This is a genomic window from Enterobacter sp. 3U4, from assembly GCF_057224565.1.
This window is the reverse complement of sequence record NZ_CP136665.1, coordinates 3143438-3201108: the sequence shown is the minus strand read 5'-3', so window position 1 is coordinate 3201108 and position 57671 is coordinate 3143438. Positions and strand designations below refer to the sequence as shown.

Here is a 57671-nt window from a genome sequence, read left to right as displayed (position 1 = left end):
GCCGGACGCTCGCCTGACGGGCCGTGAAGGGCCGGTGCGCGTACTGGTCGTCGGTGGCTCTCAGGGCGCGCGCATCTTAAACCAGACGATGCCGCAGGTAGCCGCAAAGCTGGGGGATGCCGTGACGATCTGGCACCAGAGCGGAAAAGGCGCTCAGCAGACCGTTGAGCAGGATTACGCAGACGAAGGTCAGGCGCAGCATAAAGTCACAGAGTTTATCGACGACATGGCGGCAGCGTATGCCTGGGCCGATGTCGTGGTCTGTCGTTCAGGCGCGCTGACGGTGAGCGAGATCGCCGCCGCCGGTCTGCCGGCCCTGTTTGTGCCGTTCCAGCACAAGGACCGACAGCAGTACTGGAATGCGCTGCCGCTTGAGAAAGCCGGTGCCGCGAAGATATTTGAGCAGCCACAATTTACCGCCGACGCGGTCGCCACCACCCTGGCGGGCTGGAACAGAGACGCACTGCTGGAGATGGCGCAACGCGCGCGCGCGGCCGCCATCCCTGATGCGACGGAACGGGTGGCAAAAGAAGTGAGCCTGGCAGCCCAGGCTTAACCCTCGCAGCGCGTGTTGCGCTGCACGAATTTTAAGTAGTCGATGGCGTTTAGAGAATGAATACACAACAACTGGCAAAACTGCGTTCAATCGTGCCCGAGATGCGTCGCGTCCGGCACATTCACTTTGTTGGCATCGGTGGTGCTGGCATGGGCGGTATTGCCGAAGTGTTAGCTAACGAAGGCTATCAGATCAGCGGGTCTGACCTGGCGCCAAACCCTGTAACGCAGCAGCTGGCGTCGCTTGGGGCGACTATCTATTTTAACCATCGCCCGGAAAACGTGCGCGATGCGAGCGTGGTGGTGGTCTCAAGCGCCATCTCCTCTGACAACCCGGAGATCGTTGCCGCGCATGAAGCGCGCATTCCGGTGATCCGCCGCGCAGAAATGCTGGCGGAACTGATGCGTTTTCGTCACGGCATCGCCATTGCCGGTACCCACGGTAAAACTACGACCACGGCGATGGTTTCCAGTATTTATGCGGAAGCGGGTCTCGACCCGACGTTCGTCAACGGTGGTCTGGTCAAAGCCGCAGGCGTACATGCGCGTCTGGGCCACAGTCGTTATCTGATTGCCGAAGCGGATGAGAGCGACGCGTCGTTCCTGCACCTGCAGCCGATGGTGGCGATCGTCACTAACATCGAAGCTGACCATATGGATACCTACCATGGTGACTTCGAGAACTTAAAGCAGACCTTCATCAACTTCCTGCACAACCTGCCGTTCTATGGACGCGCGGTGATGTGCGTAGACGACCCGGTGATCCGCGAGCTGCTGCCGCGCGTGGGTCGTCAAATCACCACTTACGGCTTCAGCGAAGACGCTGACGTTCGCGTGGAAGAGTACAAACAGATTGGTGCGCAGGGGCATTTCACGCTGGCGCGTCAGGACAAAGAACTGCTGCACGTCACGCTGAATGCGCCGGGGCGCCATAACGCCCTCAATGCCGCAGCGGCAGTGGCCGTCGCGACGGAAGAAGGCATTGATGATGATGCGATTCTGCGCGCGCTGGAAAGCTTCCAGGGCACCGGTCGTCGCTTCGACTTCCTCGGTGAGTTCCCACTGGACGCCGTGAACGGTAAAGCCGGTACAGCGATGCTGGTGGACGATTACGGCCACCATCCGACCGAAGTGGACGCCACCATTAAAGCCGCACGTGCAGGCTGGCCTGACAAAAATCTGGTGATGGTCTTCCAGCCGCACCGCTTCACGCGTACGCGCGATCTGTACGATGATTTCGCCAGCGTCCTGTCACAGGTTGATACTCTGTTAATGCTGGATGTTTATTCAGCGGGCGAAACTCCGATTCCGGGCGCAGACAGTCGTTCTCTGTGTCGTACCATCCGTGGACGCGGTAAAGTTGACCCTATTCTGGTTTCTGACCCTGCACAGGTGGCGGAAATTCTGGCTCCGGTCCTGACAGGTAACGATTTGATTCTGATTCAGGGCGCAGGAAATATCGGCAAAATCGCTCGTACCTTAGCTGAAATCAAACTGAAGCCGCAAACTCAGGAGGATGAGCATCATGGCTGATAAGATTGCTGTCCTGTCTGGCGGCACTTCCGCCGAGCGCGAGGTTTCCCTGAATTCCGGTGCGGCTGTGCTGGCGGGCCTGCGTGAAGGGGGCGTCAATGCGCACCTGGTTGACCCAAAAGAGGTCGACGTGACGCAATTAAAAGCCATGGGCTTCGATAAAGTCTTTATCGCTTTGCATGGTCGCGGCGGTGAAGATGGCACCCTGCAGGGGCTTCTGGATTTGATCGGCATGCCGTACACCGGCAGCGGCGTGATGGCCTCCGCTATCTCTATGGATAAACTGCGCAGCAAGCTTCTGTGGCAGGGCGCGGGGTTACCCGTTGCGCCATGGGTTGCGCTGACGCGTCGCGAATTTGAATTGGGCCTGCCGGATAGCGTTAATGCACGCATTGCTGAACTGGGCTTACCGGTTATTGTAAAGCCCAGCCGGGAAGGCTCCAGCGTGGGAATGTCTAAGGTCGACAAAGCTGACGATTTAGCGTCCGCTTTAGCACTGGCATTTCAACATGATGATGAAGTTCTGATTGAAAAATGGCTTAGCGGGCCGGAATTTACCGTCGCGATGCTTGGCGAAGAAATTTTACCGTCAATCCGTATCCAACCCGCTGGAGTCTTCTATGATTATGAGGCGAAGTATCTCTCTGATGAGACGCAATATTTCTGCCCAAGTGGTCTTGAAGCTGAGCGTGAAGCCGATTTACAGTCCCTGGTGCTTAAAGCCTGGCATATTCTGGGTTGCCAGGGCTGGGGACGCATCGACGTGATGCAGGACCGAGATGGACAATTTTATCTGCTGGAAGCCAATACCTCTCCGGGAATGACCAGCCACAGCCTTGTGCCGATGGCCGCGCGTCAGGCGGGGATGAGCTTCTCGCAGTTAGTCGTACGCATTCTGGACCAGGCGGGCTGATATGTCTCAGGCTGCATTGAACACGCGCAACCGCGATGACGAGGAAGAATATACCTCTTCACGCCGCAGTAATGGAACGCGTCTTGCAGGCATCATTTTCCTGCTCGGGGTGCTGTGCACCGTGTTTATCAGCGGCTGGATGGTCCTGGGCTGGATGGAAGATGCGCAGCGGTTGCCACTTTCTAAGCTGGTGGTCACCGGTGAGCGTCACTACACGCGTAACGACGATATTCGCCAGTCAATTCTGGCACTGGGCTCGCCTGGCACCTTTATGACTCAGGACGTCAATATTATCCAGAGCCAGATTGAACGTCTGCCATGGATAAAACAGGCGAGCGTAAGAAAGCAATGGCCTGATGAATTGAAGATTCATCTGGTTGAATATGTGCCCATTGCGCGTTGGAATGATCAGCACATGGTTGACGTCGACGGAAATTCCTTCAGCGTCCCGGCCGATCGTGTCAACAAGCAAAATTTACCGATGTTGTATGGCCCTGAAGGCAGCGAAAACGAAGTGTTACAGGGTTTTCGCGAAATGGGGCAGGTGCTGGCGAAGGACAGGTTTACGTTAAAAGATGCTGCCATGACGGCGCGCCGTTCCTGGCAGCTTACGTTAACGAACGGCATTAAGCTCAACCTGGGACGCGGGGACACCATGAAGCGTCTGGCGCGTTTTGTCGAACTTTACCCGGTTTTACAGCAGCAGGCACAGACTGACGGCAAACGGATAAGCTACGTTGATTTGCGCTATGACTCAGGCGCAGCAGTCGGTTGGGTACCGGCTCCGGTCGAGGAACCTAATCAGCAACAGAATCAGGCACAGGTACAGGCAGAACAACAATGATCAAGGCGACGGACAGAAAACTGGTAGTTGGACTGGAGATTGGCACCGCGAAGGTTGCCGCTTTAGTAGGGGAAGTTCTGCCCGACGGTATGGTCAATATCATTGGCGTGGGCAGTTGCCCGTCCCGTGGTATGGATAAAGGTGGGGTAAACGATCTTGAATCGGTGGTGAAATGCGTTCAGCGCGCCATCGATCAGGCTGAATTGATGGCAGATTGCCAGATTTCTTCTGTCTATCTGGCCCTTTCTGGTAAACACATTAGCTGCCAGAACGAAATCGGTATGGTGCCGATTTCCGAAGAAGAAGTGACGCAGGAAGACGTTGAAAACGTTGTGCATACGGCGAAATCCGTGCGTGTTCGCGATGAGCATCGCGTGTTGCACGTGATCCCGCAGGAATATGCGATTGACTACCAGGAAGGGATCAAGAACCCGGTCGGTCTTTCTGGCGTACGTATGCAGGCAAAAGTGCACCTGATCACATGTCACAACGATATGGCGAAGAACATTGTAAAAGCCGTTGAACGTTGTGGCCTGAAAGTTGACCAACTTATTTTCGCGGGTCTGGCGGCAAGTTATTCCGTACTGACCGAAGATGAACGTGAACTGGGCGTCTGTGTGGTCGATATTGGTGGTGGTACAATGGATATCGCCGTATATACCGGCGGTGCGTTGCGCCATACCAAAGTGATCCCGTACGCAGGGAACGTTGTGACCAGCGATATAGCTTACGCTTTTGGTACGCCGCCGAGCGATGCAGAAGCGATTAAAGTGCGCCACGGCTGTGCGCTGGGGTCTATCGTTGGCAAAGATGAGAGCGTTGAAGTGCCGAGCGTTGGTGGTCGTCCACCGCGTAGCCTGCAGCGCCAGACGTTGGCAGAGGTGATTGAGCCGCGCTATACCGAGCTGCTCAACCTGGTCAACGAAGAGATTTTACAGTTACAGGAACAGCTTCGTCAGCAGGGCGTTAAGCATCATCTTGCGGCGGGGATTGTATTAACCGGCGGTGCAGCGCAAATTGAAGGTCTTGCGGCCTGTGCACAGCGCGTGTTCCATACGCAGGTGCGTATTGGGGCGCCGCTGAATATCACCGGTTTAACGGATTATGCTCAGGAGCCGTATTATTCAACGGCTGTGGGCCTGCTCCACTACGGGAAGGAGTCTCATCTCAGTGGTGAAGCGGAAGTGGAAAAACGCGTCTCAGTGGGGTCGTGGGTCAAACGACTGAACAACTGGTTGCGAAAAGAGTTTTAATTTTTTTAAGAGACCGGAGAGAATTAGCGGTCTCGGGCGACAGGCACAACGGAGAGAGAAATTATGTTTGAACCTATGGAACTGACCAACGACGCGGTGATTAAAGTCATCGGCGTCGGTGGCGGCGGCGGTAACGCCGTAGAGCATATGGTGCGTGAACGCATTGAAGGTGTTGAATTCTTTGCAGTTAACACCGATGCACAGGCACTGCGTAAGACGGCCGTAGGCCAGACTATCCAGATCGGCGGTGGTATCACCAAAGGGCTGGGAGCAGGGGCTAACCCGGAAGTGGGTCGCAATGCGGCTGAAGAAGATCGTGAAGCCCTGCGCGCTGCACTGGAAGGTGCGGACATGGTCTTCATCGCAGCAGGTATGGGTGGCGGTACCGGTACCGGCGCAGCACCTGTTGTAGCTGAAGTGGCAAAAGATTTAGGTATCCTGACTGTTGCTGTCGTGACCAAGCCTTTCAACTTTGAAGGCAAGAAGCGTATGGCTTTCGCGGAGCAGGGTATCACCGAGCTGTCCAAGCACGTGGACTCGCTGATCACCATCCCGAATGACAAGTTGTTGAAAGTTCTGGGCCGCGGTATCTCCCTGCTGGACGCATTCGGTGCAGCAAACGACGTGCTGAAAGGCGCGGTTCAGGGTATCGCTGAACTGATTACCCGTCCTGGCCTGATGAACGTTGACTTTGCAGACGTTCGCACCGTGATGTCCGAAATGGGCTACGCGATGATGGGCTCTGGCGTGGCGAGCGGTGAAGACCGTGCGGAAGAAGCGGCTGAAATGGCCATCTCTTCTCCACTGCTGGAAGATATCGATCTGTCTGGTGCGCGCGGCGTGCTGGTCAACATTACCGCTGGCTTTGACCTGCGTCTGGATGAGTTTGAAACCGTGGGTAACACTATCCGTGCGTTCGCCTCTGACAACGCTACCGTGGTAATCGGTACTTCACTTGACCCAGAAATGAACGACGAGCTGCGTGTTACCGTTGTTGCGACCGGTATCGGTATGGACAAGCGTCCTGAGATCACCTTAGTGACCAACAAGCAGACTCAGCAACCGGTAATGGATCGTTACCAGCAGCACGGTATGTCTCCTCTGACTCAGGAGCAGAAACCGGCCGCGAAAGTGGTAAACGACCCAACGCCGCAAACGGCGAAAGAGCCAGATTATCTGGATATCCCGGCGTTCCTGCGTAAGCAAGCTGACTAAGAATCGGCTGGAATTAGGGGATTTGCGCTCTTTGTGCTAAACTGGCCCACCGTTAGTGATATACACTCTCGGTTGGATAGTTAATTTGGCGAGATTATACGATGATCAAACAAAGGACACTTAAACGTATCGTTCAGGCGACAGGTGTCGGTTTACATACCGGCAAGAAAGTCACGCTGACGTTACGCCCTGCGCCGGCCAATACCGGGGTCATCTATCGTCGCACCGACTTGAATCCACCGGTAGATTTTCCGGCCGATGCAAAATCTGTGCGTGATACAATGCTCTGTACTTGTCTGGTGAACGAGCATGACGTGCGGATTTCTACCGTAGAGCACCTGAACGCCGCCCTGGCGGGTCTGGGTATCGACAACATTATTGTTGAAGTCGATGCGCCAGAAATCCCGATTATGGATGGCAGTGCTGCACCGTTCGTCTATCTGTTGCTGGATGCTGGCATCGAAGAACTGAACTGCGCGAAGAAATTTGTTCGCATCAAAGAGACCGTTCGCGTCGAAGATGGCGACAAGTGGGCTGAATTCAAACCGTACAATGGTTTCTCGTTGGACTTTACCATCGACTTTAACCATCCGGCGATTGATTCCAGCACCCAACGCTACGCGATGAACTTCTCTGCCGATGCGTTTATGCGCCAGATCAGCCGAGCCCGTACATTTGGCTTCATGCGTGATATCGAATATCTGCAGTCCCGCGGCCTGTGCCTGGGCGGCAGCTTCGATTGTGCCATCGTTGTTGACGATTATCGCGTACTGAACGAAGACGGCCTGCGTTTCGAAGATGAATTCGTTCGTCACAAAATGCTGGATGCTATCGGCGACCTGTTCATGTGTGGTCACAACATCATTGGTGCATTTACCGCGTTCAAATCCGGTCATGCACTGAACAACAAACTGTTGCAGGCCGTCCTGGCAAAACAGGAAGCCTGGGAATATGTGACCTTCGAAGACGAAGCTGAACTGCCGCTGGCTTTCAAAGCACCAAGTATGGTTCTGGCGTAACGGTTCATCCCGTTTCGTAAAAAAATCGACTGGTTAACCTGGTACTCTCTCCGACCAGGATGGCCAGTCGTTTTTATTTTACCCTTCTTCGTTTACCCCAGCGTTTTCTCTAGTTTGTCTTACGCAGAAAATGTGCGCGTTAGCTGCATTCTTGACCATTTTTCCCCTCGGTGGCACCTCATTCCTGCTGATGTATATTGGCTTTAGTGGTACTATCTGGGCGCTATAACGAATAACTGAATTCAGCCTCTGCAAGGCTGGCTTATTGGGTGGAGCAGGTGAGCGGAATACTGACGCGCTGGCGACAATTTGGCAGACGTTACTTCTGGCCGCATCTCTTATTAGGGATGGTCGCGGCGAGTTTCGGCTTGCCTGCGCTCAGCAACAGTGCCGAAGCGGCGACGCCCGCGAAAACTTCTACTACCAAACACGATCTCAATACGCGGGTTAATTTTACTAACCTTGCGTGGCTTGAAGCCGGTCGCCGCCCAAATTTCTCCGTCGATTACTGGCACCAGCATGCTATCCGCACGGTTATCCGCCATCTCTCCTTTGCGATGGCACCGCAGGCAATGCCTGTTGCGGAAGAGACGCTGCCGGTGCAGGCTCAGCATCTTGCCCTGCTGGACACGCTCAACGCGCTGCTCACGCAGGACAGCCAGCCGCCGGTCATGGTTCGCCAGACGGCGCAACGCGCGCTCGTTCCTCCTGTCTCATTCTCTGTTTCAACCTGGATTAGCCAGGTCCACGGCATTCGCGCCGGGCCGCAACGCCTCAGTTAAATTAACTTTTTCAATACCTTAATTTATCTGCCCACGATGGGGCGTTTGAGAATTTATTATGCTAATCAAATTGTTAACTAAAGTTTTTGGTAGTCGTAACGATCGTACCCTGCGCCGTATGCGCAAAGCTGTGGCCGTCATCAACGGTATGGAACCGGCGATGGAGAAGCTCTCTGATGATGAGCTGAAAGCGAAAACGGCGGAATTCCGTGCGCGTCTGGAAAAAGGTGAAACCTTAGAAAGCCTGATCCCGGAAGCGTTTGCTGTCGTGCGCGAAGCGAGTAAGCGCGTATTCGGCATGCGTCACTTCGACGTTCAGCTGCTGGGCGGTATGGTGCTTAACGAGCGCTGCATCGCGGAAATGCGTACCGGTGAAGGTAAAACCCTGACCGCAACGCTGCCGGCTTACCTGAACGCGCTGACCGGTAAAGGCGTTCACGTCGTTACCGTCAACGACTATCTGGCGCAGCGTGACGCCGAAAACAACCGCCCACTGTTCGAATTCCTCGGTATGACGGTCGGCATCAACATGTCCGGCCTGCCTGCGCCAGCCAAACGCGAAGCGTATAACGCGGACATCACTTACGGCACCAACAACGAATACGGCTTCGACTACCTGCGTGACAACATGGCGTTCAGCCCGGAAGAGCGCGTACAGCGTAAGCTGCACTATGCGCTGGTGGATGAGGTTGACTCCATCCTGATCGATGAAGCGCGTACCCCGCTGATCATCTCCGGCCCGGCTGAAGACAGCTCCGAGATGTACCGTAAGGTCGACAAAATCATTCCACACCTGCTGCGTCAGGAGAAAGAAGACTCGGATACCTTCCAGGGTGAAGGTCACTTCTCCGTTGATGAAAAAGCGCGCCAGGTGAACCTGACCGAACGCGGTCTGGTGAAAATTGAAGAGCTGCTGGTCGCTGAAGGCATCATGGAAGAGGGCGAGTCCCTGTACTCTCCGAGCAACATCATGCTGATGCACCACGTGACCGCTGCACTGCGCGCCCACGCGCTGTTCACCCGCGACGTCGATTACATCGTTAAAGACGGCGAGGTGATCATCGTCGATGAACACACCGGCCGTACCATGCAGGGACGTCGCTGGTCTGACGGTCTGCACCAGGCTGTGGAAGCCAAAGAAGGTGTGGATATTCAGAATGAAAACCAGACGCTGGCGTCTATCACCTTCCAGAACTACTTCCGTCTGTACGAGAAGCTGGCGGGCATGACCGGTACTGCTGATACCGAAGCGTTTGAATTCAGTTCTATCTACAAGCTGGATACCGTGGTCGTTCCAACCAACCGTCCGATGATCCGTAAGGATATGCCGGACCTGGTGTACATGACCGAAGCGGAAAAAATTCAGGCGATCATCGAAGATATTCGCGACCGTACTGCCAATGGCCAGCCGGTTCTGGTGGGGACCATATCCATCGAGAAATCCGAAGTGGTTTCGCACGAGCTGACGAAAGCGGGTATTAAACACAACGTTCTTAACGCCAAATTCCACGCCAAAGAAGCGGACATTGTTGCGCAGGCGGGTTATCCGGCTGCCGTAACCATCGCCACCAACATGGCGGGTCGTGGTACCGACATTATGCTGGGCGGTAGCTGGCAGGCTGAAGTGGCAGAGCTGGAAAACCCAACGCCAGAACAGATTGCCCAGATCAAAGCCGACTGGCAGGTTCGTCATGACGCGGTTCTGGCTTCCGGCGGTCTGCACATTATCGGTACCGAGCGTCATGAATCCCGTCGTATCGATAACCAGCTGCGTGGCCGTGCGGGTCGTCAGGGTGATGCCGGTTCATCCCGTTTCTACCTGTCTATGGAAGATGCGCTGATGCGTATTTTTGCCTCCGACCGCGTGTCCGGCATGATGCGTAAGCTGGGGATGAAACCTGGCGAAGCCATTGAGCACCCGTGGGTAACTAAAGCGATTGCTAACGCACAGCGTAAAGTGGAAAGCCGCAACTTTGATATTCGTAAGCAGCTGCTGGAATATGACGATGTGGCTAACGATCAGCGTCGTGCAATCTACACCCAGCGTAACGAACTGCTGGACGTGTCCGACGTGAGTGAAACCATCAACAGCATTCGTGAAGATGTCTTTAAAGCCACCATCGACGCGCATATTCCACCGCAGTCTCTGGAAGAGATGTGGGATATCGAAGGCCTGCAGGAACGTCTGAAAAATGACTTTGACCTCGAACTGCCTATCAAAGAGTGGCTGGACAAAGAGCCTGAGCTGCACGAAGAGACGCTGCGTGAACGTATCTTTGAAACCGCGCTGGACGTCTACAAGCGTAAGGAAGAAGTTGTTGGCGCTGAAATGATGCGTCACTTCGAGAAAGGCGTGATGCTGCAGACGCTGGACTCTCTGTGGAAAGAGCACCTGGCGGCGATGGACTACCTGCGTCAGGGTATCCACCTGCGTGGCTATGCGCAGAAAGATCCGAAGCAGGAATACAAGCGTGAGTCCTTCTCCATGTTTGCGTCTATGCTGGAGTCACTGAAGTACGAAGTGATCAGCACCCTGAGCAAGGTTCAGGTGCGTATGCCGGAAGAAGTGGAAGCGATGGAGCAGCAGCGTCGTGAAGAAGCCGAGCGTCTGGCACAAATGCAACAGCTGAGCCACCAGACCGACGACAGCGAAGCCGCAGCGGCGATCGCCGCGCAGACCGGCGATCGTAAAGTGGGTCGTAACGATCCGTGCCCGTGTGGCTCCGGTAAAAAGTACAAGGCGTGCCACGGGCGTCTGAGCTAAGTTCATAAAAAACCAAAAAGGCGCAGACATCTGCGCCTTTTTTATGGAAGTGACAATATGAAAATACTGCAAATTGCCGTCGGGATTATTCGCAACCCGCAAAACCAAATCTTTATCACCCAGCGTGCTGCCGACGCCCATATGGCGAACAAATGGGAGTTCCCTGGCGGAAAAATTGAGGCTGGTGAAACGCCGGAAGCGGCGCTGGTTCGGGAACTTCAGGAAGAAGTCGGAATTACACCGCTTGACGCAACGTTGTTTGATAAGCTCGAATATCAGTTCCCGGACAGGCACATTACGCTGTGGTTCTGGCTGGTGGAAAGCTGGGAAGGTGAACCCTGGGGTAAAGAGGGGCAGCCGGGTAACTGGGTGAAGCTTCAGGATAGTGATGCCGACAAATTCCCGCCGGCCAACGAGCCTGTGATCCTGCGGCTCGTTGCACAACAGTAGGCCTGCTAAGCGACGCGCCAGCAGGCTTTACAGATTACTGCTGGTTTTCACTCCAGTCGTCGCTGTCCGAGAGATCGCCTTTGCTCGGAATGCGTTTCTCTTCCGCCGCCCATTCTCCCAGGTCAATAAGCTGACAGCGTTTGCAGCAGAATGGGCGGAACGGACTCACTTCGCCCCAGACAACAGTTTTGCCGCAGGTAGGGCAGCTTACGGTGGTGACATCAGACATCGGCACTCCTTAACAACAGGCCAGTTCAAAATCGAGGCGTTCCGGCACGGTACCATTTTCGCTGTCCAGCGGCATAAAGCGGATCGCAAAGCGGCTCTTATGCCCGGAAATTTGCGGATAAAGCTGTTCGCCAAGCGATAAATTCAGGCGCAGAAGATCGGCATCATCTCCGTTGTCCTGGTAGAAACCATTCAGGCTGGTTTGCTTGCGGAACGGCGCTGAGTTACGGATCAGATCGAGGATCAGCGACAGCGTCTGGTGCATTGGCTCCAGGCTTGCCAGCCAACTGTTTACCTGCGCGTCACGCTGCGCCTGTGGCATATGTAGCCACATATGCAGCGTCGGCAGGTCGAAGCTACAGCAGCCGCCAGGAATGCTCAGACGCTGACGCACCAGGCCAATCAGTCGATCTTCACGCAAAAATTGCCCGACGCGCGGTGCGGCCATCAGAACGGCGCTACTGCTCTTTAACTGCTGGCGGAGCGCGTCGATACGGCTCTGATCTACGCCGGGGACCTCTGTCCATGCCTGTAATTTACGCTGCTGGCGCTCCAGCTCTTTGAGTAATTCTGTGCGGACATCGCCGCGTTCAATCACATCCAGCAGATCGCCTACGTTGCGGAAGAAGTGCAACGCCGTGGCATGATCGTTTACAGGCAGATGTTGTGAAAGTTGTTGAATAAGGAATTCAATGCGCAGCCAGGTGCGCATTTTTTCGTTGAGCGGATGCTCAAAAAGGATGTGTGTCGACATTATGGTTTTTCCTGTGCAACGGCCTGCGCGGCGAACGTCAGATACTGCGCGTGCAGACGGGCAACATCCGATGCAATGGCATCTGGTGCGCCGTTATTATCAATAACATCATCCGCCACGGCAAGGCGCTGAGCGCGCGTAGCCTGAGCGGCAAGAATTTGTTCAGCATGCTCCCGCGAGACGCGATCGCGCGTCATGGTTCTCTGGATTTGCGTTTCGGGTGCGACATCAATCACCAGGACCCGATCGGCTTTCTTCTGCAGCTGGTTTTCAACCAGAAGCGGAACCACCCACAGGACATATGGCGAGCGGGCTGCGGCTATCTGACGCTGAGTTTCCTGGTGGATGATGGGGTGGAGCAGGGCATTAAGCCAGGCTTTTTCCGCAGAATCAGAAAAAATACATTCGCGAAGCTGACGGCGATTCAGTGTGCCATCGGGATTGATGCTTGCCTGACCAAAATGTTCTGCGATGGCCTTTAGCGCGGGTGTATTAGGCTCTACCACCTGGCGGGCAATAATATCGGCATCGATAATCGTGATGCCCAAACGAGAAAACGCGTCCGCAACGGTACTTTTGCCACTACCGATGCCGCCGGTTAATGCGACGATATACCCCATTAAATCAAATCCTGGGAATTATTCATTATTAAAATCAGTTGATTAAAAATCGTAGATGCGCCAGTCACTGTTTAGCCCTGTTTACCGGCTTTTTACCAGGTAAATTTATAGGATTGTAGCGTAAAAAAAGAGAATTTCGCAGTCTTGCGGAGCAGGTATTAGTGCGTATGATAGCGTCACTGGAGTTGTGCTTTTAACATATTTGCCTCTAACCCCAGGAATCCGCACATGCGTATCGAAGAAGATCTGAAGTTAGGTTTCAAAGACGTTCTTATCCGCCCTAAACGCTCTACACTGAAAAGTCGCTCAGACGTTGAACTCGAACGTCAATTCACCTTTAAGCATTCCGGTCAGACCTGGTCTGGCGTGCCGATCATCGCTGCCAACATGGATACTGTGGGAACCTTTGAGATGGCAACCGCGCTGGCACAGTTCGACATTCTTACCGCCGTTCACAAACATTACAGTCCTGAAGAGTGGGATGCGTTTGTTGCGTCCGCCTCTGCTGATGTGGTGAAGCACGTGATGGTCTCCACCGGCACCTCCGATGCGGATTTCGAGAAGACCAAACAGATCCTGAAGGCTAACCCGGCACTCAACTTCGTTTGTATTGACGTGGCGAACGGTTACTCCGAGCACTTCGTGCAGTTCGTCAGCAAGGCGCGTGAGGCCTGGCCGACGAAAACCATCATCGCGGGCAACGTAGTGACCGGTGAAATGTGTGAAGAGCTGATCCTCTCCGGTGCCGATATTGTGAAAGTGGGCATTGGTCCGGGTTCCGTATGCACCACGCGCGTTAAAACCGGCGTCGGTTATCCGCAGCTCTCCGCCGTCATTGAATGTGCCGACGCGGCGCACGGGCTGGGCGGCCAGATCATCAGCGACGGCGGTTGCACCATGCCGGGTGATGTCGCAAAGGCCTTCGGCGGCGGCGCAGACTTTGTGATGCTCGGCGGTATGCTGGCAGGCCACGAAGAGAGCGGTGGTACCGTTGTTGAAGAGAACGGCGAGAAATTTATGCTGTTCTACGGCATGAGTTCTGAATCCGCGATGACCCGTCACGTCGGTGGCGTGGCAAAATATCGTGCGGCGGAAGGTAAAACCGTGAAGCTGCCTCTGCGCGGCCCGGTTGAATACACCGCGCGCGATATCCTCGGTGGCCTGCGCTCGGCCTGCACCTACGTTGGGGCATCCCGCCTGAAAGAACTGACGAAACGTACGACGTTTATTCGCGTTCAGGAACAGGAAAACCGCGTATTCAACAGCCTGTAATGGCTTATGCTGGCGCATGCCCGTGCGCCAGCACTGTTCAGCACTAACCCGCACTCATTGCATCTCCCAGATGGAAAATCGGCAGGTACATTGCCACCACCAGCGTGCCGATGATGACCCCTGTCACAATCAGAAGCACTGGCTCGAGAAGTGCCGCCAGATTATCTGCCCGTTGAAAGGTCTGTTCCGTGTGATGTCGGGCGAGGTTTGCCAGCATGATGTCCAGCGCACCTGACATTTCACCGGTTCGTAAAAGCTGAATACACAGTGGGGTAAAGGTGGCCACTTTCTGAAAGGATGACCAGACGGGGAGGCCTTTTTCAATATCCTCCCGAACGCTGCGAAGTATTCCTCGCCAGTAACAACTTTCCACGGTCTCCTCTGCGCTCTCCAGACCCTGTAAAAAGGGAATACCGGCCTGCTGCGTCAGTGACAGTACTGTAAAGATGTGTCCCAGCTTTTGGCCTTTTGCCAGCGCGCCCATCACGGGCGTATGGTTCAGCATGCGCTGCCAGCGAGGGTTCTGCCGCAGAGCCCAGGCGGTGGCTAAGAGCGCTATTAATGCGACAAACAACACGAGGGCGTATGACCGCATAAATGCGGCCATCCCCATGACCATTTGCGTCAGCATCGGGAGCGGCGTGTTAAACGTTTTGTAGATCGCGGCAAACTCGGGCAAGACCAGAATGACCATCGCCAGCACTACGAGAAGGGCCAGGGTCAGGACGATTGCCGGATAGCGCAGCGCCTTTTTCACTTTCGCACTGAGCTGCTGCTGCGCTTTTTGCTGCTGCGCGAGCTGGCTGCAGCACTCCTCCAGTTTCCCAGTGAGCTCACCGGTTTTCACCATCGAGACATGCAGTGGGCTAAACACCGCTGGCCACTTTTTTAGCGACTCAGAAAAGGGAGAGCCCTCACTGAGCTCATCGGCAATGCTTTGCAGCAGTGCCTGCCACGGTTTTAACGGATGTTGCTCTGCCAGCATCTGCAGGCTGTGGGACAATGTTAGCCCCGCCTGCAGAAGCGTTGCGAGCTGGCGAAACATCTCGTAGCAGTGATGTGGCCGCCAGCGGTGTCGATGAGCGCATCGGGTCAGCGCCAGAGGATGGAGATCGCTACGCATCAGCCTGGTGAAGGCGGCATTCCGGTCTGTGGCCCAGAGTGTCCCGCTTCTGGATTCTCCTTCCTGGGTGAGCGCTCGCCAGCGCCAGAGCTGATTAGCAGCCATCCGGCATTCCCAGCACGCGCACCAGCTCTTCGATCGAGGTCAGCCCTTGTTCGACGGCCATGCAGCCGTGCTCAAAAAGAGAAATCATTCCCGCCTGCCGGGCGCTCGCCTCTATCACTTCGATTCCCGCCCCGCTGGCAATGGCCTGACGCAGAGCATTGTCGATCGCCAGTACTTCAAAAATGGCCACGCGACCATAAAAACCGTGATAACACCGCTCGCAGCCGGTGGGCTGCCAGCGTGGAAGCGGTCTGGGCCATACGGCGCGCGGTAATTCAGCATTGTCGCTGGCTTCCCGGCGACAATGCGGGCACAAACGCCGGACCAGTCGCTGGGCAATCACCATCGACAGCGCGGAAGATATCATCCAGCGCGCGACGCCCATCTGCTCCAGGCGAATCAGGGTTTCCGTCGTCGAGTTGGTGTGCAGCGTTGACAGCACCAGATGGCCGGTCTGGGCTGCATTAATGGCAATTTCTGCCGTTTCACCGTCACGGATTTCACCGACCATAATGATGTCTGGATCCTGACGTAGCAGCGCCCTCAGCACGCTCTGAAATGTTAAACCCGCCCGGGGATTAATCTGCGTCTGGTTTAATCCCGCAAGGGGGATCTCAATGGGATCCTCCACGCTACAGATGTTGACGTCAGGGGTGTTACGCGCCTGCAGCGCGCTGTACAGCGTCACGGTTTTGCCGCTGCCGGTAGGGCCGGTGACCAGAATCAGCCCCTGCGGCTGGTGGAGAACCTCATTGAAACAGGCCAATTGTTCTACGCTCATACCAAGCGCTTTCGGCTCAAGAGCCTGCTGAACCTGATGCAGCAGACGCAGCACAATTTTCTCGCCACCGCTGCAGGGAAGCGTCGCGATCCGAAACGAGACCGGCTCGTTTGCCAGCTCAATCGTAAACTGACCGTCCTGAGGTAAACGACGTTCTGCAATATCCAGGTTACCCAGTACCTTTAAACGCGCGCTGAACAGGCTTGCCAGCGAGGCGGAAAGCGGAGGCTGGGGGCAAAGAACCCCGTCGATGCGTAAACGGATCTGGCATACGTGCTCCATCGGTTCGATATGAATGTCGGAGGCGCGTTGGTTGATTGCCTGCTGCAGCGTGTGGTTGAGAATATCCACCGACGAGTGTGTTTGCGAAACAACGGGCAGATGCGATTGTGACGTTAGCTGCCGGTGTTTTTCCATGCGCTCAGCGCTCCAGCACTCAATATCAATCCGTTTCTGAGTCGCGAAGCGTAGCGCCTCCATGAGTTCAGCCGCGGGGCTGCCCACGACGGCGATGCTGACCATGTCACTGTCGCTGGTCAGCAGCAGAGCGTGATGGCGCTGACAAAGCGCCACGAGTTGATCGGTATTCATTATCCGCTCCTCAGTTATTGTCGAAGCGGAAAACGTCTTCGCAGGCCTGTTTCAGGGCGCTGTCAGTACTGATGTTGCAGTCGCGCGTCCAGCCCGTCATCCCGTTGCCGTCGTTCCACCGTGGCGTCATGGTTACCGTCAGCCCGTTAAGACTCTCCTGTCCTGTTAAGGTCACGGTCCCTTTCGCCACGCTCATTCCTGAAACGTAGCGTGTCGTGGTGGGGGAAGGGATACCGTTACTGCCAGCGTCGCAGCTCTCCACGCCACCGTGATCCAGTGCGCAAAGCTCAATGGCCGTACGGTAGGGAACAAAGGTTTGCAGCATATCGGTCAGCGCCGCCTTGCGCAGGTAGTTCTGATAGGCGGGAACGCCAATAGCGCTCAGAATTGCAATAATGCCAATGACCACCATCAGCTCAATGAGTGTGAATCCTTGTTGTCTGTCCATATCTGCTCCTTATGCAAAGTGGCGCTACTTTGTCAGCAGGAAAGAGCAGAAACGAGAGGCAAAAAACGGAACGGGAAGGAGGCTTCAGAGAATTTATTTAGTGTTGCAGGGAAGAACAGCGGATCTGCGAGCGGGGCTGAAATTCCCCTCTCCGGGTGGAGAGGGGAGAATGCGTTATTTGAAGCGCATCGAGAGGTCGAGGGCGCGAACGTGTTTGGTCAGCGCGCCGACGGAGATGTAATCCACGCCGGTTTCGGCGAATTCACGGATCGTTTCGAAAGTGACGTTCCCCGATACTTCAAGCTGGGCCCGGCCGTTAGTCAGTTTTACCGCCTCGCGCATCTGCTCTGTTTCGAAGTTATCAAGCATGATGATATCGGCCCCGGCCTTAATCGCCTGCTCCAGCTCTTCCAGACTTTCGACCTCTACCTCAACGGGCACATCCGGGTGCAGCCAGAAGGCCTTCTCTACCGCCTGACGCACGGAGCCAGAGGCAATAATATGGTTTTCTTTAATCAGGAAGGCGTCGGATAAGCCCAGACGATGGTTTGCGCCACCGCCGCACAGCACCGCATACTTCAGCGCCGTGCGCAGGCCCGGCAGCGTTTTGCGGGTATCCAGCAGCTGGGTGCGGGTGCCGGCCAGCAGGTCAACGTAGCGACGCACTTCACTGGCCACGCCTGAGAGCGTTTGTACAAAATTGAGCGCGGTACGTTCGCCGGTCAGCAAGACGCGGGAAGGACCGTCCAGTTCGAACAGCGGCTGGTTGGCCGTAACTGCATCGCCGTCTTCAACGTGCCAGGTCACCTGCACATCATCGCCCGCCAGTTGAGTAAAGACTTCTTCAACCCAACGCTTGCCGCAAAAGACGCCGTCTTCACGGGTGATAATGACCGCGTGCGAGCGTGTCTCTTTTGGCAACAATTGTGCGGTAATATCCTTATCAGCGTTAACGTCACCACCCAGATCTTCTTTCAAAGCATGGGAGACGCTTGCCGGAATATCCATATTAATACGTTCCAGAAGCGCTTCACGTCGGTGGTCGGGGTTGTAGCGGCGAGGCGGCATGATAAAACTCCAAATTGGTAACGAATCATAATATTGAAACATGCTACTCTGAACCGAGTCATTGCACCATACAGAAGGAGTTCCAGCATGTTGTTAGAAAACGGATGGCTGGTGGATGCGCGGCGTGTGCCCTCGCCGCACCACGATTGCCGCCCGGAGGATGAAAAGCCCACACTGCTGGTGGTTCATAATATTAGTCTCCCGCCGGGTGAATTTGGCGGCCCGTGGATCGATGCGTTATTCACGGGAACGATTGATCCCGATGCTCATCCCTTCTTTGCTGAAATTGCACATCTGCGCGTATCGGCTCACTGTCTGATTCGTCGCGATGGTGAAGTGGTTCAGTATGTTCCCTTTGATAAGCGCGCCTGGCATGCCGGCGTGTCGATGTATCACGGGCGCGAACGGTGCAACGATTTTTCTATCGGGATCGAACTGGAAGGCACGGATACGACGCCCTACACCGATGCACAGTATGAACAGCTAGCTGCAGTGACCCGCACGCTTATTGGACTCTACCCGGCTATCGCCGAAAATATTACGGGACACAGTGATATAGCCCCGGAGAGAAAAACCGACCCCGGCCCGGCCTTTGACTGGCCCCGGTTTCGCGCCATGCTCACCGCGTCGTCAGAATAAGGAGATACCATGACGTTGTTTACCATGCTGCTGGTTATCATCGCTGAACGCCTGTTCAAGCTCGGCGAGCACTGGCATCTGGATCACCGGCTGGAGGTTTTATTCCGCCGTATCAAACATTTTTCCATGCTGCGCACGCTGCTGATGATGGCAGGAGTGATGGTCATTACGTTCCTGCTTCTGCGCTCGCTGTACGGACTCTTTTTCAACGTGCCGCTGCTGGTGGTGTGGATCCTGCTTGGGGTGCTGTGCATTGGTGCGGGCAAGGTGCGTTTACACTATCACGCCTACCTTAAAGCCGCCTCCCGTGACGATGCGCATGCGCGCGGTGCCATGGCGAGCGAGCTGACGATGATCCACGGCGTGCCGCCGGACTGCGACGAGCGCGAATTCCTGCGCGAGCTGCAAAACGCGCTGCTGTGGATTAACTTCCGTTACTATCTTGCGCCGCTGTTCTGGTTCGTGGTGGGCGGCCCTTGGGGGCCGGTACTGCTGATGGGATATGCGTTCCTGCGCGCCTGGCAGACCTGGCTTGCCCGCTATCTGACGCCGCATGAACGTTTGCTGTCCGGCATCGATGCCATCCTGCACGTGCTCGACTGGCTCCCGGTGCGTCTGGTAGGCGTGGTGTACGCGTTAATTGGTCACGGTGAAAAGGCGCTGCCAGCATGGTTCGCTTCTCTTGCCGATCGTCATACGTCACAGTACCAGGTGCTAACGCGTCTGGCGCAGTTCTCGCTGGCGCGTGAGCCGCATACCGACAAGATTGAAACGCCGAAAGCCGCTGTCTCCATGGCGAAAAAAACGTCGTTTGTGGTGGTGGTTATCGTGGCGCTGCTGACTATCTACGGCACGCTGGTGTAAGCCAGCGCGCCGCAAAGGCTAAAGCGTATCCGCAGGCGGGATGCCGAAATCAGGCATCCCGTTTTCATTCCAGCGGACAAGCTTCAGGCGGGTATGACGATTCGGATCGTACAGCGGGTCGCCCTCAATTTCGGTGTAATTCCGCGCGTGATACACCAGCACATCTTCTCCTGCCGGCGTTTGCGTAAAGCTGTTGTGCCCCGGGCCGAACTGGCGGTTTTCGTAGCTGGTAACGAATACGGGGCGCGGGGATTTGTGCCAGTTTGCAGGTTTTTTCGGATCGGCATTCAGGTCTATCCACAGCAGCCCCATGCAGTAGTTCTCGTCGGTGGCGCTGGCGGAATAGCTGATAAACAGCTTATCACCGTGAACCAACACCGCCGGGCCTTCGTTAACCCAAAATCCGCGACACTCCCAGTCATACTCCGGTTTGCTGAGCATCACCGGCTCGCCTTTTAGCGTCCACGGGTTCGCCATTTCGCACAGATAAAGGTTGGAGTTCCCGGTGATATCCGGCGCCTTTTGCGCCCACAGATACCAGCGTTTCCCCTGATGCACAAAGGTGGTAGCGTCCAGGGCGAAGGTATCGAACGGGGTTTGGATTTGCCCTTTTTCCACCCACGCGCCGGTAAGCGGATCGCTGTCGGTACATTCAATGGCAAACATGCGGTGCTGGAACATCCCGAGCGCGTCGAGCGCCTGGGTGTGCGTCGCGGCAAAGTAGATGTACCACTTTCCGTCAATGTGGTGCAGTTCCGGTGCCCAAATCAGCTGGCTCATCGGGCCGGTCTCTGGTTTACGCCAGACCACCACTTCTTCGGCATGACGTAATCCTTCCAGCGACGCTGCGCGGCGGATCGCCAGCCTGTCGTACTGCGGCACGGAGGCGATAAAATAGTACTGCCCCTCGTGGCGTAAAATATACGGATCGGCGCGTTGTTCAATAAACGGGTTTGGCCAGGTTTGCATTCGGCTTTCCTTATTTAGTCTCAGCGGCGTTGAGTTCCCGATAATCGTTTAGCTCGCGGTAGTTGGTGCGACGCTTCTCCAGATCGGCCTGGATCTGCTTCATGGTTTCGCGATCCACCTTCAGCAGACGCACCACGCCAGCGGTAATCAAGTACCCAACGCCGGGAATGACGGTAAAGAGCAGCACGATCCCGTTAATGGCGTCCGCGCTCTGCGCTTTTGCTCCCGCGTCGTAGCCGTACCAGGAGAGCAGGAAGCCGACCATCGCCCCGGCAATCGCCAGCCCCAGCTTCAGGAAGAAGATGTTGCCGGAGAAGCTGATCCCGGTGATGCGCTTACCGGTCTTCCACTCGCCGTAGTCGTCCACGTCGGCCATCAGCGACCAGTGCAGCGGAGACGGGATCTGGTGCAGGATATTCAGAAGGACGTAGAGCACCACGATGGTGACGGTGGCTTTCGGATCGAAGAAATAAAAGGCGCAGGAGAAAATCGCCAGCACGATATTGGTCCAGAAGAAGACCTTCAGTTTACACCAGCGGTCGGTCAGCACTTTTGCCAGCACGCTGCCGAACATCATGCCGACAACGCCCAGGCTAATAAACAGCGTGGCGAAGTGGGTGCTCTGGCCCATTACCCAGGTAACGTAATACATGGTTGCCGCCATGCGGATAAAGCCCGGGCAGACGTTGCACAGCGTCAGGAGCAGAATGCGCACCCACTGGTCGTTCTTCCACACGTCTTTGAGATCGTTTTTCAGCTCGTCGTTGGTCTGCACCGCCGGACGCACGCGTTCGCGCACGGTGGCGAAACAGAACAGGAACATACAGGTCCCAATCAGCGCCAGCACGGTCATCGCCATCTGATAGCCTTTGGCTTTGTTATCCCCGCCAAACCAGTCGGCCATCGGCAGCAGCGTTAATGAGAGCAGCAGCGTGGCGATACCGACCAGCACGAAGCGATACGACTGGCAGGCCACTCGCTCTTTTGGATCGTTGGTGATCACCCCGCCGAGCGAGCAGTAGGGAATGTTGATGGCCGTATAGGTCAAAGAGAGCAGGAAGTAGGTGACAAACGCATAGATAACTTTGCTGTTATAGCTCCACTCTGGCGTGGTGAACATCAGGATGCTGAACAGCGCATAGGGGAAAGCGATCCACAGCAGCCATGGACGAAACCGGCCATATTTGCTGCGGGTACGGTCGGCAATCGCGCCCATGATCGGGTCCGTTACGGCGTCAATCACGCGAACGGACAGCAGCAGCACGCCGACCAGCGCAGGGGCGAGGCCAAAAATATCCGTATAAAAATAGTTAACAAACAGCATGATGGCGCCAAAGATAATGTTGCATCCGGCGTCGCCCATCCCATAGCCGATCTTTTCTTTTACTGACAGTTTGTTGTTATCCATCGACAGCTCTCCGGTTTACGGTATGGAGAGAATTATTCGCTGGCAAAGGAATATATGCGTTGCAGTATCAGGGCGGTGATATGGATAAATGCGCTGTGGGCGTGAAAGTGTGAGGAAGATAACAACGCGCGGCACCCGCAAAAGCAGGCGCCGCGGAGAGAGGCTTAGTGTGCTTTCATAGCATTACGGCTTTTCTGACTGAAGAGATAGCCCACGCCAAGAATCGCAATCCAGACCGGGATCAGGTAGACGGAAATCGCCATACCCGGCGTGATCAGCATGATCACCAGCACGGCGGCCATGAACAGCAGGCAGATCCAGTTACCCAGCGGATAGAGCAGGGCAGGGAAGCGCGTGGTGACGCCCTGCTGCTGTTTCGCGCGGCGGAACTTGATGTGCGCCAGGCTGATCATCGCCCAGTTGATGACCAGGGCAGAGACCACCAGCGCCATCAGCAGGCCAAACGCCGATTCCGGTGCCATGTAGTTAATGAGTACGCACAGCGCGGTCACGACCGCCGAAACCAGAATTGTGTTTACCGGCACGCCGCGTTTATCGACGTTGAGCAGCGCTTTTGGCGCGTTACCCTGCTGGGCGAGGCCGAACAGCATGCGGCTGTTGCAGTATACGCAGCTGTTGTAAACGGAGAGCGCTGCGGTCAACACCACGATGTTCAGGGCGTTGGCGACAAAAGTGTCGCCCAGCTCGTGGAAGATCAGCACAAACGGACTGGTGTCGGCGGTGACGCGCGTCCACGGCAGCAGAGAGAGCAGCACGGCCAGCGAGCCCACGTAGAAGATCAGAATACGGTAGATAACCTGGTTAGTGGCTTTTGGAATGCTCTGCTCCGGGTTGTCGGCTTCTGCGGCGGTGATGCCCACCAGCTCCAGACCGCCGAAGGAGAACATGATAATGGCCATCATCATCACCAGACCTGTCATGCCGTGAGGCAGGAAGCCACCCTGTTCCCAGAGGTTGCGCACGGTCGCCTGCGGGCCGCCGTTACCGCTAAACAGCAGCCAGCCGCCAAAGATAATCATCGCCACAACGGCAATGACCTTGATGATAGCGAACCAGAACTCCATCTCCCCGAACACTTTAACGTTGGTCAGGTTAATGGCGTTGATAATGACGAAGAAGGCTGCAGCAGAAGCCCAGGTTGGGATCTCGGGATACCAGAACTGAATGTATTTCCCGACGGCGGTCAGCTCGGCCATGGCAACCAGAACGTACAGCACCCAGTAGTTCCAGCCCGAGGCGAAACCAGCAAAGCTGCCCCAGTATTTATAGGCGAAGTGGCTGAAGGAGCCTGCGACCGGCTCTTCTACGACCATTTCACCGAGCTGGCGCATGATCAGAAAAGCAATGAAACCCGCAATCGCGTAACCCAAAATAATACCTGGACCGGCAGACTGGATAACGGATGCGCTGCCCAGAAACAGGCCGGTACCAATCGCACCGCCCAGTGCGATGAGTTGAATATGGCGGTTTTTAAGCCCGCGCTTTAGCTGATCGCCGTGCTGTTGAGCTTCCATTTGAAACCTCGTGTGTGGTTGTTATGTTCACGCTGAGCGTGTGTAATTATGAAAATCCATATTCTGTATTTATTTCTTTACGGTTAACGAGACCGAAAAAAGCGGAGATGACTTCCGTAAGCGCCAGAATAGTGGTAAGTGCCTGCGAATGCACCTGCTTTATGAAGGGGTGATGACGACTTGAATAAAAAGAAAGCATTTGTAAATTGGCCCGCTCGTTGTTCCTTTCCCAACCTATAGAATAGAAATGCACCATAAGTGGGCGAATTTTCATTATTTGCTTTGTTGAATCGCTTCAGATTGCAAAAACCCTCGTTTCATTATGGTTAAAACTCCCTCTTTGGGAGTAATCAGCTCATTTGTGCAAAGTTACATTTCTGAAACGTTATTTCTGTAAGGTTGTTAAAATGTGCAGGGTTTACTGATTTCAATCAAAACCAATATGGACAGAAGGTGAATACTTTGTTACTTTAGCGATACGAAATAGAAATTGGTAAGACCAATTGACTCCGGGCAAAAAGGCGTAAGACAGGGAATATGGCCTACAGCAAAATTCGCCAACCAAAACTATCTGATGTGATTGAGCAGCAGCTGGAGTTTTTAATCCTCGAAGGGACTCTGCGCCCGGGTGAGAAACTTCCACCAGAACGCGAGCTGGCAAAACAGTTCGACGTTTCACGTCCCTCTCTGCGTGAGGCGATTCAACGTCTCGAAGCAAAGGGCTTGCTGCTTCGTCGCCAGGGCGGCGGAACCTTTGTACAAAACAGCCTGTGGCAGAGCTTCAGCGATCCGCTGGTAGAACTTCTCTCTGACCACCCAGAATCCCAGTTTGACCTGCTTGAGACCCGTCACGCGCTGGAAGGTATTGCGGCCTATTACGCCGCCCTTCGCAGCACTGATGAAGATCGCGTGCGTATCCGCGAACTACATCAGGCCATTGAACGGGCACAGCACTCCGGCGATTTAGACGCCGAGTCCAGCGCCGTCGTCCAGTATCAAATCGCCGTCACCGAAGCGGCCCACAACGTGGTGCTCCTCCATCTGCTACGCTGCATGGAGCCGATGCTGGCCCAGAACGTTCGTCAAAATTTTGAATTGTTGTATGCCCGTCGGGAGATGCTCCCACTGGTAAGCAACCATCGCACCCGAATATTCGAGGCGATAATGGCCGGGGAACCGGAGCAGGCGCGCGAAGCGTCGCACCGTCATCTGGCTTTCATTGAGGAAATCTTGCTGGACCGCAGCCGTGAACAATCGCGTCGCGAACGTTCATTACGCCGCATACAGCAACGAAAGGATTAAGCGCCAGGTACTTTTAGAGCGCGGCAACTAAACGCAGAACCTGTCTTATTGTGTTCTTGCCCAAGAGCACAATGGGACAGGTTCCAGACAAATCAACGTATTAGATAGATAAGGAATACCCCCATGTCAGAACGTCTCCAAAATGACGTGGATCCGATCGAAACTCGCGACTGGCTACAGGCGATCGAATCGGTCATCCGTGAAGAAGGTGTTGAGCGCGCTCAGTATCTGATTGATCAGCTGCTTTCTGAAGCCCGCAAAGGCGGTGTGAAGGTTGCTTCAGGTGCAGGGGCTAGCAACTACGTAAACACGATTGCCGTCGAAGACGAACCGGAATACCCGGGCAATCTGGATCTGGAACGTCGTATCCGTTCTGCAATCCGCTGGAACGCCATCATGACCGTTCTGCGCGCATCCAAGAAAGACCTGGAACTGGGTGGTCACATGGCGTCCTTCCAGTCTTCTGCGACCGTTTACGAAGTGTGCTTCAACCACTTCTTCCGTGCAGCGAACGAGAAAGACGGCGGCGATCTGGTGTACTTCCAGGGCCACATCTCTCCGGGCATCTATGCACGTGCCTTCCTGGAAGGTCGTCTGACTGAAGAGCAGATGAACAACTTCCGTCAGGAAGTTCACGGTAAAGGTCTGTCTTCTTACCCGCACCCTAAACTGATGCCTGAATTCTGGCAGTTCCCGACCGTATCTATGGGTCTGGGCCCAATCGGCGCGATCTACCAGGCTAAATTCCTGAAGTATCTGGAACACCGTGGTCTGAAAGACACCTCTGAGCAGACCGTTTACGCCTTCCTGGGCGACGGCGAAATGGATGAGCCAGAATCGAAAGGCGCGATCACCATCGCGACCCGTGAGAAGCTGGACAACCTGTGCTTCATCATCAACTGTAACCTGCAGCGTCTGGATGGTCCGGTAACCGGTAACGGCAAGATCATCAACGAACTGGAAGGCATCTTCGCAGGTGCTGGCTGGAACGTGATCAAAGTCATGTGGGGCGGTCGTTGGGATGAGCTGCTGCGTAAAGACACCAGCGGTAAGCTGATCCAGCTGATGAACGAAACCGTTGACGGTGACTACCAGACCTTCAAATCCAAAGACGGTGCCTACGTGCGTGAGCACTTCTTCGGCAAATATCCAGAAACCGCAGCCCTAGTTGCAGACTGGACTGATGAGCAGATCTGGGCCCTGAACCGCGGTGGTCACGATCCGAAGAAAGTCTACGCTGCACTGAAAAAAGCGCGCGAAACCAAAGGTAAAGCGACTGTAATCCTGGCCCACACCATCAAAGGTTACGGCATGGGTGATACCGCAGAAGGTAAAAACATCGCTCACCAGGTTAAGAAAATGAACATGGACGGCGTGCGTTATATCCGCGACCGTTTCAACGTTCCAGTGACCGATGAGCAGGTAGAAAACCTGTCTTACATCACCTTCCCTGAAGGTTCTGAAGAGCACAAGTACCTGCACGAACGTCGTCAGGCGCTGAAAGGCTACCTGCCAGCTCGTCAGCCTAACTTCACCGAGAAGCTGGAACTGCCAGCGCTGGAAGACTTCTCTCAGCTGCTGGAAGAGCAGAACAAAGAGATCTCTACCACTATCGCTTTCGTTCGTGCCCTGAACGTAATGCTGAAGAACAAGTCGATCAAAGATCGTCTGGTTCCGATCATCGCCGACGAAGCGCGTACTTTCGGTATGGAAGGTCTGTTCCGTCAGATCGGTATCTACAGCCCGAACGGCCAGCAGTACACCCCGCAGGACCGTGAGCAGGTTGCATACTACAAAGAAGACGAGAAAGGTCAGATCCTGCAGGAAGGTATCAACGAGCTGGGCGCAGGCGCATCCTGGCTGGCTGCTGCGACCTCTTACAGCACCAATAACCTGCCGATGATCCCGTTCTACATTTACTACTCCATGTTCGGGTTCCAGCGTATCGGTGACCTGTGCTGGCAGGCAGGCGACCAGCAGGCTCGCGGCTTCCTGGTAGGCGGTACGTCCGGTCGTACGACCCTGAACGGTGAAGGTCTGCAGCACGAAGATGGCCACAGCCATATTCAGTCTCTGACTATCCCTAACTGTATCTCTTACGACCCGTCTTACGCGTACGAAGTGGCAGTCATCATGCATGACGGTCTGCAGCGCATGTACGGTGAAGCGCAGGAGAACATTTACTACTACATCACCACCCTGAACGAAAACTACCACATGCCGGCAATGCCAGCAGGTGCCGAGGAAGGTATCCGTAAAGGTATCTACAAACTCGAAACCATCGAAGGTAGCAAAGGTAAAGTTCAGCTGCTGGGCTCCGGCTCTATCCTGCGTCACGTTCGTGAAGCAGCGCAGATCCTGGCGAAAGACTACGGCGTGGGCTCCGATGTGTACTCTGTGACTTCCTTCACTGAGCTGGCGCGTGATGGCCAGGATTGTGAGCGCTGGAACATGCTGCACCCACTGGAAACTCCACGCGTTCCGTACATCGCTCAGGTGATGAACGATGCGCCAGCGGTGGCGTCTACTGACTATATGAAACTGTTCGCTGAGCAGGTTCGTACTTACGTTCCAGCTGATGATTATCGCGTACTGGGTACTGACGGCTTCGGTCGTTCTGACAGCCGCGAAAACCTGCGTCACCACTTCGAAGTTGATGCTTCTTACGTGGTTGTAGCAGCACTGGGCGAACTGGCTAAACGTGGCGAAATCGATAAGAAAGTGGTTGCAGACGCAATTACCAAATTCAACATCGATGCAGAAAAAGTTAACCCGCGTCTGGCGTAAGAGGTAAAAGAATAATGGCTATCGAAATCAATGTACCGGACATCGGGGCTGATGAAGTTGAAATCACCGAGATCCTGGTCAAAGTGGGCGACAAAGTTGAAGCTGAACAGTCGCTGATCACCGTAGAAGGCGACAAAGCCTCTATGGAAGTCCCGTCTCCTCAGGCTGGCATCGTTAAAGAGATCAAAGTCTCTGTTGGCGATAAAACCGAGACTGGCAAACTGATCATGATTTTCGATTCCGCCGACGGTGCAGCAGCTGCTGCACCTGCGCAGGAAGAGAAGAAAGCCGCTCCGGCCGCCGCTGCTCCAGCAGCTGCCGCAGCAGCAAAAGAAGTGAACGTGCCTGACATCGGCGGTGATGAAGTTGAAGTCACTGAGATCCTGGTGAAAGTGGGCGATACCGTTGCGGCCGAGCAGTCACTGATCACCGTAGAAGGCGACAAAGCCTCTATGGAAGTGCCAGCACCGTTTGCGGGTACTGTTAAAGAGATCAAGATCAACACCGGTGACAAAGTGTCTACTGGCTCCCTGATCATGGTCTTCGAAGTGGCGGGTGCAGAAGGCGCTGCCGCGCCTGCACAGGCCGCTGCTCCGGCTCCAGCCGCAGCACCAGCCGCTGCTGGCGGCGCGAAAGACGTTAACGTACCGGACATCGGCGGTGACGAAGTTGAAGTCACCGAAGTGATGGTGAAAGTGGGCGACAAAGTTGCCGCTGAACAGTCACTGATCACCGTTGAAGGCGACAAGGCTTCTATGGAAGTGCCAGCGCCATTCGCGGGTACTGTTAAAGAGATCAAAATCAGCACCGGCGACAAAGTGTCTACCGGCTCTCTGATCATGGTCTTCGAAGTGGAAGGCGCTGCGCCTGCCGCAGCTCCGGCTGCCGCGGCTGCTCCAGCACCGGCTGCTGCACCGGCTCAGGCTGCTAAACCAGCCGCTGCCCCTGCTGCTAAAGCAGAAGGTAAATCTGAGTTCGCTGAAAACGATGCTTACGTCCACGCTACCCCGCTGATTCGTCGCCTGGCGCGCGAATTCGGTGTGAACCTGGCGAAAGTGAAAGGAACCGGCCGTAAGGGTCGTATCCTGCGCGAAGACGTTCAGACCTACGTGAAAGACGCGGTGAAACGCGCCGAAGCTGCACCTGCTGCAGCCGCTGGCGGCGGTATCCCGGGCATGCTGCCATGGCCGAAAGTGGACTTCAGCAAGTTCGGCGAAATCGAAGAAGTTGAGCTGGGTCGTATCCAGAAAATCTCTGGTGCGAACCTGAGCCGTAACTGGGTGATGATCCCGCACGTTACGCACTTCGACAAAACCGATATCACCGATCTGGAAGCGTTCCGTAAACAGCAGAACGCCGAAGCTGAGAAGCGCAAACTGGACGTGAAATTCACCCCAGTGGTCTTCATCATGAAAGCGGTTGCTGCGGCTCTGGAACAGATGCCACGCTTCAACAGCTCCCTGTCCGAAGACGGTCAGAAGCTGACGCTGAAGAAATACATCAACATCGGTGTTGCGGTTGATACGCCAAATGGTCTGGTTGTTCCAGTATTCAAAGACGTGAACAAGAAGAGCATCACTGAGCTGTCCCGTGAACTGACCGTGATCTCCAAGAAAGCGCGTGATGGTAAGCTGACTGCCGGCGAAATGCAGGGCGGCTGCTTCACCATCTCCAGCATCGGCGGCCTGGGTACCACCCACTTCGCACCGATTGTGAACGCGCCGGAAGTGGCTATCCTCGGTGTGTCCAAGTCCGCGATGGAGCCGGTGTGGAATGGCAAAGAGTTCGTACCGCGTCTGATGATGCCAATCTCTCTGTCCTTCGACCACCGCGTGATCGACGGTGCTGATGGTGCGCGCTTCATCACCATCATCAACAACACCCTGAGCGACATTCGCCGCCTGGTGATGTAATCGAAAAGCCGGCCAGTCGGCCGGCTTTTTTCTGATAATCTCATGGGGTTTGTGAGGTTATTGGCGAAAGCGACAATTCGTGAGCCGTTTGTTGTTTCAAAATTGTTAACAATTTTGTAAACTGCGGGCGGATAGAACGACCCGGTGGACGACGGGTATAAATTAAGAGGTCATGATGAGCACAGAAATCAAAACTCAGGTCGTAGTACTTGGGGCAGGCCCGGCAGGTTACTCCGCAGCATTCCGCGCCGCGGATTTAGGTCTGGAAACCGTCATCGTAGAGCGTTACAGCACCCTCGGCGGTGTTTGTCTGAACGTCGGCTGTATCCCTTCTAAAGCGCTGCTGCACGTAGCGAAAGTTATCGAAGAAGCCAAAGCGCTGGCTGAACACGGTATCGTCTTCGGCGAGCCGAAAACCGACATCGACAAAATTCGTACCTGGAAAGAGAAAGTTATCACTCAGCTGACCGGCGGTCTGGCGGGTATGGCCAAAGGCCGTAAAGTGAAAGTGGTAAACGGTCTGGGTAAATTCACCGGTGCGAACACCCTGGAAGTGGAAGGCGAAAACGGCAAAACCGTGATCAACTTCGACAACGCGATCATCGCGGCAGGCTCTCGCCCAATCGAACTGCCATTCATTCCACATGAAGATCCACGCGTGTGGGATTCCACCGATGCGCTGGAGCTGAAAACCGTTCCTAAGCGTCTGCTGGTTATGGGCGGCGGTATCATCGGTCTGGAAATGGGTACCGTGTACCATGCGCTGGGTTCAGAGATCGACGTGGTTGAAATGTTCGACCAGGTTATCCCGGCTGCCGACAAAGACATCGTTAAGGTCTTCACCAAACGCATCAGCAAGAAATTCAACCTGATGCTGGAAACCAAAGTGACTGCCGTTGAAGCGAAAGAAGACGGTATTTACGTTTCCATGGAAGGCAAAAAAGCCCCATCCGAACCACAGCGTTACGACGCCGTGCTGGTGGCTATCGGTCGTGTACCGAACGGTAAAAACCTCGACGCTGGCAAAGCTGGCGTGGAAGTGGACGACCGTGGCTTCATCCGCGTTGACAAACAGCTGCGCACCAACGTGCCGCACATCTTTGCTATCGGCGATATCGTCGGTCAGCCAATGCTGGCGCACAAAGGCGTTCATGAAGGTCACGTTGCCGCTGAAGTTATCGCCGGCATGAAGCACTACTTCGATCCGAAAGTGATCCCATCTATCGCGTACACCGAGCCAGAAGTGGCGTGGGTAGGTCTGACCGAGAAAGAAGCGAAAGAGAAAGGCATCAGCTACGAAACCGCCACCTTCCCGTGGGCTGCTTCTGGCCGTGCTATCGCATCCGACTGCGCAGACGGTATGACCAAACTGATCTTCGACAAAGAGACTCACCGTGTGATCGGTGGTGCGATTGTCGGTACCAACGGCGGCGAGCTGCTGGGTGAAATCGGTCTGGCGATCGAAATGGGCTGTGACGCTGAAGACATCGCGCTGACCATCCACGCACACCCGACTCTGCACGAGTCCGTGGGCCTGGCGGCAGAAGTGTTTGAAGGCAGCATCACTGACCTGCCAAACGCGAAAGCGAAGAAGAAATAAGTTTCTTCAGATGAAAAAAGCGGCCAATGGCCGCTTTTTTTATGCGCTGCGTTCAGGGGGCCACAGGCTGCCAGGTTTTATCAGGGCTATAGGCGGCTAGCGCCCGGGCTTTCTGCTCTGAATCGCTGCCGAGATCGGACTGGTACACCTTGTCGTCCTGGTTTATCACAAAGCTCATGACGCCCGTCTGACCATAGCTGACCGGCCAGGCCACCATCGCGAAACCGTTATTATCCGGCAGGATCCGGAAGCGATAGCCGTGATAGCCGGTACCCGGCTCTTTTGGGCTAAATGCCGGTCCGAGCGGACTGGGCGCTTCGCCGGGTGAGGCGGGCCAGTACAAACCGTCTTTCTTCCCTTCCGAGCTGACAATCTTCTGCGCGTATTTCTGGTTCATCGCAAAATAGCTTTGCTGCGCATCAACATAGGCGTGTAAGGCTTCAATGGCGGCAAGTTCGTTACGCCCGATTTCGCGGGTCAGGATCTCTTCCGCCCCTTCTTTGATATCGAATTGCCAGCCGGCGGCGGTTTTGATCACCGGGATGGGAAGCTGCCAGCTGTTATCGCCGACAACAAGATGCGCCGTATCCCCTTCGACAACGGTGTTATGACGGATTTTCCAGTCGCGCAGGAAACGATCGACGGCATCAGGATCAACGCCTTCAGGGGGCAGAAAGTCGCGCCAGTTCTCTCCGAGCAGGTTGCTCATCGCGCGCTCATTATGCTCACTAATGGCTTTGGTCAGCGCATCGGTCGCCTGATCGGGCGTGCTGAAGGACTGCTGCGCCATCGCCGAGGCCGAAAGCATGAACAACACCATTCCACTGAGTAGTTTACTTTTCATGTCGGTTCCCTTAGCGATGTCGAATTTCACGGCGTTCAGCGCGTCCACCAGACGCCTGACGCGGCTGCTGCTGGCGAGCCGCAAGCTGCCTGCTTTGCGCACCGCGCTGCTGCTGCGCCTGCCAGTTCGCCGAGCGGCTGTCGTTGCCGCTCAGCGCATTGGCCCGGGGCTGGCTGTTTCGCTGCTGGAGAGAGCGCTGCTGTGCGGGCTGTGAAACCCGTTTCTCTTGCCTCTGCGCGGTGGTCTGCCGATTTTCACGCTGCTGCGTGGTGGAGCGCTTCGTCGTCTGCGGTTTGGTGTCGTAGCCACGGTAATTATTGCGCTGGGAAATCTGCTTCAGCTGTTCACTTGAGGCCTGACGCTGCACATCTTTCGTGCCGGGACGTGCCGTTTGGGGGAAGGTTTTACCCGTGGACTTTTCCATCTGGCTCAGGGCAGCCTGACGCTGGCTGTCCCGGTTAACCGGTTTTTGCTGCGTTGAGCTTAGCCCGGTAGCCGTGCTGGTGGAGTGGAAACGGTTGTTGAGCTGGTTAGTCGGATAGGGCACGCCTTCACGATAGGCCGGGTTATGCTGCCAGGTACGGTTGGCGTCCGTCAGACGCTGTCCGCTGATTTTATTGAAGTTCTCAACGTTGATATTGATATTGTTGTCACCGTTGCGGTTATAGCCGCCATGATTATCCCAGTCGCCGTCATGATGGTGGTCCCAGTCATCGTCGTCATCCCAGTCGATGTTGCTGAAAATGGCATAGGTTGTGGCGACACCCAGGCTGAAGCCTAAGCCGTTGACGAAGCTGTTGCCAAACTGCTCCCCGGGTGTAGGCGGGAGGTAGGTGGGCGGATAGGCGGTGTTGGGCCAGGTCCCGTAAACCGTATTGGGGTTATAGGTGGGGACGTACACAACCTGCGGATCGGCAGATTCAATTTTGATTACCGTTGGCGCGGGCGCAGACGTAGTTGTGGTTGTCGTCGTTGCCTCGGTGGTGCTGGTTTTGGCTGGTGCCGGTTTTGTCACGGTAGTGACCGTCTGCTGAGGCGTGGATTGTAAAGCGCCTGTCTTCTGTGCCAGCGCGCGCAGGCGTTGAACGGAATCCATTACGTCCTTCGGCTGCGCGAGAAACGCATCGCCCAGATTTTGTACCCACGGCGGGTTTTCACCCATCAGGGACATGAGCTGAGGAAACGCGACCAGCGATTTTACGCTGGGATCCCAGGGCTGGCTGGCAACGGCCTGAATGGCGGCGTCCCCTTCCATTTTAGGGTTGTCTTTTGACCACTGCGCCGCCTGGATCACGTTGGCCGGGTAAGTCGAGGCCATCAGGATTTGCGACAGCAGGGCATCCGGGTAGAGCGCGATGGGGGCAACCCACTGATCGATTTGCGCGGCAGTATAGGTTGGTGCGGCGACAGGGGCGGGCGTTGCTGCTACCGGTGCTGCCGGTGCCGCTGGTTGTTGTGCGACGGGGGCCGGCGCAACGGGTTCCGTTGCACGACTTTTGACAAACATGACGCCTGAGGCGGCAAGCAGCCCGGCACTGCACAGAAGGACGAGCAGATGTGGCTTAAAGGGCAACTTCATAAAATGACTCCAACGAGACAAGCGCTGTGCCGTGAGGCGTTACGGTTGGCGTGAGTATTATTCACCCGTCTTTTACTGTTTTGACTTTTATTGGGAAGCGTCCGGTACGTCCGGATAAAGATTGTGAGTATTTATTACACAATTATATGCGATGCGGGAAAAACCGAAGGGAATTCAGAAGGCCGCTCTTACGAGCGGCCAGCAGCTAGTTGCCGAGGTTGACGACAAACAGCACCGTGATGTCGGATATGTTCCAGCCACCGTGCAGCGCGGTTAGCAGTAAACCGGTCACAACGATCAGCGCAGTGATTCGCATCTCCATTGCGTGCGTTCCTGTAAAGGCTACGCGGGTTCATTCTTCACCGGGAAAGGCAGAACCAGGCAAGTTGGGATTGCCGCGTAGGTTACGGAACTGCTCCCGGGCCCGGTGACTGGTTGCTACACCAGCGAAGCAGGCCGAGAGGAAGAGTAATCGCCTCAGTAGTCATTCTGAAGGCGAAAAATGAAGTGAAACGAATTTTCATTCGAAACAGGAAGGCGCTACGCAAAATTGACATAATGGCTTGCAAGCCAGCGGGGCGTGATGCAAAATTCATTGCGTTGGGGTTGCCGCAAATCTGCCAACACGGTGTGCTACCATCGCAAGGCAACAAATAAACCGCTATCAGGCGGTTTTTTTGTACCCAAAATTCGTCTTGTCTCCCCGCTACACCATGCTTAACGATTCAGCAAATTTTTTAATGTTGCTTTTTTGTAAACGGATTAACACTGTGCAGAAATCCTGCTATGCTGCCCGACGCGGTATCGGGCATTTACCCTACAAACTGCTGTCTCACAGGAGCGTGAAGAGAACGCCCGCCGCATATGACAATGAGAGCGAGGAGAACCGTCGTGCTAGAAGAATACCGTAAGCACGTAGCAGAACGTGCCGCCGAGGGAATTGTACCCAAACCTTTAGATGCAACCCAAATGGCCGCGCTCGTCGAGCTGCTGAAGAACCCGCCTAAGGGCGAAGAAGAATTCCTGTTAGATCTGCTGATCAACCGCGTACCGCCTGGCGTAGATGAAGCTGCCTACGTAAAAGCCGGATTCCTTGCTGCTATCGCCAAAGGCGAAGCCACCTCCCCACTGGTTACTCCTGAAAAAGCCATTGAACTGCTCGGCACCATGCAGGGTGGTTACAACATACATCCGCTGATTGACGCGCTGGATAACGACAAGCTGGCACCGATTGCCGCTAAAGCGCTCTCTTCCACGCTGCTGATGTTCGATAACTTCTACGACGTAGAAGAAAAAGCCAAAGCAGGCAACGTCTATGCGAAGCAGGTGATGCAGTCCTGGGCTGATGCCGAATGGTTCCTGAACCGTCCTGCGCTGGCTGAAAAAATCACCGTTACCGTCTTTAAAGTGACCGGTGAAACCAACACCGATGACCTCTCTCCGGCACCGGACGCGTGGTCTCGCCCGGATATTCCTCTGCACGCCCTGGCAATGCTGAAAAACGCCCGTGAAGGCATTGAGCCGGATCAGCCTGGCAGCGTTGGCCCGATCAAACAGATCGAAGCCCTGCAGAAAAAAGGGTTCCCGCTGGCCTACGTGGGTGACGTTGTGGGTACCGGTTCTTCCCGTAAGTCCGCCACCAACTCCGTGCTGTGGTTCATGGGTGACGACATCCCGCATGTGCCGAACAAACGCGGCGGCGGCCTGTGCCTCGGCGGTAAAATTGCACCGATCTTCTTCAACACCATGGAAGATGCGGGCGCACTGCCGATCGAAGTGGATGTTTCTAACCTGAACATGGGCGACGTGATTGACGTTTACCCGTACAAAGGTGAAGTGCGTAACCACGAAACCAACGAGCTGCTGGCGAGCTTTGAGCTGAAAACCGACGTGCTGATCGACGAAGTGCGCGCCGGTGGCCGTATTCCGCTGATCATCGGCCGTGGCCTGACCACCAAAGCGCGTGAAGCGCTGGGTCTGCCGCACAGTGATGTATTCCGTCAGGCGAAAGACGTGGCGGAAAGCAATCGCGGTTACTCTCTGGCACAGAAAATGGTCGGTCGCGCCTGTGGCGTCGCCGGTGTTCGCCCGGGCGCATACTGCGAGCCGAAGATGACCTCCGTAGGTTCTCAGGACACCACTGGCCCAATGACCCGTGACGAACTGAAAGACCTGGCGTGCCTGGGCTTCTCTTCTGACCTGGTGATGCAGTCCTTCTGCCACACTGCGGCCTATCCGAAGCCGGTTGACGTGACCACGCACCACACGCTGCCAGACTTCATCATGAACCGCGGCGGCGTTTCCCTGCGTCCGGGCGACGGCGTAATCCACTCCTGGCTGAACCGCATGCTGCTGCCGGATACCGTGGGTACCGGCGGTGACTCCCATACCCGTTTCCCAATCGGTATCTCCTTCCCGGCGGGTTCCGGTCTGGTGGCGTTTGCTGCTGCGACCGGCGTAATGCCTCTGGATATGCCGGAATCGGTGCTGGTGCGCTTCAAAGGTAAAATGCAGCCGGGTATCACCCTGCGCGACCTGGTTCACGCGATCCCGCTGTATGCGATTAAACAGGGCCTGCTGACCGTTGAGAAGAAAGGCAAGAAAAACATCTTCTCTGGCCGTATCCTGGAAATTGAAGGTCTGCCGGATCTGAAAGTGGAGCAGGCGTTCGAGCTGACCGATGCCTCCGCCGAGCGTTCAGCTGCGGGCTGTACCATCAAGCTGAACAAAGAGCCGATTGTTGAGTATCTGAACTCGAACATCGTGCTGCTGAAGTGGATGATTGCAGAAGGCTACGGCGACCGTCGTACGCTGGAGCGTCGTATCCAGGGCATGGAAAAATGGCTGGCCGATCCGCAGCTGCTGGAAGCCGATGCTGACGCAGAGTACGCGGCGGTGATCGACATCGATCTGGCGGATATCAAAGAGCCAATCCTGTGTGCACCGAACGATCCGGACGACGCGCGTCCGCTGTCTGAGGTTCAGGGCGAGAAGATCGACGAAGTGTTCATCGGATCCTGTATGACCAACATCGGTCACTTCCGTGCTGCCGGTAAGCTGCTGGATACCCACAAAGGCCAGCTGCCAACCCGTCTGTGGGTGGCGCCGCCAACCCGTATGGACGCGGCTCAGCTGACCGAAGAGGGTTACTACAGCGTGTTTGGTAAGAGCGGGGCGCGTATTGAAATTCCTGGCTGTTCCCTGTGTATGGGCAACCAGGCGCGCGTCGCCGACGGTGCGACGGTGGTTTCTACATCGACCCGTAACTTCCCGAACCGTTTAGGTACCGGTGCGAACGTCTTCCTGGCTTCTGCTGAGCTGGCGGCGGTTGCGGCGCTGATTGGCAAACTGCCAACGCCGGAAGAGTACCAGACCTTCGTGGCTCAGGTTGATAAGACCGCGGTGGATACCTATCGCTATCTGAACTTCGACCAGCTCTCTCAGTACACCGAGAAGGCCGACGGGGTTATCTTCCAGACGGCAGTATAAACAGCAAAACCGTCTCCACGAGACGGTTTTTAGTGTTTGCACCCTCTCCGTGGGAGAGGAACGGGGTGAGGGCATCAGGCCGCAGGGTCTTGCTCTCACCTTTTTATTTTCATTCCTCCCACCTCTCACGCTTTTTTTCTTCCTCTCTGCTGCGATAATTACCCTAATGGCTTTGCAGAGGAAAACACTATGGATTACGAATTTCTGCGCGACATCACCGGAGTGGTGAAAGTGCGTATGTCGATGGGCCACGAAGCCGTTGGACACTGGTTTAACGAAGAGGTGAAAGAAAATCTCGCCCTTCTTGATGAGGTTGAACAGGCGGCAAATACGGTGAAAGGCAGTGAACGATCCTGGCAGCGCGCCGGGCATGAATATACGCTGTGGATGGATGGTGAAGAGGTCATGGTGCGTGCCAACCAGCTCGAGTTTTCAGGTGACGAGATGGAAGAGGGGATGAGCTACTATGACGAAGAAAGCCTGTCGCTGTGCGGCGTAGAGGATTTCCTTCAGGTGGTAAATGCCTACCGCGACTTCATGAAACAGAAATAACAGACCGGAGCATCCCTGCTCCGGTTTACTTTTACACGGTCGGAATATTGCGGCCGTAGTAGATCTCGCGCATCTCTTTCCAGAGCAGGTCGGTAATCGCCTTACGCTCTTCTTCGCTCAAATCTTCCGGCTTAGTGTGGAACATATAGTGCTTAAGGTCGAACTCCTTAAGTAACATCTTGGTATGGAAGATGTTTTCCTGGTACACGTTCACGTCCATCATGTCGTACAGCGACTTCATGTCCTCGGACATAAAGTTCTGGATAGAGTTGATCTCGTGGTCGATAAAGTGCTTCATGCCGTTGATATCACGGGTAAAACCACGCACGCGATAATCAATGGTGACGATGTCCGATTCCAGCTGGTGAATTAAATAGTTCAGCGCGTTCAGCGGGGAAATCACGCCGCAGGTCGACACTTCGATATCGGCGCGGAACGTACACAGCCCACCTTCCGGGTGACTCTCCGGGTAGGTATGGACGCAGATATGGCTTTTATCAAGGTGGGCAACAACCACTTCCGGCAGCGGGCCCGGATGTTCAGTTTTGTCGATAAGCTTCGGGTCGACCGGCTCTTCGCTGACCAGAATGGTCACGCTGGCGCCCTGGGGTTCATAATCCTGTCGGGCGATGTTCAGGATGTTGGCGCCGATAATGGAACAGGTTTCTGACAGGATCTCGGTCAGACGGTTGGCGTTGTAGAGTTCGTCGATATAGGCGATGTAACCATCGCGTTCTTCCGCTGTTTTGGCATAGCAGATATCGTAAATACAAAAACTCAGGCTTTTCGTCAGGTTGTTAAAGCCATGCAGTTTAAGCTTTTTCAATTAGCTCACCCCCTTAGTGGATAATGCGTCTTGCAGGTACTGCGGCAGAGCAAACGCTGCGGTGTGAATAGCCGGATTGTAGTATCGGCACTGAAGACCGGCCTGATGGAAGCGGGCCTGAATAATTTCGGTGGAGAGATGACGTAAGACGTCGTTATCCGTCGCCCAGGCAAAGGTCATGATCCCGCCGTAGTAGGTTGGAATTGCCGCCTGATAGAAGCTGACATCCTCGAAATAGGTGCTCAGCTTACGGTGGCTATCCAGCGCTTCATCCTGCTGCAGGAAGCAGACGCCATTCTGTGCGACGAAGATCCCGCCCGGGTTCAGGCAGCGCTTGCAGCCTTCGTAGAACGAGGAGGTAAACAGCGACGCGCCGGGGCCGATAGGATCGGTGCAGTCGGAGATGATCACGTCAAAGGTCTGTGAGGTCTGATTAACGAAGTTAACCCCGTCGTCAATCACCAGGCTAAAGCGCGGATCGTCATAGCTGCCGGCATTGTGGTTGGGCAGGTACTGGCGGCAGAAAGAGACGACCCCCGCATCGATTTCCACCATAGTGATGGTTTCAATGGAACGATGGCGGGAAACTTCACGCAGCATTGCGCCGTCGCCACCGCCGATAATCAGGACATGCTTTGCGTGCCCGTGCGCCAGCAGCGGGACGTGGGTCATCATCTCATGATAGATAAACTCATCTCGCTCGGTCGTTTGCACTACGCCGTCCAGCGCCATGACGCGGCCAAAGGCGGCATTCTCGAAGATGATCAAATCCTGGTGATCGGTTTTCTCATGATAGAGCACGTTATCAACGGCAAAGTACTGACCAAACTGGTCATGCAGTGTTTCATGCCACAACGTGTGGTCGGCCATAGCGAACTCCTCCTGTGTAAACATCCATTACGCTCACAAAAAATGAGCGAAACATGATAGCTAACTCTAACCGCGGTTGCACGGCCAGAGGTTCAACAGGGGGCGTCGGGAAGGTTATTTGACGTAGGCGAGCAGGCTGAGCGAGTCGCGAGCCAGCGCTTTGCATTTTTTAGAAGTGGGAATGCCAATACCGCTTAGGTCACGGTAGCTGTCTTCGCCGAGCGCCTTCATGTCGAAGCTGTCGTAGTTGCTGAGATCCCACTGGTTCTGCTGGGCAAAAAAGACCAGAGCGCGGCGAATTTGCCCGTTGGGTAAATTCTGGTAGCCACAATCATTTTTCAGGAATACAAAAACCGCCGTTAAATCGGCCATATCTTCCGCTTCATTTTCACTTAGCGCATAGCTGTTCGCACACATTGCCATCAGGCTACCGAACAAAATTGTCCTGAAAAACGTCTTCATTGCTTCTACCACTTCTTCACGGAAAATTAACGTTAGCATACTTGATGCCAGTGCGACGATCTTTATTATTGCCGCTTTACTTGACCTTCCGGTAAGGGGAGGGTTTATGCTCAAAAGATCGCCTGCTGGAAATAAGGAAATGAACATGCAACGTCGTGATTTTTTAAAATATTCCGTGGCGCTGGGTGCTGCCAGCGCATTGCCCCTCTGGAGCCGCGCTGCTTTCGCGGCTGACAGGCCTGCCTTACCCATCCCTGACTTGCTGACCGCGGATGCCCGTAGCCGTATCAAGCTTGTTGTTCAGTCCGGCAGCACGCTTTTCGGAGCGCACAACGCGACAACCTGGGGCTATAACGGCAATTTGCTCGGCCCGGCGCTGCAGCTGCGCAAAGGGAAGGCGGTGACGGTGGATATCCACAATACGCTTGCTGAAGAGACGACGCTGCACTGGCACGGACTGGAAGTGCCGGGCGAGGTTGACGGCGGGCCGCAGGGCATTATCAAAGCGGGCGGCTCGCGCAGCGTCACCTTTACGCCCGACCAGCGCGCGGCGACCTGCTGGTTCCATCCGCATCAGCATGGCAAAACGGGCCATCAGGTGGCGATGGGGCTGGCGGGACTGGTGCTGATTGAAGACGACGAAAGCCGCCTGCTGCGCCTGCCGAAACAGTGGGGCATCGACGATGTGCCGGTGATTGTGCAGGACAAAAGATTTACCGCTGAGGGGCAAATTGACTACCAGCTGGACGTGATGAGCGCGGCGGTAGGCTGGTTTGGCGACACGCTGCTGACCAACGGCGCTATTTACCCTCAGCACGCCGCGCCGAAGGGCTGGCTGCGCCTGCGCCTGCTCAACGGCTGTAACGCGCGCTCGCTCAATTTCGCCACCAGCGATAAGCGTCCGCTGTACGTGGTCGCCAGCGACGGCGGCCTGCTGCCGGAGCCGGTGAAGGTGAGCGAGCTGCCGATGCTCATGGGCGAACGCTTTGAGGTGCTGGTGGATATCAGCGACGGCAAGCCGTTTGATCTCGTGACCCTGCCGGTGAGCCAGATGGGGATGGCGGTCGCACCGTTTGACAAGCCGCATCCGGTGTTGCGTATCCAGCCGTTGCTGGTGACCGCTTCCGGCACGCTGCCTGATACGTTAACCACGCTGCCAGCCCTCCCGTCGCTTGAGGGGCTTACGCAGCGCAAGCTGCAGCTCTCCATGAACCCGATGCTCGATATGATGGGGATGCAGGCGCTGATGGCGAAATATGGCGATAAGGCGATGGTGGGGATGCACCACGGGCAAATGATGGGCCATATGAACATGGACCACGGCAAAATGGGCGGAATGGGGAACATGAATCACGGCGACCACGGCTTTGATTTCCACAACGCCAATATGATCAACGGTAAAGCGTTCGACATGAACACGCCGATGTTTGCAGCGACTAAGGGCCAGTTTGAGCGCTGGGTGATTTCAGGCGAAGGGGACATGATGCTGCATCCGTTCCATATCCACGGCACCCAGTTCCGCATTCTTTCTGAGAACGGTAAGGCGCCGGACGCGCATCGCGCGGGCTGGAAGGATACGGTGAAGGTGGAAGGCGGCGTTAGCGAGGTGCTGGTGAAGTTTGACCACGATGCGCCGAAGGAGTTTGCCTATATGGCGCACTGCCACCTGCTGGAGCATGAAGATACGGGGATGATGCTCGGGTTCACTGTTTAAAACAGTGCGGCCTGATGCCCTCACCCTGACCCTCTCCCACAGGGAGAGGGAACAAACACAAAAACGGCAACCGAAGTTGCCGTTTTGCATCTTTCCGTAGGCCGGGTAAGGCGTAGCCGCCACCCGGCTTTTCAGTTACTTATTTTCATCCGGCAGTGCATACGCGACAATATAGTCGCCCATCTTCGTGCCAAACGAACCGTGACCGCCCGCGGAAATGACAACGTACTGCTTGCCATTCACTTCATAGGTCATCGGCGTGGCTTGTCCACCCGCTGGCAGTCGGCCTTGCCACAGTTTTTCACCGTTGGTCATGTTGTACGCGCGCAGGTAGTTATCTGCGGTTGCCGCGATGAACAGCACGTTACCGGCGGTTGAAATTGGGCCACCCAGCATTGGCATACCCATATTGAACGGCACCGGAACCGGCATCGGGAACGGCATGCTGTCCTGTGGCGTACCAATACGTTTTTTCCACACGATCTGGTTAGTTTTCAGGTCCAGACCAGAGATGTAACCCCAGGCAGGCTGTTTACACGGCAGACCAAACGGCGACAGGAACGGGTTCAGCGTTACGCCAAACGGCACGCCGTACTGCGGCTGAATGCCGGCTTCGGTACCGCTGCCTTTCGCGTCTTTCGGCTGTTCCATTGGGTTGCCCGGACCGCGTGGGATCAGACGGGAAACGAACGGCAGCGCCATTGGGTTGGCGATCGCCACCTGACGGTTAGGGTCAACGGAGATCCCGCCCCACTCGAACATCCCCAGGTTACCCGGGAAGACCAGCGTGCCCTGCTCAGACGGCGGCGTGAAGATGCCTTCATAGCGCAGCTGGTGGAACATCACGCGGCACACCAGCTGGTCAAACATCGTGGCGCCCCACATGTCTGCCCCGCTGAGGTCTTTCTTCGGACGGAAGCTCAGGTCAGAGAACGGCTGGGTTTTGCTGACGTAATCGCCTTTCGCCGCGCCCTGCGGAACCGGTTTTTCCGGTGCAGGTACAACCAGCTTGCCGTTGCTGCGATCCAGCACGAAGATGTTGCCGGTTTTCGCCGGGGCGTAAATCACCGGAACGGTTTTGCCATCAACGGTAATGTCCGCCAGCGTCGGCTGGGACGGCATATCCATATCCCACAGATCGTGGTGAACGGTCTGGTAGCTCCATGCCAGCTTGCCGGTGGTCGCGTTCAGCGCCACGATAGCACTCGCATAACGCTCCTGCTCCGGCGTGCGGTTACCGCCCCAGATATCTGGCGTGGTTACACCCATTGGCAGGTAGACCAGGTCCAGCTTCGCGTCATACGCGGCTGGTGCCCAGGAGTTTGGCGAGTTAAAGGTAAAGGTGTGTTCATCCGACGGGATCGCGTTTGGATCTTTCGCGCCCGGGTCGAAGGCCCACAGCAGCTTACCGGTATTCACGTCGAAACCGCGGATAACGCCGGAGGTTTCACGCGTGGAGAAGTTATCCGTTACCGAACCGGCAATCACGATCGTTTTATCGGTGATGATTGGCGGCGAGGTTGGCTCATACAGACCCGGCGTGGTGTCCGGCATGTTGGTCTGCAGGTTCAGGATACCTTTGTTGGCAAAGGTTTCGCACAGCTTACCCGTTTCGGCATTTATGGCGAACAGACGGCCATCGTTGACCGGCAGCATGATGCGGCGAGGACAGTCGGCAACCACTTCCGGGCTCGCATTATCGGCGCGCGCTTCGTGGTAAGAGACGCCACGGCAGGTCACGTGCTGGAAGGACGGGTTGGAATTCAGCTGCGGATCGAAGTGCCATTTCTCTTTACCGGTGGCCGCGTCGAGCGCGAACAGACGCTGGTGCGCCGTACACAGGTAGAGCATATTGCCGACTTTAATCGGCGTGACTTCGTTGGTCAGTTCACCCGGATCGTTCGGCATCTTCAGGTCGCCGGTACGAAATACCCAGGCTTCTTTCAGGTTCTTAACGTTATCCGAGTTGATCTGCTTCAGCGGAGAGTAGCGTTGACCTTCCTGGTTACGACCATATGCAGGCCAGTCACCGTCAGCCACCTGCGAGATAGCCGCAGCAGGCGTGGATTCCGCGTTCAGCGTACCGTTGATCTCCTGCGGGTCGTTAAAGCCGGCCCAGGTCAGAATACCGCCGGTAATCAGCAGGGCAACAACCAGGCCCGCCACCGCACCGCTGGAAGGCACAATCAGGCGTCGCCACACGAACGGCAGGATCAGCCAGATGCCAAAGAAGACCAGGATGTCGCTGCGCGGCGTCAGTGCCCAGAAGTCAAAGCCGACTTCCCAGACGCCCCAGATCATGGTGGCAAGAAGGAGTGCGGCATACAGCCACAGTGCAGATTGTTTTCTACGCAACAGCAGGACGGTTACGGCAACCATAACCAGACCTGCAATCGGGTAGTACCAGGAGCCGCCTAACGCGACCAGCCAGACGCCACCGATTAACAGATACAGCGCGCAGAAGGCTGCGAACGCTGCTGTTAATGTCACCAGTAGACGCGGCTGTTTAGAGTTTGTTTCAGCCATAGAAAGTGTACTCGTCAGTTTTTGTTAATAATTTGCTAGCAACTAATTATAGGTATTAACAAGTGTGATCGGAATCACAATATTTGCTTTTTATAACTCATACGCCAGGGTTATCCATTTGCTGATATAATGGCTGGCTTGCGTATCAGTGCTGGATATTAACTCATCCGTATTGAGAGATTTTCATTAAAATCATTTGGTTAGTAATATGAAACATACTGTTGAAGTGATGATCCCGGAAGCCGAGATCAAAGCGCGTATCGCCGAACTGGGTCGTCAAATCACCGAACATTACAAGGACAGCGGCAGCGAAATGGTGCTGGTCGGTCTGTTGCGCGGCTCTTTCATGTTCATGGCAGACCTGTGCCGTGAAGTGCATGTGCCCCATGAGGTCGATTTTATGACCGCTTCCAGCTACGGCAGCGGCATGTCCACCACCCGTGATGTGAAAATCCTGAAAGATCTGGATGAAGATATTCGTGGTAAAGATGTGTTGATCGTTGAGGACATTATTGACTCCGGCAACACGCTGTCAAAAGTTCGCGAGATCCTGAGCCTGCGTGAGCCAAAATCGCTGGCGATTTGCACCCTGCTGGATAAGCCTGACCGCCGTGAAGTGCAGGTGCCGGTAGAGTTTGTCGGTTTCTCTATCCCGGACGAGTTTGTAGTCGGTTACGGCATTGACTACGCGCAGCGTTATCGTCATCTGCCGTATGTTGGGAAAGTGGTATTGCTGGACGAGTAATTGCGGCCTGATGCCCTCACCCCGGCCCTCTCCCACAGGGAGAGGGAGAACATCCCCGGCTTTATTTATGGTTCACATGCTTAAGCTGAAGGTTGGCAATTCCCGAACGGTAACGCTGCTCCAGCGTTTCGCGGTTGGTGGCGGTCACTTCCAGATTGCGCAGCAGGCCATCGTGAATACCGTAGGCCCAGCCGTGGATAGAGACCTTCTGCCCGCGTTTCCACGCCGATTGCATGATCGTTGAGTGGCCCAGGTTATATACCTGCTCCATCACGTTGAGTTCACACAGGGTATCCATGCGACGCTCCTGCGGCATTTCGCCCAGCAGTGAGCTATGTTTGAACCAGATATCGCGGATGTGCAGGAGCCAGTTATCAATGAGCCCCAGCTCCGTGTTTTCAACCGCCGCCTGCACGCCGCCGCAGCCATAATGGCCGCAAATGATGATGTGCTCGACTTGCAGAACGTCCACGGCATACTGAACAACAGAAAGACAGTTGAGATCGGTGTGAATCACGAGATTGGCGACATTGCGGTGAACAAACAGTTCGCCGGGTTCAAGGCCGGTCAGGCGCTCCGCCGGTACGCGGCTGTCGGAACATCCAATCCAGAGAAAGCGAGGGTTCTGAGCCTGCGCGAGTTTTCCAAAAAATCCGGGGTCTTCCTCCACCAGCATTTTTGACCATAGTGCATTGTTGCTGATGAGTGTATCTATGTTGTTCATGGAGGTTAGCGACCTGTAACCGAGTTATTGCGTTGCGCTACTATAGGGTAACCCGACTTTTAATGAAACCACACAACGTGTGTCAGAACTGAAGGTAAGTTAATTTCATGGCAATTGCACTGGAGCTTGAGCAGCTTAAAAAAACCTATTCGGGTGGCGTTCAGGCGCTACGCGGAATAGATCTTAAAGTAGAGGCCGGCGATTTTTACGCGCTTCTGGGGCCGAACGGGGCGGGGAAATCGACCACCATTGGGATTATCAGTTCGCTGGTCAACAAAACGTCCGGCCGGGTGAGCGTCTTTGGTTACGACCTGCAAAAAGATGTGGTGAACGCCAAGCGTCAGCTGGGTCTTGTGCCGCAGGAATTCAACTTCAACCCGTTCGAGACGGTGCAGCAGATCGTTGTTAACCAGGCGGGTTATTACGGCGTTGAGCGTAAAGAGGCCCTGGAGCGGAGCGAAAAATACCTCAAGCAGCTCGACCTGTGGGAAAAGCGTAACGAACGTGCGCGCATGTTATCCGGCGGGATGAAGCGCCGTCTGATGATTGCCCGCGCGCTGATGCACGAGCCAAAGCTGCTGATCCTCGATGAGCCGACTGCGGGTGTCGATATCGAACTTCGTCGTTCCATGTGGGGCTTCCTGAAAGATCTCAACGACAAAGGCACTACCATTATTCTGACCACCCACTACCTGGAAGAGGCTGAAATGCTGTGCCGCAACATCGGCATCATTCAGCACGGCGAGCTGGTGGAAAACACCTCGATGAAGAATTTGCTCTCCAAGCTGAAATCAGAAACCTTCATTCTCGATCTGGCGGCGAAAAGCGCGCTGCCAAAACTTGAAGGTTACAACTATCGTCTGGTGGATACCTCGACGCTGGAAGTGGAAGTGCTGCGCGAGCAGGGGATTAACAGCGTGTTCTCGCAGCTGAGCGCGCAGGGGATTCAGGTTTTAAGTATGCGTAACAAAGCGAACCGACTGGAAGAGCTGTTTGTCTCTCTGGTTCATGAGAAACAAGGAGACAAGGCATGACGCATCTTTACTGGGTCGCGCTGAAAAGCATCTGGGCGAAAGAGATTAACCGCTTTATGCGCATCTGGGTGCAAACCCTGGTGCCGCCGGTCATCACGATGACGCTCTATTTCATCATCTTCGGTAACCTGATTGGTTCCCGGATTGGTGAGATGCACGGCTTTACCTATATGCAGTTTATCGTGCCGGGCCTGATTATGATGGCGGTGATCACCAACGCCTATGCCAACGTGGCGTCATCGTTCTTCAGCGCCAAGTTCCAGCGCAATATTGAAGAGCTGCTGGTCGCTCCGGTGCCGACGCACGTCATTATCGCGGGCTATGTCGGCGGCGGCGTGGCGCGCGGGCTGTGCGTCGGGATTCTGGTCACGGCGATTTCGCTGTTCTTCGTGCCGTTCCAGGTCCACTCGTGGCTGTTTGTCGCGCTGACGCTGCTCCTGACGGCGATCCTGTTCTCGCTGGCCGGTCTGCTGAACGCCGTGTTCGCCAAAACGTTTGACGACATCAGCCTGATCCCGACCTTCGTGCTGACGCCGCTGACCTATCTCGGCGGGGTGTTCTACTCCCTGACGCTGCTGCCACCGTTCTGGCAGGCGCTGTCGCACCTGAACCCGATTGTCTACATGATCAGCGGCTTCCGCTTTGGCTTCCTCGGCATCACCGATGTGCCGCTGTTTACCACGGTGGCGGTGCTGGTGGTGTTTATCATCGCCTTCTACCTGCTGTGCTGGTCGCTGATCCAGCGCGGACGCGGTCTGCGCAGCTAATCTTTTGCCCGGCGACGTTCTGTTTGCCGGGCACTTTTCTTTGACAGTTATCACCGAAAGCTAACCTTCACTCCGCTAAACTACTTGCCTGCTAAGGAGAGAGTTATGCTGGGATGGGTTATCACCTGCCACGATGAACAGGCGCAGGAAATGCTGGATAAGCTTGAAGCCAGATTTGGCCCGCTGGCGCAATGCCGGGCGGTAAACTACTGGCGCGGGTTGAGCACCAACATGCTGAGCCGCATGATGTGCGATGCCCTGCATGAAACGGACAGCGGTGATGGCGTGATTTTTCTTACCGATAAATCGGGCGCGGCGCCTTATCGCGCAGCCGCTTTGCTGAGCCATAAGCACGCGTGCTGTGAAGTGATCTCGGGTATTAACCTCTCCCTGCTGGCGTTAATGTATCCGCAGCGTGGATCCTTAAGCAGCGCTGAGTTTCGCCAGGCCATCGTGGCGCAGGGCGTTCCGGGCGTCAGCAGCTTGTGGCATCAGCAGCAAAAAAATCCTCCTTTCGTCCTGCTCCACGATTTGTATAAGAATTAAACGTTGGTATTGATGTCTCATTTGTTACAATAGCGGCAGTTTTCCGCACTGAATAAGACACCATGCTACCGCGCATTCTTTTCTTGCTGTTGATGCTCATTTCCGGCGTCAGCTCGGCTAGTTTACTCAGCCAGCAAACGCTGCCTGCCCAGTACATGCAAACCACCGAAGACGCGGCGATCTGGGCGCAGGTGGGGAACAGCGTGATCAACGTCGGTAACGTGCGCGCCGGACAGATCCTGGCCGTTGTGCCTGCGGCGGCGGACTACTATGAATTTCGCTTCGGTTTTGGCACGGGTTTTATCGATAAAGGGCACCTGGAGCCGGTTCAGGGGAAACAGCGCGTCGAGGACAGCCTCGGGGATCTCAATAAGCCCCTGAGCAATCAGAACCTCATTACCTGGAAAGACACGCCGGTGTATAACGCGCCGTCGAGCGGTAGCGCGCCGTTTGGCACCTTAAGCGCCAATCTGCGCTATCCCATACTGAACAAACTGAAAGACCGTCTGAATCAGACCTGGTTCCAGATCCGCATCGGCAATCGTCTGGCGTGGATCAGCAGCCTGGATGCGCAGGAAGATAACGGACTTCCGGTTCTGACCTACCATCATATTTTGCGTGATGAAGAAAACACGCGTTTTCGACATACGTCCACAACGACCAGCGTACGTGCGTTTAACAACCAGATGGCCTGGTTACGCGATCAAGGCTATACCACCCTGACGATGTACCAGCTGGAAGGGTACGTGCGTAACAAAATGAACCTGCCTGCAAAATCGGTGGTGATTACCTTTGACGATGGCCTGAAATCGGTCAGCCGCTATGCCTATCCTGTGCTGAAAGAGTACGGCTTCAAGGCTACCGCGTTTATTATCTCTTCGCGCATAAAAGGCCATCCGCAGAAGTGGGATCCGAAATCGCTGCAGTTTATGAGCGTGCAGGAGATTAAGGGGATCCAGGATGTGTTTGATATTCAGTCTCATACCCACTTCCTGCACCGTGTGGATGGTAATAAGCATCCGATTTTACTGAGCCGCACCTATCACGTGATTTTGTTTGATTTTGAACGCTCGCGTCGCGCGCTGGCGCAGTTTAATCCACGCGTGCTCTATCTTTCCTATCCGTTCGGCGGCTACGACAATAAAGCGATAAAGGCGGCGAATGATGCCGGTTTCCATCTGGCGGTGACGACGGTGAAAGGGAAGGTGAAGCCGGGGGATAATCCGTTCTTGCTGAAACGCCTGTACATCTTAAGAACGGATTCTCTGGAGACAATGTCGCGGCTGATCAGCAATCAGCCGCAGGGATAGTGCTTATGCAACCTGAACCGGAATCGCCTTCGCGGTACGTTTCATGTCGTTGTCGCCTTCAAAGTAGGCGACTTTCGGCTGCCAGCGGCGTGCTTCTTCATCAGACATCATCACGAAGCTGGCGATAATCACAATATCGCCCACGTCCGCGCAGTGCGCTGCCGCGCCGTTAACGGAGATGATTTTAGACCCACGCTCGGCGGCGATGGCGTAGGTTGAGAAACGTTTGCCGTTGTTAACGTTCCAGATATCAATCGCTTCGTTTTCAAGGATGCCCGCAGCATCAAGGAAATCCTGGTCGATGGCGCAGGAACCTTCATAGTGCAGGTCGGCCTGGGTGACTTTCACACGGTGAAGCTTGCCTTGCAGCATTTTGCGAATCATTACGTTTACCTTTCATCTTCCGGGTAGAAAAATCTACGCCAGTTCAACCACTTTGTTGTCGATTAGGCGGGCTTGACCAAGCCATGCCGCCACCAGAATGACCGCACGTTTGCTGGTCTGCGTAAGCTCCAGAAGCGTGTCGGCATCGCGAATTTGAATATCATCAGCGCGGAAGCCTTTATCGTTCAGCGCCTGCTCAGCCAGAGCAATAATCTCTTCGGCAGTTAACTCTTTCGCCAGCAGCTGTTCTGCCATGGCGTTCATGACCTTGCTTAAGCCCGGCGCGATTTTACGCTGGTCGGCGGTCAGGTAGCCATTGCGCGAGCTGAGCGCCAGACCGTCTTTAGCGCGTACAATCGGTACGCCGACAATCTCGATATCGTAACCCATATCCGCAACCATCTTGCGGATCAGCGCCAGCTGCTGGAAATCTTTCTCACCGAAGCACGCAACGTCCGGCTGCACGAGGTTGAACAGCTTGCTGACGATGGTCGATACGCCGCGGAAATGACCCGGGCGGCTTGCGCCTTCCAGCATGGTGGAAATGCCCGGTACGTCAACGTAAGTGGCCTCATCGGTTCCCTGTGGATAGACATCCGCAGGTGCCGGAGAGAAGACGATATCCGCATGACGTTTTTTGAGCTTCTCGCAATCTTCCTGCAGGGTGCGCGGGTAGCGTGCCAGATCGTCGGCGCGGTCAAACTGCATGGGGTTAACGAAGATACTGACCACCACGATATCTGCACGGGCTCTTGCTTCGTCAACCAGCTTCATATGACCGTCATGCAGGTTGCCCATGGTCGGGACCAGTGCGATACGTTTACCTTCCTGACGCGCACGACGGATGTGCTGGCGCAGCAGCGGCAGGGTTTCAATGATTAGCACAACGAGACTCCTTAATGGAAACTGTGTTCTTCACCCGGGTAAACACCGGATTCAACGTCGGCAATATACTGCCTGACCGCAGCGCGCATGTCGCCCGCTTCGGTGAGGAAATTTTTGGCAAACTTCGGAATATGTCCGCCGGTGATGCCAAAGGCGTCGTGCATCACCAGAATCTGACCGTCGGTCACGTTGCCTGCGCCAATACCAATCACCGGAATCGACAGTGCCTCAGTAATACGCTTTGCCAGCTCAACCGGCACGCACTCCAGCACCAGCAGCTGTGCGCCTGCGGCTTCCAGCGCCAGGGCATCATCAACCAGCGTCTGGGCGGCGTCACCGCGGCCCTGCACTTTATATCCACCAAAGATGTTGACGGACTGCGGCGTCAGGCCCAAATGGCCGCACACCGGCACGGCGCGCTCGGTGAGCATCTTCACCGTATCCACCAGCCAGGCACCGCCTTCAATTTTGACCATGTTCGCGCCAGCTCTCATGACCGCTGCAGCGTTTTCGAATGCCTGCTCCGGCGTGGCGTAGGCCATAAACGGCAGATCGGAAAGCAGCAGACAGGCTGGAGCGCCGCGGCGTACCGCACGCGTGTGGTAAGCGATATCCTCAACCGTGACCGGCAGGGTGGAATCATGTCCTTGTACCGTCATCCCTAACGAATCTCCGACCAGCATGACGTTGATACCCTCTTCGGCAAAGAGTTTGGCGAAGCTGTAGTCATACGCGGTGATGGTGGCGAAGCGTTTTTTTTCCTGTTTGCATTTCTGCAGTAAGGAGATGGTGGTTGGTTTCATACTGTTTCCTGATAGCCCAAAAGCGAATCTTTGCGCATTCTAACAGTAACATTCGAGGGAACAATGATTTTAGGTAACCGATTAGCCACAATTATTTTGAGGCTAATAGGCAGGGGAATCAGATCACCAGCGAGCGGGTCTTTCCGCGTTGAGGCTCTCCAGAATGGACTTAAGTGGGGCGCCATCCGGGAAGATGAGATCGGGGGCGACTTCGAACAGCGGCCAGAGCATAAACCCGCGATTTTTCATGTCGTAATGCGGAACGGTGAGACGTTCAGTGTTAATGGTCTCGTGACCAAACAGCATAATGTCGAGATCCAGCGTGCGCGGTCCCCAGCGCTCGGCTTTACGTACGCGGCCCTGCTGCAGTTCGATGCGCTGGGTATTGTCCAGCAGCGTTTCAGCATCAAGGGCAGTTTCCAGCACCACTGCGGCGTTCAGATAATCAGGCTGATCCTGCGGGCCCAGCGGCGGAGTGCGGTAGAAAGCGGAGACCGCCACGATCCTGCTTTGCGGGATCTCCCCCAGCGCCTGTACGGCAGCGTTCACCTGCTCCAGCGGAGAGGCTAAGTTACTGCCGATGGCGATATACGCGAGGGTCATGCTGTCCCTTCACGACGCGGCGCGCGTTTGCGCGGGCGACGATGGCGGCGACGCGGTTCCGGTTCTTCATCCAGCCCGGTGAGCATATCTTTTTGCTCCGGCGGGGCGGAAACCTGGAATTCGGCCCACCACTGCGCCAGGCGCTGCAGCTCCTGATTGCGTTCAATTTCAGCACGCAGCGACAGCAGATCGAAAGCGGCGCGGAATTTAGGATGCTCCATCAGCTTCCAGGCGCGCTTGCCCTGACGACGAGACATGCGCAGCTGAAGCTGCCAGATATCGCGCACCAGAGTGGTAATACGTTTCGGAATAGCGAGCGTACGGCACCCTTCGTCCAGCACGTCGTTGGCGGCCAGCGCGAAGGCATCATAATAGGCAAGCCCGCTCTCCTGGGTAATGCGCTGGGCCGTTTCCAGCAGTGGATACCAGAACATCGCGGCAAAGAGGAACGCCGGGTTCACGCGCATGTCGTTGCGAATTCGGGTATCGGTATTTTTCAGCACCTGCGCAATCATCCGCTCCATTGGGCTGTCACCGCTTTCGGTGAAGTAGCGGGTAATGGTCGGGAACAGCGGCTGGAACAGGTTGTATTCGCGCAGCAGATTGTAGGTTTCAAAGCCGTGGCCAGCCTGCAGCAGCTTCAGCGCCTCTTCGAACAGGCGTGCCGGCGGCACGTCGTTAATCAGCGTCGCCAGACGCGGGATTGGCTCTGCCGTTTCCGGGCTGATGCGCATATTGAGCTTGGCGGCGAAACGCACGGCGCGCAGCATACGCACGGGATCTTCACGATAGCGCGTTTCCGGCGTGCCAATCAGGCGAATCAGACCTTCTTTAAGGTCCTGCATGCCGCCGACGTAATCGCGCACGGTGAAATCCGCCACGCTGTAATAAAGGCTGTTGATGGTGAAGTCGCGACGCTGAGCATCTTCTTCGATAGAGCCGAAGATATTGTCACGCAGCAGCATGCCGTTCTGGCCGCGCTGTGACGTAGTGCGGTCGGATGCGCCCGCTTCGTGGTGGCCGCGGAAGGTCGCCACTTCGATAATTTCCGGCCCAAACATCACGTGAGCCAGACGGAAACGGCGGCCAACGAGACGGCAGTTACGGAATAATTTGCGCACCTGCTCAGGCGTGGCGCTGGTCGTCACGTCGAAATCTTTTGGTTTTTTGCCCAGAAGTAAATCACGCACCCCACCGCCCACGAGATAGGCCTCGTAGCCCGCTTTGTTCAGACGATAGAGCACCTTGAGGGCATTTTCACTGATATCTTTGCGGGAAATAGTGTGCTGCTCACGCGGAATAACCGACATGTGTGGCTGTGCAATAGCATCGTTCGCCATGCTCTCTTCGCGGCTTAGCACTTTACGGCAAAAATTAGCGACTCGGGTAAAAATGGTACACCTCGTAGTGTGTTTTGTTATGAAAAAAGCGGCTAATCATAGCTCAGCGCAACGCATTTGAGAATGCTGGATTTTTGGCACTGCCGCGAGCGTCCAGCTGGCAACGGCCATTTTCAGCAGTTCGTCAATACGCAGATCCTGCCATTCGTTGGTTACATTCTGGTTGAGAAATCGCAGCGCGTCGATCAAAACAGGACGCGGATCGCCGTCTGGCAGGGCCGGGGCGTGGTTCTGCTTTGACAATTTAAAGCCCTGCGCATTGACCGCCAGCGGCAGATGAATGTAGTCCGGGGCCGTCCAGCCAAACTGGTGATACAGCGAGATTTGTCGCACGGTCGGCTCGACCAGATCCGCCCCGCGCACAATTTCCGTCACGCCCTGAAAATGATCGTCCACCACCACGGCCAGGTTATAGGCGAAAAGACCATCGCGACGGTGAATAATAAAATCCTCACGCGCCAGACGTTCATCGGCATGAATCTCACCGGAGAGGAGATCGTTAAAGCGCGTCACCGGGGAGCGCTGCTTGATGCGCACGGCGGCATTTTCCGGGGGATGGTTGAGCGTGCGGCAGTGGCCGTCATAGACGCCACCCACGCTCTGGATACGCGCGCGGGTGCAGGTGCAGTTATAGGAAAGCCCCTGAGCGCGAAGCCAGGCCAGACGTTCCCGATAGGCCTCGTGACGTTTTGACTGCCACAGAACCTCGTCATCCCAGTGAAGACCGTAATGTTCCAGCTGACGCAGAATCGTCTCTGCTGCACCGGGAACTTCACGCGGAGGGTCAATATCTTCAATGCGGACGAGCCATTTTCCCCGGCTGGCGCGAGCCTGCAGGTAACTGCCGAGCGCGGCAATTAATGAGCCGAAGTGTAATTCACCGGAAGGAGATGGCGCGAAGCGCCCAATATAGTGTGATTCAGACATATCAACAGTAACAAGGCGGGAGAGACTCCCGCCTTTGGAGTGTGTAAACAGCGCTGGTGTTAACCGGCCATCTGTTTTTCGCGGATTTCGGCCAGCGTTTTACAGTCGATGCACAGATCGGCGGTTGGACGCGCTTCCAGGCGACGAATACCGATTTCAACACCGCAGGATTCGCAGTAGCCAAAATCTTCGTCTTCGACTTTTTTCAGCGTTTTCTCGATCTTTTTGATCAGTTTGCGTTCGCGGTCACGGTTACGCAGTTCGAGGCTGAACTCTTCTTCCTGAGCGGCACGGTCTACCGGATCCGGGAAGTTAGCAGCTTCATCCTGCATATGAGTAACGGTGCGATCGACTTCATCCCTGAGTTGATTACGCCATGCTTCAAGAATACGCTTGAAGTGCGACAGCTGGGCTTCGTTCATATACTCTTCGCCCGGCTTCTCTTGATACGGCTCCACCCCAGCGATGGCGAGAATACTCAGGGACGATGTTTTACGGTTTTGCCCTTCTTGCATGTTGCTTCTCCTTAACACGCACTATCGATCCCCGTGTTGGGGGAAAAATCAGGTCGCTATAAATAGCAGATGCTTTTCCGTATGGCAATTATCTAAACGTAACACTTGACAAGCCTGTGAGGAAAAGCGTATTTGCGCACGCGGCCAGAACACTTATTCGACAATCGTCTAATCCCTTATAAGACAATGGGAAGAGAGGATCTCAGAGTCATATTATCGGCAGAAAGTTCCGCTTTATAAGCGAAAACCTCTACCCCCTGCTTTTGTGCCTCATTCAACAATTGCGCGTATTTAGGATCAATATGGCGGGCAGGGGAGAAACGTTCAATGGCTGAATGCAACACCGCAAACAGCAATACGGCGCGTTTGCCCGCCGCCGCAACACTCATTAGCTCTCGCAGATGCTTCTGGCCACGTAGCGTTACCGCATCCGGGAAGTAGCCATTTTCCTGTTCCGCTAACGTCACTGATTTCACTTCAATATAGCACTCAGGCCTGTCTTCCGCCTGTAACATGAAGTCAATTCTGCTGCCTTCATCGCCATATTTCACTTCACTTTTATGCGTGCCGTATCCTACCAGTTCAGGAATTGTGCCAAAGGTCAGCGCTTCCTTAACCAGCTGATTTGCGCGCAGGGTGTTAACGCAAATAAATGCCCCATTTTGGGTTTCGGTCATTTCCCAGGTATGGGCATATTTGCGTTTAATATTTGCTGATGTGGAATACCAGACCCTGTCACCTGGCGTCGCACATCCCGTCATGGCGCCGGTATTGGGGCAGTGCAGTGTGAGCTGAACCCCTTCAGGGGTGATCACGTCGGCGAGGAAGCGTTTGTAGCGTTGGATAAGCGTGGCGTGCTGCAGGGGAGGACTAAACTTCATCAGAATTCCTTTCGGTGTTGCCCAGCGTCCAGCGCTGTAGCGGCGTATAGCGGGTGCGTCCCTGTGCAAAAGCGGATTCGTAAAGCGCGAATGCGTTGACCGGAAAGGCCCAGTGAAAACCCGGCGGCGGGATGGCAACGGCCTGGCCGGCATCGCGCAGCAGCGTGATATGTGGATGAAACGGCTGTGGGCTCTGATAACAGCCGCTGCGCGCCGCCTGGGCACGCAGCATGTTCGCCAGCTGCAATAATCCGCGCGGCGGCTGACGCGTTCCCAGCCAGACCACGCGCGAACGCAGCCACTGGCCCGCGTCGTCGAGGTGTAGCGTAAATTCCGGCTGGGCAATACGCCCGGCCATTGCGGCCAATGCCCGCTGTTTTTCGGCGCTGACGTCGCCCAAAAAGGCCAGCGTCAGGTGCAGGTTAGCCGCCGCAACAGAGCGGCCTGCTTCCGGCGGGAAGTTGTCAGCACGCCAGCGAACAATTTGACGCTGTATCGCGGTGGGCAATTCAATGGCAAAAAACAGCCGTTTCGACTCAGGCATACGGAGGACTCGGTAATGATATGCGCCGATGCTACAATGTACGCCGACTAATGTTAACCCTCTGGAGCTGTTAGTGTCCTCATTGCCGGTCGCCGTCGTTCTTCCTGAGCTTCTCGCTGCCTTACGCCATGCCCCGCAGGTTTTGCTGAATGCCCCTACGGGCGCGGGGAAGTCCACCTGGCTGCCGCTGCAGATTCTGAAAGACGGAAACATCAGCGGGAAAATTATCCTGCTGGAGCCGCGCAGGCTGGCCGCGCGCAACGTGGCGCAGCGTCTGGCGGAACTGTTGAATGAAAAACCGGGCGAAACGGTAGGTTACAGGATGCGTGCCGAGACCTGCGTTGGCCCGAACACGCGTCTTGAGGTGGTCACCGAGGGTATTCTCACCCGCATGCTGCAAAACGATCCGGAGCTGACCGGCGTCGGGCTGGTGATCCTGGATGAATTCCACGAGCGCAGCCTGCAGGCGGATCTGGCCCTCGCGCTGTTGCTGGACGTTCAGCAGGGGCTGCGCGACGATCTCCGGCTGCTGATTATGTCGGCCACGCTGGATAATGTGCGGCTACGGCAGGCGCTACCCGATGCGCCGGTCATCAGCTCTGAAGGGCGGGCGTTTCCGGTTGAACGTCGCTATCAACCGCTTCCCTCTCATCAGCGTTTTGACGAGGCCGTCGCCATTGCCACCGCTGAGCTGCTGCGCCAGGAACCCGGTTCCCTGCTGCTGTTTTTGCCGGGCGTCGGTGAAATCCAGCGCGTGCAGGAGCAGCTTTCTACCCGCGTAGGTGGCGATGTGCTGCTTTGCCCGCTCTACGGCGCGTTGTCGTTACAGGATCAGCGTAAAGCGATTCTTCCTGCACCAGCAGGGCAGCGCAAGGTGGTGCTGGCAACCAACATCGCTGAAACCAGTTTGACCATTGAAGGCATTCGCCTGGTAGTGGATAGCGCGCAGGAGAGAGTGGCAAGCTTTGATCCGCGCACCGGGCTGACTAAACTCCTGACGCAGCGCATCAGCCAGGCATCAATGGTGCAGCGCGCGGGTCGCGCCGGGCGTCTCGAGCCTGGTATTTGCCTGCATTTGACCAGCGCGGAGCAGGCGGAACGCGCTGCACAGCAAAGCACCCCGGAAATTTTACAAAGTGATTTGTCGGGCCTGGTGATGGATCTGCTGCAGTGGGGCTGTCCGGATCCTGGACAGCTTACCTGGCTTGATTCTCCCCCTGTCGTTAACCTCGCCGCTGCGCGCAATCTGTTGACTGAGCTTGGCGCGCTGGAAGGGGAGCGTCTGACGGTACGCGGCCAGAAAATGGCGGCGCTGGGCAACGATCCGCGTCTGGCCGCGATGCTGGTGGCCGCGCAGGGGCAAGATGAGATTGCCACGGCGGCCAAACTGGCGGCTATCCTTGAGG

At 55.5% G+C, this 57671-nt stretch carries 52 protein-coding genes (2 of these 52 running past the window's edge); 26 read left to right on the top strand and 26 right to left on the bottom strand.

The genetic code is table 11. The features are described 5' to 3' along the window. From murG to mutT, 10 genes are all read left to right on the top strand, one after another. Positions 1–556: the 3' portion of an undecaprenyldiphospho-muramoylpentapeptide beta-N-acetylglucosaminyltransferase gene (gene murG, locus RVY89_RS15360; RefSeq protein WP_484825788.1), read on the top strand. 509 nt of this gene lie to the left of the window's left edge; only the last 556 of its 1065 coding nucleotides appear in the window; the start codon falls outside the window, past its left edge; it ends in the stop codon at positions 554–556. 56 nt (positions 557–612) lie between these two features. Then, positions 613–2088: a UDP-N-acetylmuramate--L-alanine ligase gene (murC, locus tag RVY89_RS15355; protein ID WP_371899278.1), complete on the top strand. Its 1476-nt coding sequence runs from the start codon at positions 613–615 to the stop codon at positions 2086–2088. Then, positions 2081–3001 (top strand): D-alanine--D-alanine ligase, encoded by a 921-nt coding sequence (locus RVY89_RS15350; protein ID WP_484825787.1) that lies wholly within the window; start codon positions 2081–2083, stop codon positions 2999–3001. Before murC ends, RVY89_RS15350 begins: the two co-directional genes overlap by 8 nt. A gap of 1 nt (position 3002) precedes the next feature. After that, entirely contained in the window at positions 3003–3845 is an 843-nt protein-coding gene (ftsQ, locus tag RVY89_RS15345; protein ID WP_023293285.1) for a cell division protein FtsQ, read from the top strand. After that, positions 3842–5098 (top strand): cell division protein FtsA, encoded by a 1257-nt coding sequence (ftsA, locus tag RVY89_RS15340; protein WP_023334508.1) that lies wholly within the window; start codon positions 3842–3844, stop codon positions 5096–5098. The genes ftsQ and ftsA overlap by 4 nt, the downstream gene beginning before the upstream one ends. 63 nt (positions 5099–5161) lie before the next feature. Next, entirely contained in the window at positions 5162–6313 is a 1152-nt protein-coding gene (gene ftsZ / locus RVY89_RS15335) for a cell division protein FtsZ (RefSeq protein ID WP_008501978.1), read from the top strand. A gap of 101 nt (positions 6314–6414) precedes the next feature. Beyond that, complete coding sequence (gene lpxC, locus RVY89_RS15330; RefSeq protein WP_008501977.1) at positions 6415–7332, top strand: UDP-3-O-acyl-N-acetylglucosamine deacetylase; 918 nt, start codon at positions 6415–6417, stop codon at positions 7330–7332. Between the two features lie 278 nt (positions 7333–7610). After that, the gene (gene secM / locus RVY89_RS15325) at positions 7611–8114 is read left to right on the top strand and encodes a secA translation cis-regulator SecM (RefSeq protein WP_371899276.1); all 504 of its coding nucleotides are present in this window, start codon (positions 7611–7613) and stop codon (positions 8112–8114) included. Between the two features lie 58 nt (positions 8115–8172). Next, entirely contained in the window at positions 8173–10878 is a 2706-nt protein-coding gene (secA, locus tag RVY89_RS15320; RefSeq protein ID WP_371899275.1) for a preprotein translocase subunit SecA, read from the top strand. 57 nt (positions 10879–10935) lie between these two features. Further along, a complete protein-coding gene (gene mutT / locus RVY89_RS15315; RefSeq protein WP_484825786.1) occupies positions 10936–11328 on the top strand; it encodes an 8-oxo-dGTP diphosphatase MutT in 393 nt (130 codons plus the stop codon). A gap of 34 nt (positions 11329–11362) precedes the next feature. Here mutT and yacG read toward each other — a convergent pair whose 3' ends face one another. Genes yacG through coaE form a run of 3 tightly spaced genes read right to left on the bottom strand, consistent with a single transcriptional unit; the run spans position 11363 to position 12930 of the window. Beyond that, complete coding sequence (gene yacG, locus RVY89_RS15310) at positions 11363–11557, bottom strand: DNA gyrase inhibitor YacG (protein WP_217187595.1); 195 nt, start codon at positions 11555–11557, stop codon at positions 11363–11365. Positions 11558–11566: 9 nt separating this feature from the next. Continuing rightward, entirely contained in the window at positions 11567–12310 is a 744-nt protein-coding gene (gene zapD / locus RVY89_RS15305; RefSeq protein ID WP_047173318.1) for a cell division protein ZapD, read from the bottom strand. Continuing rightward, the gene (gene coaE / locus RVY89_RS15300) at positions 12310–12930 is read right to left on the bottom strand and encodes a dephospho-CoA kinase (protein ID WP_484825785.1); all 621 of its coding nucleotides are present in this window, start codon (positions 12928–12930) and stop codon (positions 12310–12312) included. The genes zapD and coaE overlap by 1 nt, the downstream gene beginning before the upstream one ends. 228 nt (positions 12931–13158) lie before the next feature. Between coaE and RVY89_RS15295 the strand changes: the two genes are divergently transcribed. Continuing rightward, positions 13159–14202, top strand: coding sequence for a GMP reductase (locus tag RVY89_RS15295; protein WP_061715965.1), 1044 nt, complete (start codon positions 13159–13161; stop codon positions 14200–14202). 43 nt (positions 14203–14245) lie between these two features. Here the strand turns inward: RVY89_RS15295 and hofC are convergent, their stop codons facing one another. The 4 genes from hofC to nadC all read right to left on the bottom strand — a co-directional run bounded on the left by hofC (position 14246) and on the right by nadC (position 18318). Continuing rightward, positions 14246–15430 (bottom strand): protein transport protein HofC, encoded by a 1185-nt coding sequence (hofC, locus tag RVY89_RS15290; RefSeq protein WP_484825784.1) that lies wholly within the window; start codon positions 15428–15430, stop codon positions 14246–14248. Further along, on the bottom strand, positions 15420–16802 hold the full coding sequence (gene gspE, locus RVY89_RS15285; protein ID WP_484825783.1) for a type II secretion system protein GspE: 1383 nt from the start codon (positions 16800–16802) through the stop codon (positions 15420–15422). Before gspE ends, hofC begins: the two co-directional genes overlap by 11 nt. 10 nt (positions 16803–16812) lie before the next feature. Next, positions 16813–17250: a prepilin peptidase-dependent pilin gene (gene ppdD, locus RVY89_RS15280; protein ID WP_484825782.1), complete on the bottom strand. Its 438-nt coding sequence runs from the start codon at positions 17248–17250 to the stop codon at positions 16813–16815. A gap of 174 nt (positions 17251–17424) precedes the next feature. Then, positions 17425–18318 (bottom strand): carboxylating nicotinate-nucleotide diphosphorylase, encoded by an 894-nt coding sequence (nadC, locus tag RVY89_RS15275; protein ID WP_032660661.1) that lies wholly within the window; start codon positions 18316–18318, stop codon positions 17425–17427. Between the two features lie 87 nt (positions 18319–18405). On the opposite strand from nadC, the gene ampD reads away from it, so the two are divergent. Together ampD and ampE are read left to right on the top strand one after the other, a co-directional pair. Beyond that, positions 18406–18957 carry a 1,6-anhydro-N-acetylmuramyl-L-alanine amidase AmpD gene (gene ampD, locus RVY89_RS15270; protein WP_484825781.1) on the top strand — a complete coding sequence of 184 codons (552 nt, stop codon included), beginning with the start codon at positions 18406–18408 and terminating at the stop codon, positions 18955–18957. Positions 18958–18966: 9 nt separating this feature from the next. Beyond that, complete coding sequence (ampE, locus tag RVY89_RS15265) at positions 18967–19821, top strand: beta-lactamase regulator AmpE (protein ID WP_047651515.1); 855 nt, start codon at positions 18967–18969, stop codon at positions 19819–19821. Positions 19822–19839: 18 nt separating this feature from the next. Here the strand turns inward: ampE and RVY89_RS15260 are convergent, their stop codons facing one another. From RVY89_RS15260 to aroP, 3 genes are all read right to left on the bottom strand, one after another. Continuing rightward, positions 19840–20790 carry a glycoside hydrolase family 43 protein gene (locus RVY89_RS15260; protein WP_484825780.1) on the bottom strand — a complete coding sequence of 317 codons (951 nt, stop codon included), beginning with the start codon at positions 20788–20790 and terminating at the stop codon, positions 19840–19842. A gap of 10 nt (positions 20791–20800) precedes the next feature. Then, positions 20801–22198 (bottom strand): glycoside-pentoside-hexuronide (GPH):cation symporter, encoded by a 1398-nt coding sequence (locus tag RVY89_RS15255; protein WP_484825779.1) that lies wholly within the window; start codon positions 22196–22198, stop codon positions 20801–20803. Positions 22199–22362: 164 nt separating this feature from the next. Continuing rightward, the gene (gene aroP / locus RVY89_RS15250; protein WP_371899265.1) at positions 22363–23733 is read right to left on the bottom strand and encodes an aromatic amino acid transporter AroP; all 1371 of its coding nucleotides are present in this window, start codon (positions 23731–23733) and stop codon (positions 22363–22365) included. Between the two features lie 537 nt (positions 23734–24270). On the opposite strand from aroP, the gene pdhR reads away from it, so the two are divergent. From pdhR to lpdA, 4 genes are all read left to right on the top strand, one after another. Beyond that, on the top strand, positions 24271–25035 hold the full coding sequence (pdhR, locus tag RVY89_RS15245) for a pyruvate dehydrogenase complex transcriptional repressor PdhR (protein ID WP_484825778.1): 765 nt from the start codon (positions 24271–24273) through the stop codon (positions 25033–25035). A gap of 123 nt (positions 25036–25158) precedes the next feature. Then, the gene (gene aceE / locus RVY89_RS15240) at positions 25159–27822 is read left to right on the top strand and encodes a pyruvate dehydrogenase (acetyl-transferring), homodimeric type (protein ID WP_023310418.1); all 2664 of its coding nucleotides are present in this window, start codon (positions 25159–25161) and stop codon (positions 27820–27822) included. A gap of 14 nt (positions 27823–27836) precedes the next feature. Then, on the top strand, positions 27837–29735 hold the full coding sequence (aceF, locus tag RVY89_RS15235) for a pyruvate dehydrogenase complex dihydrolipoyllysine-residue acetyltransferase (protein ID WP_484825777.1): 1899 nt from the start codon (positions 27837–27839) through the stop codon (positions 29733–29735). Between the two features lie 175 nt (positions 29736–29910). Continuing rightward, positions 29911–31335, top strand: a complete 1425-nt coding sequence (gene lpdA / locus RVY89_RS15230) for a dihydrolipoyl dehydrogenase (protein ID WP_003856313.1) — start codon at positions 29911–29913, stop codon at positions 31333–31335. A gap of 52 nt (positions 31336–31387) precedes the next feature. Here lpdA and RVY89_RS15225 read toward each other — a convergent pair whose 3' ends face one another. Both RVY89_RS15225 and RVY89_RS15220 read right to left on the bottom strand, forming a co-directional pair. Next, positions 31388–32179, bottom strand: a complete 792-nt coding sequence (locus tag RVY89_RS15225; protein WP_484825776.1) for a DUF2950 family protein — start codon at positions 32177–32179, stop codon at positions 31388–31390. Between the two features lie 10 nt (positions 32180–32189). After that, positions 32190–33758 carry a DUF3300 domain-containing protein gene (locus tag RVY89_RS15220; RefSeq protein ID WP_484825775.1) on the bottom strand — a complete coding sequence of 523 codons (1569 nt, stop codon included), beginning with the start codon at positions 33756–33758 and terminating at the stop codon, positions 32190–32192. Between the two features lie 891 nt (positions 33759–34649). Here RVY89_RS15220 and acnB point away from each other — a divergent pair. Both acnB and yacL read left to right on the top strand, forming a co-directional pair. Further along, positions 34650–37247, top strand: a complete 2598-nt coding sequence (acnB, locus tag RVY89_RS15215) for a bifunctional aconitate hydratase 2/2-methylisocitrate dehydratase (protein WP_484825774.1) — start codon at positions 34650–34652, stop codon at positions 37245–37247. 189 nt (positions 37248–37436) lie between these two features. Beyond that, entirely contained in the window at positions 37437–37799 is a 363-nt protein-coding gene (gene yacL, locus RVY89_RS15210; protein ID WP_223562445.1) for a protein YacL, read from the top strand. Between the two features lie 31 nt (positions 37800–37830). Here yacL and speD read toward each other — a convergent pair whose 3' ends face one another. The 3 genes from speD to RVY89_RS15195 all read right to left on the bottom strand — a co-directional run bounded on the left by speD (position 37831) and on the right by RVY89_RS15195 (position 39957). Next, on the bottom strand, positions 37831–38625 hold the full coding sequence (gene speD / locus RVY89_RS15205; protein WP_059347173.1) for an adenosylmethionine decarboxylase: 795 nt from the start codon (positions 38623–38625) through the stop codon (positions 37831–37833). Further along, positions 38626–39495, bottom strand: coding sequence for a polyamine aminopropyltransferase (gene speE, locus RVY89_RS15200; protein ID WP_039265690.1), 870 nt, complete (start codon positions 39493–39495; stop codon positions 38626–38628). A 114-nt stretch (positions 39496–39609) separates the two neighbouring features. Continuing rightward, a complete protein-coding gene (locus RVY89_RS15195; RefSeq protein ID WP_045327862.1) occupies positions 39610–39957 on the bottom strand; it encodes a YacC family pilotin-like protein in 348 nt (115 codons plus the stop codon). A 145-nt stretch (positions 39958–40102) separates the two neighbouring features. Here RVY89_RS15195 and cueO point away from each other — a divergent pair, with 145 nt between their 5' ends. Continuing rightward, complete coding sequence (gene cueO / locus RVY89_RS15190) at positions 40103–41671, top strand: multicopper oxidase CueO (protein ID WP_484825773.1); 1569 nt, start codon at positions 40103–40105, stop codon at positions 41669–41671. A 135-nt stretch (positions 41672–41806) separates the two neighbouring features. Here the strand turns inward: cueO and RVY89_RS15185 are convergent, their stop codons facing one another. Beyond that, complete coding sequence (locus tag RVY89_RS15185; protein WP_484825772.1) at positions 41807–44197, bottom strand: glucose/quinate/shikimate family membrane-bound PQQ-dependent dehydrogenase; 2391 nt, start codon at positions 44195–44197, stop codon at positions 41807–41809. 208 nt (positions 44198–44405) lie between these two features. On the opposite strand from RVY89_RS15185, the gene hpt reads away from it, so the two are divergent. Beyond that, positions 44406–44942, top strand: coding sequence for a hypoxanthine phosphoribosyltransferase (gene hpt / locus RVY89_RS15180; protein WP_008501948.1), 537 nt, complete (start codon positions 44406–44408; stop codon positions 44940–44942). Positions 44943–45003: 61 nt separating this feature from the next. On the opposite strand, the gene can is transcribed toward hpt, so the two are convergent. Continuing rightward, positions 45004–45666, bottom strand: a complete 663-nt coding sequence (gene can / locus RVY89_RS15175) for a carbonate dehydratase (protein WP_008501947.1) — start codon at positions 45664–45666, stop codon at positions 45004–45006. Positions 45667–45773: 107 nt separating this feature from the next. Here can and RVY89_RS15170 point away from each other — a divergent pair, with 107 nt between their 5' ends. The 4 genes from RVY89_RS15170 to RVY89_RS15155 all read left to right on the top strand — a co-directional run bounded on the left by RVY89_RS15170 (position 45774) and on the right by RVY89_RS15155 (position 49323). Next, a complete protein-coding gene (locus RVY89_RS15170; RefSeq protein WP_484825771.1) occupies positions 45774–46700 on the top strand; it encodes an ABC transporter ATP-binding protein in 927 nt (308 codons plus the stop codon). Next, positions 46697–47467 (top strand): ABC transporter permease, encoded by a 771-nt coding sequence (locus tag RVY89_RS15165; RefSeq protein ID WP_023310428.1) that lies wholly within the window; start codon positions 46697–46699, stop codon positions 47465–47467. Before RVY89_RS15170 ends, RVY89_RS15165 begins: the two co-directional genes overlap by 4 nt. Positions 47468–47572: 105 nt before the next feature. Next, a complete protein-coding gene (locus tag RVY89_RS15160) occupies positions 47573–48013 on the top strand; it encodes a PTS sugar transporter subunit IIA (protein WP_484825770.1) in 441 nt (146 codons plus the stop codon). Positions 48014–48075: 62 nt separating this feature from the next. Beyond that, positions 48076–49323 carry a polysaccharide deacetylase family protein gene (locus RVY89_RS15155; RefSeq protein ID WP_371899254.1) on the top strand — a complete coding sequence of 416 codons (1248 nt, stop codon included), beginning with the start codon at positions 48076–48078 and terminating at the stop codon, positions 49321–49323. Positions 49324–49326: 3 nt separating this feature from the next. Here the strand turns inward: RVY89_RS15155 and panD are convergent, their stop codons facing one another. From panD to thpR, 9 genes are all read right to left on the bottom strand, one after another. Then, positions 49327–49707 (bottom strand): aspartate 1-decarboxylase, encoded by a 381-nt coding sequence (gene panD, locus RVY89_RS15150; RefSeq protein ID WP_006810068.1) that lies wholly within the window; start codon positions 49705–49707, stop codon positions 49327–49329. Positions 49708–49740: 33 nt separating this feature from the next. Next, positions 49741–50592 (bottom strand): pantoate--beta-alanine ligase, encoded by an 852-nt coding sequence (gene panC / locus RVY89_RS15145; protein ID WP_371899253.1) that lies wholly within the window; start codon positions 50590–50592, stop codon positions 49741–49743. 11 nt (positions 50593–50603) lie between these two features. Next, the gene (gene panB, locus RVY89_RS15140; RefSeq protein WP_484825769.1) at positions 50604–51395 is read right to left on the bottom strand and encodes a 3-methyl-2-oxobutanoate hydroxymethyltransferase; all 792 of its coding nucleotides are present in this window, start codon (positions 51393–51395) and stop codon (positions 50604–50606) included. A 123-nt stretch (positions 51396–51518) separates the two neighbouring features. After that, complete coding sequence (folK, locus tag RVY89_RS15135) at positions 51519–51998, bottom strand: 2-amino-4-hydroxy-6-hydroxymethyldihydropteridine diphosphokinase (RefSeq protein ID WP_484825768.1); 480 nt, start codon at positions 51996–51998, stop codon at positions 51519–51521. Next, complete coding sequence (gene pcnB, locus RVY89_RS15130) at positions 51995–53392, bottom strand: polynucleotide adenylyltransferase PcnB (protein ID WP_072162357.1); 1398 nt, start codon at positions 53390–53392, stop codon at positions 51995–51997. Before pcnB ends, folK begins: the two co-directional genes overlap by 4 nt. A 42-nt stretch (positions 53393–53434) precedes the next feature. Then, the gene (gluQRS, locus tag RVY89_RS15125) at positions 53435–54325 is read right to left on the bottom strand and encodes a tRNA glutamyl-Q(34) synthetase GluQRS (RefSeq protein WP_484825767.1); all 891 of its coding nucleotides are present in this window, start codon (positions 54323–54325) and stop codon (positions 53435–53437) included. Between the two features lie 59 nt (positions 54326–54384). Then, the gene (dksA, locus tag RVY89_RS15120) at positions 54385–54840 is read right to left on the bottom strand and encodes an RNA polymerase-binding protein DksA (protein WP_001155232.1); all 456 of its coding nucleotides are present in this window, start codon (positions 54838–54840) and stop codon (positions 54385–54387) included. Positions 54841–55016: 176 nt separating this feature from the next. After that, the gene (sfsA, locus tag RVY89_RS15115) at positions 55017–55721 is read right to left on the bottom strand and encodes a DNA/RNA nuclease SfsA (RefSeq protein ID WP_484825766.1); all 705 of its coding nucleotides are present in this window, start codon (positions 55719–55721) and stop codon (positions 55017–55019) included. Next, the gene (gene thpR / locus RVY89_RS15110) at positions 55711–56265 is read right to left on the bottom strand and encodes an RNA 2',3'-cyclic phosphodiesterase (protein ID WP_484825765.1); all 555 of its coding nucleotides are present in this window, start codon (positions 56263–56265) and stop codon (positions 55711–55713) included. The genes sfsA and thpR overlap by 11 nt, the downstream gene beginning before the upstream one ends. A 73-nt stretch (positions 56266–56338) precedes the next feature. On the opposite strand from thpR, the gene hrpB reads away from it, so the two are divergent. Beyond that, positions 56339–57671, top strand: partial view of an ATP-dependent helicase HrpB gene (gene hrpB / locus RVY89_RS15105; RefSeq protein WP_484825764.1) — the 5' portion only. Its footprint extends 1097 nt past the window's final position; 1333 of the gene's 2430 nt are visible here — the first part of the coding sequence; its start codon is at positions 56339–56341; its stop codon lies beyond the right edge, outside the window.

Excerpts from the sequence above, each read along its gene's own strand:
- ampE (WP_047651515.1), top strand. The coding sequence starts at position 18,967 with ATGACGTTGTTTACCATGCTGCTGGTTATCATCGCTGAACGCCTGTTC.
- dksA (WP_001155232.1), bottom strand. The coding sequence starts at position 54,840 with ATGCAAGAAGGGCAAAACCGTAAAACATCGTCCCTGAGTATTCTCGCC.
- ftsA (WP_023334508.1), top strand. The coding sequence starts at position 3,842 with ATGATCAAGGCGACGGACAGAAAACTGGTAGTTGGACTGGAGATTGGC.
- pdhR (WP_484825778.1), top strand. The coding sequence starts at position 24,271 with ATGGCCTACAGCAAAATTCGCCAACCAAAACTATCTGATGTGATTGAG.
- yacG (WP_217187595.1), bottom strand. The coding sequence starts at position 11,557 with ATGTCTGATGTCACCACCGTAAGCTGCCCTACCTGCGGCAAAACTGTT.
- hofC (WP_484825784.1), bottom strand. The coding sequence starts at position 15,430 with ATGGCTGCTAATCAGCTCTGGCGCTGGCGAGCGCTCACCCAGGAAGGA.
- nadC (WP_032660661.1), bottom strand. The coding sequence starts at position 18,318 with ATGCCGCCTCGCCGCTACAACCCCGACCACCGACGTGAAGCGCTTCTG.
- RVY89_RS15255 (WP_484825779.1), bottom strand. The coding sequence starts at position 22,198 with ATGGATAACAACAAACTGTCAGTAAAAGAAAAGATCGGCTATGGGATG.
- aceE (WP_023310418.1), top strand. The coding sequence starts at position 25,159 with ATGTCAGAACGTCTCCAAAATGACGTGGATCCGATCGAAACTCGCGAC.
- coaE (WP_484825785.1), bottom strand. The coding sequence starts at position 12,930 with ATGGGGTATATCGTCGCATTAACCGGCGGCATCGGTAGTGGCAAAAGT.
- can (WP_008501947.1), bottom strand. The coding sequence starts at position 45,666 with ATGAACAACATAGATACACTCATCAGCAACAATGCACTATGGTCAAAA.
- zapD (WP_047173318.1), bottom strand. The coding sequence starts at position 12,310 with ATGTCGACACACATCCTTTTTGAGCATCCGCTCAACGAAAAAATGCGC.
- panB (WP_484825769.1), bottom strand. The coding sequence starts at position 51,395 with ATGAAACCAACCACCATCTCCTTACTGCAGAAATGCAAACAGGAAAAA.
- mutT (WP_484825786.1), top strand. The coding sequence starts at position 10,936 with ATGAAAATACTGCAAATTGCCGTCGGGATTATTCGCAACCCGCAAAAC.
- RVY89_RS15170 (WP_484825771.1), top strand. The coding sequence starts at position 45,774 with ATGGCAATTGCACTGGAGCTTGAGCAGCTTAAAAAAACCTATTCGGGT.
- secA (WP_371899275.1), top strand. The coding sequence starts at position 8,173 with ATGCTAATCAAATTGTTAACTAAAGTTTTTGGTAGTCGTAACGATCGT.
- RVY89_RS15185 (WP_484825772.1), bottom strand. The coding sequence starts at position 44,197 with ATGGCTGAAACAAACTCTAAACAGCCGCGTCTACTGGTGACATTAACA.
- aceF (WP_484825777.1), top strand. The coding sequence starts at position 27,837 with ATGGCTATCGAAATCAATGTACCGGACATCGGGGCTGATGAAGTTGAA.
- RVY89_RS15155 (WP_371899254.1), top strand. The coding sequence starts at position 48,076 with ATGCTACCGCGCATTCTTTTCTTGCTGTTGATGCTCATTTCCGGCGTC.
- sfsA (WP_484825766.1), bottom strand. The coding sequence starts at position 55,721 with ATGAAGTTTAGTCCTCCCCTGCAGCACGCCACGCTTATCCAACGCTAC.
- panD (WP_006810068.1), bottom strand. The coding sequence starts at position 49,707 with ATGATTCGCAAAATGCTGCAAGGCAAGCTTCACCGTGTGAAAGTCACC.
- RVY89_RS15220 (WP_484825775.1), bottom strand. The coding sequence starts at position 33,758 with ATGAAGTTGCCCTTTAAGCCACATCTGCTCGTCCTTCTGTGCAGTGCC.
- folK (WP_484825768.1), bottom strand. The coding sequence starts at position 51,998 with ATGACCCTCGCGTATATCGCCATCGGCAGTAACTTAGCCTCTCCGCTG.
- murC (WP_371899278.1), top strand. The coding sequence starts at position 613 with ATGAATACACAACAACTGGCAAAACTGCGTTCAATCGTGCCCGAGATG.
- thpR (WP_484825765.1), bottom strand. The coding sequence starts at position 56,265 with ATGCCTGAGTCGAAACGGCTGTTTTTTGCCATTGAATTGCCCACCGCG.
- RVY89_RS15160 (WP_484825770.1), top strand. The coding sequence starts at position 47,573 with ATGCTGGGATGGGTTATCACCTGCCACGATGAACAGGCGCAGGAAATG.
- RVY89_RS15350 (WP_484825787.1), top strand. The coding sequence starts at position 2,081 with ATGGCTGATAAGATTGCTGTCCTGTCTGGCGGCACTTCCGCCGAGCGC.
- RVY89_RS15260 (WP_484825780.1), bottom strand. The coding sequence starts at position 20,790 with ATGCAAACCTGGCCAAACCCGTTTATTGAACAACGCGCCGATCCGTAT.
- RVY89_RS15295 (WP_061715965.1), top strand. The coding sequence starts at position 13,159 with ATGCGTATCGAAGAAGATCTGAAGTTAGGTTTCAAAGACGTTCTTATC.
- lpdA (WP_003856313.1), top strand. The coding sequence starts at position 29,911 with ATGAGCACAGAAATCAAAACTCAGGTCGTAGTACTTGGGGCAGGCCCG.
- hpt (WP_008501948.1), top strand. The coding sequence starts at position 44,406 with ATGAAACATACTGTTGAAGTGATGATCCCGGAAGCCGAGATCAAAGCG.
- gspE (WP_484825783.1), bottom strand. The coding sequence starts at position 16,802 with ATGAATACCGATCAACTCGTGGCGCTTTGTCAGCGCCATCACGCTCTG.
- yacL (WP_223562445.1), top strand. The coding sequence starts at position 37,437 with ATGGATTACGAATTTCTGCGCGACATCACCGGAGTGGTGAAAGTGCGT.
- cueO (WP_484825773.1), top strand. The coding sequence starts at position 40,103 with ATGCAACGTCGTGATTTTTTAAAATATTCCGTGGCGCTGGGTGCTGCC.
- ppdD (WP_484825782.1), bottom strand. The coding sequence starts at position 17,250 with ATGGACAGACAACAAGGATTCACACTCATTGAGCTGATGGTGGTCATT.
- gluQRS (WP_484825767.1), bottom strand. The coding sequence starts at position 54,325 with ATGTCTGAATCACACTATATTGGGCGCTTCGCGCCATCTCCTTCCGGT.
- ftsZ (WP_008501978.1), top strand. The coding sequence starts at position 5,162 with ATGTTTGAACCTATGGAACTGACCAACGACGCGGTGATTAAAGTCATC.
- lpxC (WP_008501977.1), top strand. The coding sequence starts at position 6,415 with ATGATCAAACAAAGGACACTTAAACGTATCGTTCAGGCGACAGGTGTC.
- aroP (WP_371899265.1), bottom strand. The coding sequence starts at position 23,733 with ATGGAAGCTCAACAGCACGGCGATCAGCTAAAGCGCGGGCTTAAAAAC.
- speE (WP_039265690.1), bottom strand. The coding sequence starts at position 39,495 with ATGGCCGACCACACGTTGTGGCATGAAACACTGCATGACCAGTTTGGT.
- RVY89_RS15165 (WP_023310428.1), top strand. The coding sequence starts at position 46,697 with ATGACGCATCTTTACTGGGTCGCGCTGAAAAGCATCTGGGCGAAAGAG.
- RVY89_RS15195 (WP_045327862.1), bottom strand. The coding sequence starts at position 39,957 with ATGAAGACGTTTTTCAGGACAATTTTGTTCGGTAGCCTGATGGCAATG.
- ftsQ (WP_023293285.1), top strand. The coding sequence starts at position 3,003 with ATGTCTCAGGCTGCATTGAACACGCGCAACCGCGATGACGAGGAAGAA.
- ampD (WP_484825781.1), top strand. The coding sequence starts at position 18,406 with ATGTTGTTAGAAAACGGATGGCTGGTGGATGCGCGGCGTGTGCCCTCG.
- RVY89_RS15225 (WP_484825776.1), bottom strand. The coding sequence starts at position 32,179 with ATGAAAAGTAAACTACTCAGTGGAATGGTGTTGTTCATGCTTTCGGCC.